Here is a 57,671-nt window from a genome sequence, read left to right on the forward strand (position 1 = left end):
TGAAATAAGGATATCATGTCCTTCTTTTTGCGTACACAAAAATAGTGCCGATGAGACTCAATTGAATCTCACCAACACTATTTATTATAGAACCGGTTTTTTTGGTCATTATCCAATTCTTTTGCTTAAGAAAAAGCCAAGGAGTCGCCCCCTTGGCTTTATGTTTGAATACTATAATAAAGCTTACGCTTCTTCAACAGTATCAGTGATTAATGCCATTGCTTTTTTCAATGCAATATCATTTTTCAACATATCTTCTGTTACAACATTTTTAACTTCTTCAACAGTCATGCCGTAAGTTTCAGCTAATGTAGCGATTTCTTTTTCTACATCTTCAACTTCAGCAGTGATGTTTTCATCTTCAACGATTTGCTCAAGTATCAAGTTAGTTTTCACGCGAGTGTCAGCATCTTGTTCGAATTGAGTGTGTAAGTCTGCCTCAGTTGTACCTGTTAATTGGAAGTACATTTCTTTAGAAATACCTGAACGTTGCATTTCGTTTAAGTAGTGGTCCATTTGACGGTGAACTTCTTCATGTACCATTTCGTGTGGTAAATCATTAATTTCAGCATTTTCTACTGCTAAACGTAAAGCTTCTTCTTCGCGAGCTTCTTTAGCTGCAGCTTCTTTTTGATCCGTTAATTCTTTACGGTATTTTTCTTTTAATTCGTCTAAAGTTTCAACTTCTTCGTCAACGTCTTTAACAAATTCGTCATCTAATTCTGGTACTTCTTTAGTTTTCACTTCGTGTACTTTAACTTTGAATGTAGCATCTTTACCAGCTAATTCATCTGCATGGTAATCTTCAGGGAAAGTAAGGTTAACTTCTACTTCGTCGCCTTCTTTAACACCAACTAATTGGTCTTCAAAACCAGGGATGAATGAATCAGAACCTAATTCTAATGAATGGTTTTCACCTTTACCACCTGCGAATGCTTCACCATCTTGGAAGCCTTCGTAGTCAATAACAACAGTGTCACCAGTTTCAGCAGCGCCTTCTTTTAAAGCCAATTCGCTTAAATTAGCTTGTGCTGCAGATAAACGGTCGTTGATTTCTTCTTCAGTTACTTCAACTTCTTGTTTAGCAACAGTTAGGTTTTTGTATTGACCCAATTTAACTTCAGGTTTAGTCGCAACATATGCAATTAATTCCCAGTCAGCATTTGGCTCAGCAGATTTAATATCGAAGCGAGGTTGTGTAACAACTTCTAAACCTGATTCTTCAACAGCTTTTGTATAAGCTTCTGGTAAAACGATGTTTACAGCATCTTCAATTAAAGATTGCTCACCAAACATTTTTACAAACATTTGATAGTTTACTTTCCCTTTACGGAAACCTGGGATAGATACATCCTTTTTGATTCGGTTAAAAGCTTGTTTCTTAGCTTGTGCTGCATCCTCTTTTGCTACGGTAAAGTGTAAAATACCTTCGTTTGTTGATGTTTGTTCATAATTTACTGACATTTAAATTCCCCTAACTCTAGTTATATTTACTAATCGATTACGCATTTATGCATAATCTTAACATCATAAAATACTACACTAAAACTGGCGAATTGTCTAGTTAATGAGCCAAAATGCCATTAATGTTATACTATAAGGGTGGATATTTCTTGTTTTTATATTAAAATCCGTGTTAAAACTATGGTATATGTCCTAATTAGGATAAAATAGAGTAAATATGGTGTCAATTTTTTGGTGCCATATTCTGAAGGAGGTCATCATGAGGTATCCCAACGGTAAAGTCTACCAATCTAAGACGAATCGTTCACTATCCGCTTCTTCTAAAGGGAAAGCAAACTTTGCCAAGCGTGGTATGAAGCTGGAGGAAATGATTAATCAAGCCAACCAGTGGTATTTATTGCGTGACAAAGCTATTATTCACAAAAAGCCAACACCAATCCAAGTTGTTTCAGTCGACTATCCAAAAAGAAGTCGCGCTGTGATAACTGAAGCCTACTATCGTACAGCTTCCACAACAGATTATAATGGTATCTATAAAGGGCACTATCTAGATTTTGAGGCTAAACAAACAAACCTTAAAACCAAGTTCCCCCTTCATAATATTCATCAACATCAAATAGATCACATGACAAATTGTGCCAATCATGGTGGGATTTGTTTTGTCCTGTTTCTATTTAAAGAAAGAAATGAAGCCTATGTTTACCCTATATCTGCCTTGTTGGAAGACTGGACTGCTTTTGTGGCCAATGACATCACTGCAATTCCATTAAAGAGAATTCAATCTGAAGGTGTCCAAGCAAACATGGGGTATCAACCCCGAATTGACTATTTAGCAGCTGTGGATGAAATGATTGTATCCCATCATCATATTTAAATAATTGTATTAGGAGTGATAAGTATGAGTCAAGATCAAAACTCAAGACGACGAAGCCAAAATAATCACAAGTCGTCTAAAAGAAATCAAGGTAAGCGAGGTAAGTCTAACCGCTCTGGTATGGCCCTTTGGAAAAAGATCCTACTTGGTGTTGTTGGCGCCGGTGTAGTAGTTGGGGTAGCCCTTTCAATCATTGCCTATTCCTGGATTTCTGATAGCCCTGCAATCACCGAAGAAGATTTGTACGGTACCATCGCATCTAGTGTATATGACAATGAAGGAAACGTTGTGTACGAAACTAGTCAAAACGATCGAATAATCGTTGACGAAAGTGATATTTCGCAAACAACATTTGATGCCGTTACTTCGATTGAGGACCAACGCTTTATGGAGCATAACGGTTTTGACCCGATTCGTATTGCAGGTTCATTTTTGGCCAACTTAAAGGCGGGCGGGATTGCACAAGGTGGTTCAACCCTAACCCAGCAATTAGTGAAGCTAACCTCTTTTTCAACTAATGAGGAAGACCAAACTTATAAACGTAAAGTCCAAGAAATCTGGCTAGCGATTCAATTAGAACAAGACTACTCAAAACAAGAAATCTTTGAGTTTTATATTAATAAAGTCTACATGGCCAACGGTGTCTACGGTATGGGGACTGCTGCTGAAGTTTACTATGGTAAATCTTTAAGTGAGCTGTCAATAGCTCAAACTGCCCTATTAGCTGGTATGCCACAAGCACCTAACGCTTACGATCCATATTCAGATCCTGAAGCTGCTGAAGAAAGAAGAAACTTAGTACTTGCAGAGATGTTGGATAATGAAAAAATTACTCAAGAGGAATACGACGAGGCAGTAGCCACACCAATTGAAGATGGTTTACAAGATATTGACACTGAGTCAACTGAACAATCTGAAACTGCAATTATGTTAGACTCTTATATTCAAGAGGTTGCCACTGAAGTTGAGGAAGCAGGATATGACATGTATTCAGACGGTTTACAAATCTATACGCATTTAGATATGGATGCCATGACTGAAATCTACAATACAATCGAGGATGAAGATGGTTATTACTTCACAAATGACAACATGCAAGCTGCAGCGTCATTAGTGGATACAGAAACGGGTAATATCCTAGCCCTATACGGTGGACGTAACCAAGAAGGACAATTGTCTTATAACCGGGCAACTCAGTTAGAACGAAGTGTTGGTTCTTCTATTAAACCATTTGCGGACTATGCGACTGCTATAGAATATCTAAACTACTCTACCGAATCTTCTATTAAAGATGAAGAACATACTTATTCAGATGGGACAGAGATTAATAACTACGATAACCTATACCAAGGCACTATCACCCTCCGTCAAGCTTTAATCGGTTCTCGTAACATTCCAGCCTTAAAACTATTACAAGAGGTTGGTACCGACCAAGTAGATGAATTCTTACAAGGTATGGGGATTGTGTTAAATGATGGGAATGGAGTCTATGAAGCTAACTCTATCACTGGTGAGATTACGCCATTACAATTGAGTGCCTCCTATGCTACTCTAGGTAATTACGGTGAATACAACCAACCACGTGCGGTTGATTACTTTACAACTTTCGATGGCGAAGAAGTCACGATTGATTCAACAAGCACCCAAGCCATGGAAGATTCAACTGCATATATGGTAACCGATATGCTTAAAGATAACTTCACAGATACCGCATACGGATTGTCTACTAACTATCATACAGCTGGTCTAGCGGAAGCTGGTAAATCAGGTACGACAAACTATACCAAAGAAGAGGCTGCTGAACTCGGTGTTGATTCAAGTGCGGTACCTGATACTTGGATGTCAGGTTACACGACTGATTACGCTCTATCCATTTGGACTGGTTATGATAACCCATTCTCTACCGATGAAGTTGGCTATATTGATGGGTCAGATAGATATATTGTAAGTTACCTATACCAAGCAATTATGGGGTACCTATCTACGACTTCAGAAAATGCAGATTGGGTACAGCCTGATTCAGTACATGAAGTGAAATTAGTCAAAGATGCAATACCAGATGAATTCCCTACAAACGCGACACCATCATCACAAATCTTAACTGGTTTGGCTAACGATGACTTGTATTCAGATTACCAAGCTTGGTTAGCATCTGGAAATGCGATTGTACAATCATCGTCATCATCTTCTAGCCGTGCATCATCAAGTAGCTCAAGTTCTATTTCTAGTTCTATTTCTAGTTCAATTTCTTCATCGTCAAGCTCAAGTTCTTCATCAGCTGCAGAATCGAGTGAAGAATCTAGCTCGTCTGAGAGCGAGTCTTCTGAGTCTAGTGTGAGTGAAAGTTCTGAAGCTGAAACGCCTTCGAGTGAAGTGGAATCTTCAAGTGTTTCATCATCCACTACGCAACCAAGCGCCTCATCATCATCTAGACCAGCAGACACTGGCGACGACGAGGATGTTGAGGACGAGGAAGCAGACGAAGCTGCTTAGGACCTGAATTACCAATTGAATCAATGATATAACGATATTTTAAAAGGCCTGTGACGTTTTGTCACAGGCCTTTTCTATTCCATAAATTATATATCCCTATTTATTGTGCTTTAGAATTGAAGACACTATAATAGACTTAACTGAAAAAAAGAGGGGAAATTATGTTTGCATTAGACTACTATAACACTGTAACTATTCCATCAGCTTCACCTGACCGCCCTTATATCCCTGTTTACGCTTGGCAAAACGCTGATCATCCAAAAGCCATTATCCATATTGTCCATGGGATGTCAGAATTTGGTGGTCGCTATAAAAAAGTGGCTGAGTCATTTGTGGACCAAAACTTTTTAGTCATCGCCCATGACCATATTGGCCATGGAGGACTAGCTAAAGAACACAACCGTTTAGGCTATTTTGGCACGACGGATGCTGCTAAAGTCATGGTTGAAGATTTACATCGAGTTGTTCAAGCAACTAAGAAACATTATCCCGATTTACCCTATTATGTGTTAGGTCATTCAATGGGGGCATATATAACCCGTTTATATCTTGGTCAATATAGTGAGGAAGTAGACGGCGTATTATTGAGTGGGACGAACACCCATAGCCCTATTTTCGCGACAGGTGCAGCCTTAGCACCTATTTTAAATACCTTGCATCCAGATGCCTACAATTACTATATCCATCAAAAACTATTCGGTACGGGTATAACTGATGACCCTGCTGTTGCCAATGCTTTTCCAGAATATTGGTATCCACCTAAAAATGGTGAAGAACCCGATTGGCCTTTAGTCGGTTTTGTTTTCACTAATAATGGCTTTGCAGAATTAGTCAAAATTGCCCATAAAGCAACAAAAGCTTCCTGGACCCGAAATATCCGTAAAGACCTGCCAATTGCCATTATTGCTGGTCGTAACGATCCACTGATTAATGGTGGTAAAGAAACCCACAAACTGGCTAAAGAATTCACCCGTTCTGGTTTTGATGATGTCACAATCATGATGTTTGAAAATCGCGGTCATGAATGTTTAATGTACGGCAATACTAGACCCGTTTACCAAATAATCAATAATTGGTTTAAGAAACAACTAAAAACCATTCATGATTAAGTATATACAAAAAAACATGCAAAAATCGCGCCTGTCATTTTCGACAGGCGCGATTTTTTATGTAGCAATATTTTAACTTTAAGTCCATTTTTCGTAGTCTTCGTCTGACATGGCTTCAACTTGCCCTAGTAAGTAACCATTACCTACTTGTGAGAAGAAGTCATGGTTTGAAGTACCGGTAGAAATACCGTTCATAACGATAGGGTCTACATCATCCGCTGTATCTGGGAACAATGGATCAAATCCTAAGTTTTGTAATGCTTTATTGGCATTGTAACGTAGAAAGATTTTCACATCTTCAGTCCAACCTAAGTCATCATAGATGTACTCGCTGTATTTCGCTTCGTTTTCATATAATTCAAACAATAAGCTGAAGGCCCAGTTTTGCATGTCTTCTTGCTCTTCTTTTGATAATTGATTGAAAGCAATTTGGAATTTATAACCAATGTAAGTACCGTGGACACTTTCGTCACGTAAAATCAATTTAATAATTTCAGCAACGTTTGGCAATTTACCGTTTCCTAAGTACCATAGCGGTGCATAGAATCCTGAGTAGAATAAAAATGATTCTAGGAATACTGAAGCCACTTTTCTTTGTAAGTCAGTACCGTTTTGGTAAATGCCGTTAATACGGTTCGCTTTGTATTGGATAAATTCATTTTCCCGTGTCCAGGCAAAGATTTTATCAATTTCTTTAGGTGTGTTTAAAGTTGAGAAAATAGATGAATACGATTTAGCATGTACACTTTCCATGAATTGGATGTTATTGTAAACCGCTTCTTCATGTTGGGTACGGATAGATGCTTTAAGTGATTCCATACCATCTTCAGATTGCAAAGTATCTAGTAGTGTTAAACCACCAAATACTTTTCCAATCATGTCTTGTTCTCTAGATGATAATGTACGCCATGTATCTAAATCATTTGATAATGGAATACGTGTATCTAACCAGAATTGTTCTGTTAACTTTTCCCAAGTCAACTTGTCAATCATATCCTCAATATCATTCCAGTTAATAGCAATATAAGGATTTTCATTAAAATTCGTCATGTGTGTTCCTTCCTTATTCCAAGTGCAATCGATTAAACAGTACAGCTTTCACAGTAATTTGCGCCAACTTCTTCGTTGTTATCTGTGAATGTACGTACGTAGTAAATAGATTTGATGCCACGTTTCCATGCGTAACGACGCAAGATGTTTAAATCACGTGTCGTCATTTTGCTTGTACGCCCTTCTTTCCAAGGGTATAAACCTGCAGGAATATCTGAACGCATGAATAAGGTTAAACTCATACCTTGATCAATATGTTGTTGAGCAGCTGCATAGATATCGATAATACGACGGTTGTCGATGTCGTAAGCAGATTGGTAATAAGGTAGAGTCTTATTGCTTAAGAATGGTGCTGGATAATAAGTCTTACCAGTTTTCTTTTCTTGACGCTCTTCAATCAATTGGATGATTGGGTGTAAACTTGAGCTTGTTTCATTAACGTAAGAAATTGAACCAGTAGGCGCAACTGCTAAACGGTTTTGGTGGTATAAACCATGCTCTTGAACGGCAGCGCGTAAGGCTTTCCAGTCTTCTTGAGTTGGGATGTGAATACCTTCAAATTGTGCTGCAACTCTTTCAAATTCAAACGTTGTTTCTTCATTGATGTATTTGTCAAAATATTCACCCGTCGCATATGTTGAGTTTTCGAAGTTTTCGAAAGTGACACCACGTTCTTTAGCGATTCTGTTAGACGCTACTAAAGTATAGTAGTTTAACAATAAGAAGTATTTGTCTGTAAATTCAATCGATTCTGGTGAACCATAGTGCATTTCATTTAAGGCAAAATAAGTATGTAGTCCCATTGCACCTAAGCCGATAGTATGTGCTAAGTCGTTACCTTTTTTAATTGAAGGTACTACGTCAATAGCTGATGCATCTGTTACATAGGTCAAACCACGAACCATTGTATCAATAGATTTACCAAAGTCTGGCGAATGCATTAAGTTGTTGATATTTGTCGAACCTAAGTTACATGAAATATCTGTACCTAATTCTTCAAATGTTTGGTCGTTATTGATAATTGAAGGACGTTGTACTTGTAAAATTTCTGAACACAAGTTACTCATAACAATTGTCCCGTCAATTGGGTTTTGGTCATTTACAGTATCGATGTTGATGATGTAAGGATAACCAGATTCTTGTTGTAATTTAGAGATATCGTCTTCTAAATCACGCGCGCGAATCTTAGACTTCTTGATTTCTGGGTTGTTTACCAAGTTATCATACTCTTCTGTAATGTTGACATAGGCGTAAGGTTTACCATAAATACGCTCAACATCGTAAGGGCTGAATAAGTACATCATTTCGTCTTTTTCTGCTAATTCGTAGAATTTATCAGGTACAACTAGACCTAGTGATAAAGTCTTCACACGGATTTTTTCATCAGCGTTTTCTTTTTTCGCAGATAAGAATGAAACAACATCTGGATGGAAGACACTAAGGTAAACTGCACCTGCACCGTTACGTTGCCCTAATTGATTAGAGTAAGAGAAAGAATCTTCTAATAATTTCATGACTGGAATGATACCTGAAGAAGCATTTTCAATTTTCTTAATTGGATCTCCGGCTGCACGAATATTGGTCAAGTTCACACCAACCCCACCACCTAAACGAGATAGTTGTAGTGCTGAGTTGATTGTACGACCAATCGAGTTCATGTCATCAGTTGCTTGGATTAAGAAACATGAAACCAATTCACCACGACGTTTACGACCTGCATTTAGGAAGGTAGGCGTCGCTGGTTGGTATCGTTGGTTGATCATTTCATCCCGTAAATCGCTCGCTACTTGCTCGTCACCATTTGCTAGATATAAAGCTGTAAATACAATACGGTCTTCATAACGCTCTAAATAACGTTTACCGTCGTTTGTTTTAAGTGCGTATTGCGTATAGAACTTGTAGGCACTCATAAATGATTTGAAACGGAATTTGAAGTCATACGTTTCTTGCATTAAACGTTTCACAAAGTCACGGTTGTATAGATTTAAAAAGCCTTCTTCTAAGTAGTCATGCTCAACTAAGTAGTCGATTTTTTCATCTAGAGTATAGAAGAATACGGTATTTGGGTTAACGTGCTCTAAAAAGTAAGCCCGTACCGCTTCTTTATCTTTCTCGATTTGAATTTTTCCGTCTAGTGGACGGTTAACCTCGTTATTCAGCTTGAAATATGTAATTTCTTTTTCTTGTACTACTGCTTTAGGTTGGTCCAATTTCATTCACCTTTTCTTTCATAATTGTTACATCGTTCACATTTCCCTGGAATTCAAAAGTTAACAGCAAATGTACATTATACGCTTCTGCTAGATCTTTTGCAGTAAAACAATAGAGTTCATTGAAATTTAAATTTCCGGAACCGCAAACACCTTTTAAATACGTTAGGTTATGGCCAGTTTCAATAAAATCATTTAGTATTTCGGTCACTTCAATATCATAAGTTGGAGCAATCACGATATAGGGTTCGTTAATTTCTTGAAAAGCATTATCCATTGTAATTCTCAGGCTATCCATTTCAAGTTTATTTACAAACTTGTGTGTCTGTCCGGTTAGAGACATGTACACAATTTTCACATCACATTCCTCCCATTCAAAAAAAACGACACCACTACATGTAGTGGTGTATTTTTGTTACATATAACTATATATGGTTCATTCTGTAATTTCAACTATTTAAGACGAGTATTGTTTCTGTAAAAATAAACGCATCCAGTTAGCCAGACGTTATTATAAAATACAATCATCAGTCTAAGCCAACAATTAAGGCAATTCATTTGAAGTTTAAATAATCATTCGAGCCCTTTTTGCCCACAAATAAATCTTTTGCTTGAAAATTTTATTTTAAATTATGAGATGATTTATACAAAAAATGTTTTAAGTCTATTTTTTGCAAATCTATTATTACAAATTAACTACAGAAAATCCATTTGACTTGCTTTTAACCATCTACAAATGTAAACTAAAATTGATTCAATCATCTGATATCGACTACTGAAAGGAGTCAGCGATGACAAGTAATATTATCCAAGAAAAAAGACAAGATTTCCAAGATGTTTCCGCTGCTGAGTGGGAAGTCATGCGGGTCGTATGGGCGCAAAAAGAAACGAATTCCCGCACCATTATCGCCTCGTTAGAGGACAAAAAAGATTGGAAAGCCGCAACGATTAAGACCTTAATAGGCCGCCTAACTAAAAAGAACTGGCTAGAAACGACTAAAAACGGTAAATCATTTATTTACCGCCCGGCAATCGATGAAGACACTGCCTTAGAAAACCAAGCACAGACCCTATTAAATGGTTGGTGTAATACCGATGCTGACAAGGTGATTTCTGCACTTATTCAAGCCTCTGTATTAGACGATAAGATGAAGGGTAATATCCTCAATGCCCTAGACCAAGCCACTTACGTTGACCATGTTACTTGCCATTGTGCGCCCGGTCAATGTATCCACCATCCAGAAACCCATTAACCATCTATTCTGACACTTGCCAATTAATTGGTGTCCGCCCTGATTTTTCCAGCAATTCATTTGCCTTGGAAAATGGCTTAGTCCCGAAAAAGCCACGTAAGGCGGATAAGGGACTCGGGTGCACTGAACTTAGAATGTAATGTTTATTTTCATCAATTAAGGTAGCCTTGGCCTTTGCTGAATTGCCCCATAAAATAAAGACAATGGGCTCAGGCGCTTGATTTAAGGCACTGATAGCCGCATCGGTTAAAACTTCCCATCCTTTACCTTTGTGGGCATTAGCGCTAGAATCTGGCACAGTCAAAACTGCATTCAATAATAAAACACCCTGGTCAGCCCACTCTCTTAAATCCCCATGACTAGCAGGTTCGATATCTAGATCTGCCTGAAGTTCTTTATAGATATTTCGTAAAGAAGGTGGAATCTTCACACCTTTGTTAACTGAAAAACTCAAACCTTGCGCTTGACCTGGTTGATGGTAGGGATCTTGTCCTAAGATGACTACTTTCACTTGGTCAAATGGCGTATGCTCAAAAGCTGCATAGATATGATTTTGGTCTGGGTAAACCGGGCCTTTTTCATATGCTTGTATGATAAAATCTTCAAGTCTTTTAAAATTCTCAGACCCTAATACTGGCGCTAATTCTTTGGCCCAGTCACTTGGCATCTTCCCTAGTCTTGTCATGCTTTACGCTCCCCTCTTCTTAATAGTCCAACTTTCATTATAACATGAATTACGTCTTTTGTGATTTACTGCTTAGTCATACTACTGGTTAGATTAGGTTGGTATCTGTTTTTCCATGCACCGTTTGATTAGTGAATTTAAATTGACCGTGGTAAACTGAATTTAACTTAATTGAGATAGGAGCTTACAAATGATTGAATTGATTGTTTCAGATATGGATGGCACCTTGTTGGACGAAAATATGGATATTCCACAAGCAAATATTGATGCGATAATGCATACATATAATAAAGGGATTCCATTTGTTGTGTGTACTGGCCGTAATTTTACAGAAGCTAAAGTCAAATTGGATGAAGCGGGTATTCGTTGTCCGATTATCGGTTTAAATGGCTCAATCCTTTTTGACAGAAATGGGAAAGTAGAATACGAAGTGGATATCGATGACCAAACTGCCCTTGATATTCTAGATAAGGGTTATGAAGCGGGCTTTTATATGGAGGCCATGACCAGTAAAAATGTCTACTCATCTTCATTAGAGCAACGTATTCTTGCAATTACGGAACTGATTCACGAGATGAATCCGGAAATGTCATTAGAAGAAGCGAGAACGCGTGCAACCCAATCGAATGAGGTAACAACTATCGATTATCGTGATGATTTAAGAACTTTGATCACTGAGGAAGGTCAAGCCATCATCAAGATTACTTTCGTAGATGCTGATCCAGAAAATACGATTAAACCAATGGCGGCAGAAATCGGTGACCAATACCCAGATACCCATATCACCTCATCATTTAAGTACAATATTGAAATCAACCATGCAGATGGGACTAAGGGTAAGGCTATTGAAAAATACTGTCAAGACCATGGTTACAACATTGATAATGTCGTGGCAGTTGGGGATAATTTCAATGACGTGTCTATGTTAAAAGTGGCTGGCTATTCGTTTGCGATGGCCAATGCGGAACCGGAAGTGAAATCATACGCTAAATATGAAACAACCAGCAATTACGATGGTGGCGTAGCGAATGCCATTTACCTGTCACTGAAAATGGCTGAAAGCGACTAAAATATAGCGGTTATAAAATCACTATATAGTCACCATTCACCCAGACACTAGACTTTATAGGAATTGGCTTATGAGCAAAAAACATTTAAACGACCCAAGAGCCGAACAATTACTGTCAAGTAATTGGAATATTTTGGGAAAGGTCGGAAGAGTTTGACTTTCGTTACCCGGTATTACGGCTATCGTTAAATAACAATTAGGGGGCTAGTGGCTTTGATGTCACGGCCCTCTTTTTCTAGAATCCCCTATCTAATTCACTTGTAGAAATAGTCTTTTACTTATCGGGAAATATTATTTCGGATTTGCTGAAATTGCGTTATACTAAGCTTAAGATAATTTTAATTTTAGTTGTTACTGAAGCACATGAAAAACGAAAGGACACAATAGTTATGAAAGAACGAATTGGTTTGATTGATATAGGTTCAAACTCTATTCGCCTTGTTGTCTTTCAAGTCGAAGATAATTTAGCCATGCGAGAAATTCAAAACATTAAAATTCCCGCACGGATTTTTCAATATATAAATGATAATCACGAAATGTCACAAGAAGGTATTGATACCCTAGCCCGGATAATTGGCGCCTTTGCAAAAGAAGCGGCTATATTGAAAGCTGACCGCATCTTGCCAAAAGCAACTGCAGCCATCCGACAATCAAAAAATAAAGATGACATTATCAATCAAGTGAAGAAAAAAACTGGTGTAACCATTGAACTAGTGCCAGAAGAAATGGAAGCTTACTACGGATTCTCTGCAGTCGTTCACTCTATGAGTGATTCTGACGGTGTATCCATTGATATCGGTGGTGGCTCAACAGAAATCACAGTCTTTAAGGACAAGGAATTGGTTGAAGCCTTCTCTTTCCCATTTGGGGCCGTATCATTACAAGAAAAATTCTTTAACGGGAAAGACTTCAATGATGCTAAAAGCATCAAGGAAACACGTAAATTTGTCCGCCAAGCCTTTTCTGAACAACCTTTCTTTGAAAACTTAAACTTACCGATTTTTGCTATTGGTGGTTCTGCGCGTAACGTTGCCCGTGTCCACCAAATGCAGTCAAATTACGGTATGGCTGGTTTACATGGATATACAATGAAGCCAAAGCAAATTGACCAAGTCTTTGATACTTTTGTCGACTTGTCAATGAAAGAGATGCTCAAATTAGAAGGTTTGTCTTCTAACCGAGCAGATATTATTGTGCCAGCGACAATCGTTTTCCAAGAATTAATTCAAACCGTTGATTCACCAGTATTTAAGTTCTCACAAGAAGGATTGCGTGAGGGTATTGTGTATGAATATTTAGAGGAAAAATACCGGTCTGCCTTCGACATCCATCGAGTGGCTCAAGAAACAGTTGAGCGATTATCTAGTATTTACCAATTTTCAATGCCTGATTCAGCGCAACGGATGGTGATTGCTCGCCAGTTACACGCGGCCTTAAGTGAAGATGGCTATTTGAAATTGAATGATCGTGAATTAGAGTTAATGAATTATGGGGCATATTTGTACAATCTTGGGGAAATGATTGAACCAGGAAACGCATCACAACATACCTTCTATTTACTTTCTAACTCTAACTTAAATGGATTCTCGCATCCTGAAAGATTAGCCCTTTCTATTTTAGCTTCATATAAAAATAAAACTTTATTTGACCAATATTTAACAACCTATGGAGAAATGCTAGACGATAAACAAGTGGAAACCCTTCAACACATTGGAGGACTGATCAAGTTTGCTGAATGTCTAAATGATTCTCATAACAATATTGTGAAAAGTATGGATACCGTGATGAAAGGTAATAACCTGATCCTACGTATCTTCTACCAAGGAGAATTATTATCCGAAGTCTACCGTTCTGAGGACCAAAAGAAACATGTAGAACGTGCAATCGGCAAAGACATTACCCTAGAGTTTATAAATGCAAATTCATATCGGGCCATTTTATAACAGTTACTAATCTCTCCGTAGCTTAATGAAAAGGAGAATACAAAAATGACTGAACAAATCAAATACGATCTTGATAATCCTGATTACTATGAAAACCGAGAAGTCTCTTGGTTAAATTTTAACTACCGTGTATTGCAAGAAGCTGCTGATGACAGAAACCCTTTATTAGAACGATTAAGCTTTCTAAGTATTGGGACGTCTAACCTAGATGAATTTATGATGGTCCGGGTTGCTGGTTTACAAGATCAATTCCACTTAAATGTGAATGAACTGGATAGTAAAAAGCAATGGACACCTGAACAGCAATTAATCGCCATTGCGGATAAGAACCATGAAAATAACGAATATCAATATGCCCTATACCAAGAATTGAAGAAAGAAGTGGCAAAACATAATATCCACTTTATCCGTTTCAACGAAGCGCCTACGCGTCGCCAAGAGAAAATGAAAACATTCTTCTTCAATGAAATTTACCCAACGCTTACGCCACTTGGTATTGATGCTTATCGTCCTTTTCCAAGCTTAAATAACAAATTAATTCATATTTTTGTGAATTTAAGCCGTGAAGGCGAGCAGCAGGTAGCAATTGTCCCCATTCCACAATTGGTGAACCGTTACTTCCATTACGAAGAAAATGGTCACTACTACTTCATTAATCTAGAAGATATTGTGACAAACTTTATTGAAACCTTATTTACTGGCTACACTATCGAATCCAGCTTCTTGTTCCGTGTGACCCGTAATGCCGATCTAGACATTCAAGAAGATGGCGCGGACGATTTATTAACAGTCATTGAAGACTACTTAGTAGAACGACGTAACGGTATGGCCGTTCGTATCGAAATTCAACAAGAAGAAAATTATGATCAAGAATATATCCATGCTGACCTTGAATACCTGCTGGAAGAATTGGGTCTATTAGAACGGGACCTATACTTTGTTAACGGTCCACTAGACTTAACCGGCCTTGGGGATGCCATCGATGTTTTGGAAAACTACTTCCCTAACTTACGCTATGAACCATTTAAACCGGTTTACCCTAGCGAATTACAAACCACTAATTTATTCAAATTAGCTGAAAAACGTGATATCTTCCTACACCACCCTTATGATTCATTCAAACCAGTGGTCGAATTTATCCAAGATGCAGCCAATGACCCGCATACCCTTGCAATCAAGCAAACTTTATACCGAGTATCGGCGAATTCACCAATTATTTCAGCCTTAAAAACAGCTGCAGAACGTGGTAAACAAGTAACAGTTTTAGTGGAATTGAAAGCACGTTTCGATGAAGAAAATAATGTCCAATGGGCAAAAATCTTAGAAGAAGCTGGTTGTCATGTAATCTATGGTAAAACCCACCTTAAAACCCACTCTAAAATTGCCATGGTTGTGAAACAAAAGAATGGTCGCGTTCACCGTTACGTCCATCTTGGAACTGGTAACTACAATGATAAGACTGCCCGTTTCTATACTGATATGGGGATCATCACAACTAACGAAGGGATCGCGGAAGATGCAACAGACTTCTTCAACTACCTAAGTGGTTACTCTAACCAACCAGACTACCACTACCTGCACGTATCACCTTTTGCGATTCGAGATAACTACATTGAAGATATCGAAGACGAAATTCAAGCCCACAAAGCAAATGGTAATGGTCATATTATTGCCAAAATGAATTCACTAACGTCAAAAGATGTCATCAGAAAATTATACGAAGCGAGTCAAGCTGGGGTAAAAGTAGATCTGATTATCCGTGGTATTTGCTGTCTGGTACCGGGTATTCCTGGCGTATCAGAAAATATCAATGTCATTTCAGTTGTTGGCCGTTTCTTAGAACATAGCCGTATCTACTGGTTCAACAACAACGGTGATGAGAAATTATTCTTATCATCTGCTGATATGATGACCCGTAACATGATCCGCCGTGTAGAAATCGAGTTCCCTATTTTAGATGAACATATTCATGAAGAAATCATGGAAATCTTGAAAGTATACTTAGAAGATAATACCAAAGCGCGTTACAAATTACCTGACTGTACCTACCAATATGTACAAAATGATTTAGCGCCAGTAGACTCACAACAAATCTTCATGCAAAAGGCTTTAAACGAAGGCGAACAAGCCAGAACATCTGCCCCGCGCAGTAAAATGACTTGGTTTGAACGTTTGCAAAATAGACTAAATAAAAAATAGTGACGGATTTTAATAATCGGTCGCAATAAAAATAGCACCTTTGGATTAAATGTATTTGATTCAAGGGTGCTAATCATGTACCATGAGTATGGTCAGGCGTTTTACGCCACGAATCTTATGGAAGAAAGAGGATCAAGATGTTAACTGTAAATAATGTAAGTGTACAATTTGCAAGTCGTAAATTGTATGATGAAGTAAACTTAAAATTCACACCTGAGAACTGCTACGGCATTATCGGTGCCAACGGAGCGGGTAAATCTACCTTCTTAAAAGTATTATCTGGCGAATTAAGCCCAACAACTGGTAACGTATCAATGGGTGACGACGAACGCCTATCAGTTTTAAGCCAAAATCACTTTGGTTTTGAAGAATACACAGTTTTAGACACTGTTATCATGGGTAACAAACGTCTTTACACAGTTCGTGAAGAAAAAGATGCCCTATATGCTAAAGCTGACTTCTCTGAAGAAGACGGTATTCGCGCTGGTGAATTAGAAGCTGAATTTGCTGAAATGAATGGTTGGGATGCTGAAAATGAAGCATCACAATTATTACGTGGTTTAGGTATTGGCGAAGGCATGCACTACCAAACAATGAGCGAATTAGCTGAGCAAGAAAAAGTAAAAGTCTTACTTGCACAAGCTCTATTCGGTGAACCTGACGTCTTACTACTAGATGAGCCGACAAACGGTTTGGATTCAGACACCATCGAATGGTTAGCTGAATATATCATCAACTTCCCGAACACTGTATTAGTTGTTTCCCATGACCGTTACTTCCTAAACAAGGTATGTACCCACATCTGTGACGTAGACTACGGTAAAATTCAACTTTACGTTGGTAACTACGACTTCTGGAAACAATCTTCAGAATTAGCTGCTAAATTACAAGCTGATGCAAATGCGAAAAAAGAAGAGAAAGTGAAAGAGTTACAAGACTTTATCGCCCGCTTCTCTGCCAACGCATCTAAATCAAAACAAGCGACTTCTCGTAAGAAAACATTGGAGAAAATTGAATTGGATGACATCCGTCCTTCAAGCCGTAAATACCCATTTGTTGGATTCGAGCCAGAACGTGAAATTGGTAATGATGTACTAACAGTAGAAAACCTTTCTAAAACAATTGATGGCGTGAAAGTATTAGATAATGTATCATTCATTATCCGTCCAAAAGATAAAGTAGCTTTTGTATCTCGTAACGATATCTCAACTACTGCTTTAATGGAAATCATCACAGGGAATATGGAACCAGACTCAGGTTCATACAAATGGGGTGTCACTACAAGTCAAACTTACCTGGCACGAGATAACTCAGATGAATTTGAAAATAGCCAACAAAGTATCCTTGATTGGTTACGTCAATTCGCCAATGGTCCAGAGGAAGAAGATAACACATTCTTACGTTCATTCTTAGGTCGTATGTTATTCTCTGGTGACGAAGTAAATAAAAACCTAGATGTATTATCAGGTGGGGAACGTGTTCGTTGTATGTTATCTAAGATGATGTTATCTAAAGCCAATGTATTGGTTATGGATGATCCTACAAATCACTTGGACTTGGAATCTATTTCTAGTCTGAATGAGGGCTTAATCAAATTTAAAGAAGTCGAATTATTTACTTCTCATGACCGTGAGTTTATCCAAACAATCGCTAACCGTATCATCCATGTAACACCAAATGGTGTGGTTGACCGTATGGATACTACTTACGAAGAATTTTTAGACAATAAAGATGTGCAAGACCGCATCCAAAAATTATACGCTGAATAAAATAGTGTTGTTAAAACACAAACTGATAAAAGCAGACCGATTTCGGTCTGCCTTTTATTCACTTTGGCGATAATTTATGTTTTATATTTTTCAATGACTACTAGGCAAAATAAGTTTAAGGAGGAAAACATTTGAATTTTATCTGGAAATACGTTAAAAAATACCCTGGTAAATTGCTGATCACATTCATTGCTACCATTGGAACGGCAGCAGTAATGATCGGCTTACCTACTTTATTAGCACAAATGATTGATAATGCCATTATTACCCAGAATATCCCTTTATTATGGCGCTATACATGGATAATGATGGGATTAGTGGTACTATCCCTCGTTTCACGGACGATTACCGCTTATACGGTTTCTAATATCGTCAATGACATGGTCATGAACATCCGAAATGACGCCTACAAAAAAATGCAAAACCTATCTCACCATGAGTTTCAAGAGTTGGGTGTGGCATCTTTAACGACCCGTATTTCAACCGATGCCTTTGTGATTTTACAATTTATGGAGATGACTTTAAAACAAGGCCTAGTATCGCCTATGATGCTAATTTTCTCGATCATTATGATCTTCTCCATTTCACCAGCATTAGGAATCTACGTGATTCCCGTTTCTATTATTATCATCTTATCTGTGATTTTTATTGCCAAATACACTTTGCCGATTTCCGAAAAACAACAGGCAAGTTTAGATAATATCAACCGGATTCTACGGGAAAACATTACTGGTTTACGTGTAATCCGTGCCTTCAATAATGAGCACTTCCAAGAAGGCCGGTTTAAAGACGTTAACCAATCTTACAAGAAACAATCTGGTAAATTATTCAAAACCATCGCGGTTACACCGGCCCTATTCTCTCTATTATTGAATACCGTGATTATTGCGATCCTTTGGTTTGGGGCTGGCTTGATTGAGACTGGTTCTATGCAAGTCGGTATCATGGTTGCCTTTATCGAGTACGTTTTCCACGCATTATTCTCATTATTAATGTTTGCCAACATTTTTATGATGTACCCACGTGCGGCGGTTTCAGCTGGTCGATTACGAGAAGTGATGGATATGCCAATTACAGTTGCTTCACCTGATCCACAAGTGGCTATTACTGAATCTGATGAATTTGGTACCCTAGAATTCCGTGACGTTGACTTTGCTTATCCAGATGCCTCTAAGCCCGTTCTACGGAACATTTCCTTTAAAACAAATCCTGGTGAAACGGTGGCTTTTATTGGGTCAACTGGATCTGGTAAATCAACGATTGTTAAGTTAATCCCACGTTTCTACGACGTGAGTAAGGGTCAGATTTTAATTGACGGGATTGACGTTCGAAACTATGAATTAAACGCTTTACGGTCAAAAATTGGGTATACACCGCAAAAAGCCCTACTATTTACTGGGGATATCGCGGAAAACTTACGTTATGGTAAATTCAATGCGGATGATATGGACCTGGACCGAGCGACTAACGTGGCGCAGGCTTCTGAATTTATTAACCGTTTGGAGACCAAATATGCGACTCATTTAGATGAAGGTGGGGCCAACCTATCTGGTGGACAAAAACAACGTTTGTCTATTGCCCGTTCCATTATCGCGGACCGAGAAATTTACATCTTTGATGACTCGTTTTCAGCACTAGACTACAAGACTGATGCTGCAGTGCGCCAAGCCTTAAAAGACGAAACACAGAATGCAACAACTATCATCGTTGCCCAACGTGTAAGTTCCATTATCCATGCTGATCAAATCATCGTCCTAGATGAGGGTGAAGTGGCAGCGCGCGGTACTCATAAAGAATTGCTTAAAACGTCTGAACTTTACTATGAAATTGCATCATCTCAATTAAGTGAGGAGGAATTAAATCGTGGCTAATACAGAAATTGAAAAACGAGAAATTCCAACTAAGGAAATCTTAGGCAACCTATGGCGGTATATCAAACCCTATAAAGGCCAATTCTTCTTGGCCATGTTTGCCACTGTTTGGATGAATATTGCCGGTGTTTTAGAACCTATCGTACTTGGTTTAGCTATCACTGAATTAACCAGTAATGTAGTGGATTTGATGAACCAAGTACCTGGTGCAGGTATCAACTATGATTACGTTGGTTACATTGCCCTACTTTACTTTATCCGTGGTTGCTTCTTCTGGTCGGGTCAATACTTAGGTCAGTATTGGCTAACAAACGTGGTACAAAATGCTATTTACGACCTTCGTAACGATGTGGCTAAGAAAGCCAACAACATGCCTGTTTCTTATTTTGACAGCCATCCAACGGGTGATGTCTTATCCCGAATGACCAATGATATTGATTCAATTACCAATGCTTTGCAACAGTCCTTTATCCAGTTCGTGAATGCGATTCTTGGGATTTCCTTTGCGGTTATTTCCATGTTCATTATTCAATGGCACCTCGCCTTAATTATTGTGACCACAATTCCATTGTCATTCCTTTTTGCTAAGCTGATTATTAACCAATCGCAATCAGCCTTCCAAAATCAAGCGAATGCCTTGGGGAACTTATTTGGTTATACGCAAGAACAATTGTCAGGTTTCACTGAAATCAAGGTTTATAGTCGTCAAGAGGAATCGGTGGCAGAATTCGAACGCCGAAACCAACAATTGCGGGATTACGGTTTTAGAGCCAGCTTCCTATCGTCCCTAATGATGCCGTTACTGAATACGGTAAGTAACTTGGGTTACGTGGCCACTGCGATTGCTGGTGGTTTATATACCCTTGCTGGGAAGTTGACAGTTGGTAATCTACAAGCCTTGGTCCAATATGTGATGCAAATTACCCAACCGATTCAAATGTTGACCCAACTATCTGGTGTCTTACAATCAGCCCTAGCTGCCGCCCACCGTGTCTTTGATTTCTTAGACGAGGAAAATGAAATCCAAGAAGAAGTTACCGGACACCTACCAGCGAAAGTTACTGGTGCTGTTGAATTCGACCACGTACGTTTCGGTTATGACCCAGAGAAACCCTTGATGCAAGATATCTCATTCAAAGTTGAGCCTGGTCAAACAGTGGCCATTGTAGGACCAACTGGTGCAGGTAAAACGACTTTAATCAACTTGTTGATGCGTTTCTATGACGTGGATGCTGGTGCGATTAAAATTGATGGTGTACCTACTAAATCAATGACACGCGGAGAATTACGCAAGCACTTTGGTATGGTATTACAAGATGCTTGGTTATACACTGATACTGTCTTAGAAAATATTCGCTTCGGTAAGTTAGATGCCAATGATTATGAAGTCCAAGAAGCAGCAGAAGTTGCCAACGTTGACCATTTCATCAACACCCTACCTGGCGGTTATGAAATGGGAATCAATGAAGAAGCCAACAATATTTCATTAGGACAAAAACAATTGATGACCATCGCTCGTGCCGTGATTGCGGATCCAGATATCTTAATCTTGGATGAAGCTACCTCATCAGTAGATACACGTCTTGAAAAATTGATTCAAGAGGCTATGAATAAAATTATGGAAGGCAGAACGAGCTTCGTAATTGCCCACCGTTTATCAACGATTCGTGACGCTGACTTGATTCTAGTTATGCAACAAGGGAATATCACTGAACATGGTACCCATGATGAATTAATGGCAGCAGACGGCTTCTACGCTGATTTATACAATAGTCAATTCTCAGAAGAAACACCAATGGACGTTTCAATGGGATATTCTTAATAAACGATACGCATACAATCGTGCAAAAGAAAATAGTGTTGGTGGAAAATGCACAATCATTTCTACCAACACTATTTTTTGTGTACAAGAAAACCATTTTGATATGACCTTTCTAAAACGAATTTGGGAAAAGAATGGCCAGCAGCCACCAAAAAAGGGCGATAACAAATTGGTTATCGCCCTTTTGCCAAAATCACTATTCACTTGATCCTATTTAAGATTATTGGTTTCTGTGGTTACTTTGATATTGTCTTGGTCTAAATTGTAATTGATGGTTGCGGATGCCAGTTTGTAGCATAGGGCAAAAATCGGCACTGATAGTAACATTCCGGCTAGGCCGAAGAAGGCACCTGAAACGGTTACTGAGAATAAAACCCAAATGCCTGGTAGACCGACTGACCCACCGACAACTCGTGGGTATATGATATTCCCTTCCACTTGCTGGACTACAATAATGAAAATGATAAACCAAATAGCTTGGACAACATCAACAACAGCGATTAGGAAGAAGCCGACAACCCCACCCATGATGGCCCCGTAGATAGGGACCAAAGCCATTGCACCAGTTAGGACCGAGATCGATAAGGTGAACGGGAAGTTGAAAATGGTCATTCCGATAAAGACGAGTACCAGTAAAATAACGGCTTCAGTTACCTGTCCAGACACATATTGGCCAAAGGTTTGATTGGCTTCAGCGCCTAAGTTGACGGTAAAGTTGGCCCAGTGCTTAGGCATAGTACCGTAAATAATCTTTTTAAATTGTCTGGTTAAGGTTTCTTATTTAAATAGGATTGACGTACCAAAGATAATGGCTACAAATGCATTAAAGATGCCGTTCAAAAGGTTACCAACAAGACTAAATGTAGTATCCAAAATACCTGATGTAAAGGATTGGACGATTGAGAATAATTGGTCTCTCAATTGATTGGTGTCCACATCCAATTGGTTAACAGTTTCTAGTATTTGCGGATTATCTGCAATATACTGATTAATTTTGTTATAAAGCAAATTGATTTCCGATGGTACTTGGCTAATAAATGATCCTAATGTTTCCTGTAAATCCGGTACTACTAGGAAGATAATAAAGGCAATCACCCCAGCGATGATCAGGTAACCAAATAAAATCCCCACGATCCTGTACCAAGTGTAATATTTCCCAACTAGCTTAGTCATATGCCTTTCAAAAAATTTCAAAGGTAAATTCAGGATAAAGGCCAAAGCTGCACCTAGTATGAATGGTAATGTGACAGCAATAATTGAATCAAATATCCCTTTGATTGACCCGAAATTATTGATTGCCCAATAACCGATAATCACTACAAATAACAAACTGACGATTCTTCGCCAAGTAAACTTCTTCTTCACTATCCGTCTTCTTTCTAATATTTCTTGATCCACAACTCATTGATATAGTGGTCTTTTTCTTTATGTATGACAATATTGGCTCTATTGCGTGTTGGTAAGATATACTCCTGCAAGTTAATCAGGTTGATATTATTCCAAGTATGCTCTGCTCTCTCCATGGCCTTTTCATGGGGCACTTGGGTAAATTGATAGTAAAAGTCATCCGGGTGGTCAACAGCCTGGTCAACTAAGAGGTTGAATCGTTGGTAGAACCATTCCTCGATCTGCTTTTCATCTGCATCGACGTAGACGGACAGATCCCAGAAGTCACTCATATAAACCGTATTATTCTCTGATGTTTGTAGGACATTAATACCTTCAACTATTAGAATTTGAGGGTTACGCAATACATTCTCCTCGTCCTCTACAATATCATAAACGGAGTGGGAATACTTTGGATAATAGATTTCACTTTTATTGCTTTTCACATCTGTTAAGAAAGTTTCCAAGGCCTCCATATTATAAGATTCTGGGAACCCTTTCCGGTCCATTAACCCTTTTTCTTCAAGTACTGTATTTGGGTATAAGAACCCGTCTGTAGTCACTAATTCCACGTTTAAATCAGGATAGGCTTGCGCTAAAAAGAGTTTCAGCAATCGAGCTGTTGTACTTTTACCAACTGCTACCCCACCGGCAATGCCAATAATAAATGGCGGTATTTCTCCAGTGATGCCGAAGAAATTGGCCCTCTTTCTTTCAAGGTTCTTATAGTTTTCACGGTAAATGGCAATCAACTGGGTTAAAGGTTTGTATACTTCGTTTGCATCTTTCAAAGATAGGGAATCATTTAAAGATGTTAGCCGGTCCAATTGTTCATTGGTCAGCTTGATCTCAAATTCTTCCTTTAAGTCTTTTAAGTATTGATTCCATTCCATTCGTTCAATAATATAATAGTCTCTATTTACTTGCATACTTACTCCAAACTAGCCGGTTATTTTACCTGCCATGTGATTTCTGCTAAACAGTGGGCGTTATCTTCACTATCGATGACATGCTGCGTGTTGAAAGTACCATCCGATTTCAGGTCTTCAGATAATGTTGATAAGTCAGAATGCACGGCACCTTCTTGATGCAAGTACATTTCCTTTTCATAGGCAATGGTGAAGGTGGTTGGTGTATATTTTTCAAACCATTCCATGCCTAGTGAATTGGTAATCCACCTTAAGTAGATGGTGTTGTTTACGTGGTTATTGAGATCGATATCTAAGAACTTTACTTCAAAGCGGTCAACTTTTGATTCATGTGCTACTTCTTTACTTAATCGTTTACGGCGACTCGGTCTTTCTTCTTTTTCAACTTGATACCATTCAGCAACGATTTCTGGAATTCGGACGATTGACCGTTGATTCAAGTCGATTAAGGCGAATGTTGTCTCTGCTTGGGCCAAAACTAGACCGTCACTTGTTTTCAAGGCGTAATGACGCTTGCTGAAAAACTTGTTGTAAGTTGTTGCCTCGGTTTCTGCAATGATATCCTCGTTGTAACGTGGTAAACGATTGATGTCTATTTGATTTTGTGTGATGATCCAAGCCCAACCCTCTTGGCGGAAACCTTCTTTCGCTTCTGGAATCGTCGCTTCTTGATTATTGGATGCAATCAACATGATATCCAAGATAGCAGGAAGTGTCATCTCCCCTAATGCATTACAATGGTAGTGACGCACTTTGACTGATTCTTGATATAATAAACCCATTCTTTTACCTCCTTGATAGTGTCGAATGTTGATCATTCAATGGACTATCGTCTTAATAATATATTACTCATTATACGGATATTTGATACTTTTAGATAGCAAAAAAGCCTTCACCAGGCTTCCTTGACCCACACGCTTATGAAGGGATTTGTAATTGCCCATAACTACTGTAGAAATGCTTATAAGCTAAGTATACGGCGATCATGGATGTGATTGCAGAAGTCGCAATCATCATAAAATAAATCAAAATCTGATACATAATTGCACTCAAGGGTACCGCACCTGCTAGCATCATCCCGGTCATCATACCTGGCAACAAGACCAAACCGACAGTTCTCGCTGTATCAATAGTAGGTTGCAGTGCCCCTCTAATCGCTTCTCTGACAATACCTGTAGAAGCTAATTTAATAGAGGCACCTAGGGCCAACTGTTCATTGACTTCTTGTTGTGATTTGGCGAATTCGTTATTCAAATTTCTGAAAGCCAATCCGATAACTGACATGGCATTTCCCACTAACATCCCTGTGATTGGGATGATTTGAGCTGGTACGAATTGAATAGAGCCTGAAGCCACTAAAACGAGGATTGACGTCACTACCCCCCCAATAATAGAAATTAAAGAAATTTTGAAGGCATTGGGAATCTTATTGGCTCGTTTTGCTGCATTATAAGCCGCGTTTACAATCATAAAAATCATAATGATGGCCGTTACGATAATTGAATCGATCTGGAAAATGTATGTTAGCACGTAACCGATGATGACCAATTGAACGACCATTCGAAGCATTGCCCATAAAATATCCTTTTCAAGCCCCAATTTCTCTTTATAAGAAATCAAGACCGCGATAATCACTAGAATAAATGAAAAAGCTAACGTTGTTGGGGTTGTTGTTAATGCATTAGTCATTTAGACCACGCTCCTCAATTATCATTTCTTGGTTGGCAATATGGAAGACCCGTTTTGGTTGGAGAGACCCATCTTGAATATGGCTAATCCATAGGATGGTGACTCCGTGTTTTTCTTTATAGTCCAGTAAAATCTGCCATACCAATTCGCGATTGTCCTCATCTAATGATGAAGTAATTTCATCTAATAAGAGGACTTTAGGTGGAAAAAGCAGGTGTCTGATTAAACCAATCCGCTGTTTTTCCCCGCCAGAAATTTTACGAATCGATTTGTCGAGTGCAATATGGCTTAAACCGAAAGCCTTCATATAAGACAATACAAGATTTTCATCAAAGTCTTTATCGTGGGCTTCATAAACCAATTCAAAATTATCACGGATGGTTTCGCCGAATAATAGTGGATTTTGGGCCACATATGAAATATTTTGCCGGTATGTTTGATAAGCTACTTCTTCTAGTGGTTGGTCTAAGTAGTTAATTTCACCTGAATTTCTCGGAATAAGGGCTGCAATTAAACGCAGCAAGGTACTTTTTCCGCTTCCAGACGGTCCTTCGACACGGATCATTTCATTTGCATATATAGAAAAAGAAATGTCTTTTAAGAGGGCTGTGTCGCCTGGTTGAAAGGTCACTTGATTAAATTTTACGATAGCTTGCATGTTGATAATCCTCCCTTTGGCTTGCATGAACATTCTATCATAGTTTCATAAGTAGTGTGCTACGATTCCACGGTTAATCTTTTAATCATCTAAAAAAATGCTGATATCTCCTTCAAAGCAACAAAAATTGCTTTCAAGAAACAATGCGTTATAATGACAGTATTAGGTTTCAAGATTAATGGAGGCGACTTTAGATGAAACTAACGATAACACCAGCAGCACAAGCATACTTCAAAAATGACATGGGATTGTCCTCGGGAAGCCAAGTCGGATTTCATAGCCGCGTTTACGGTAAAACAGCTGTCCATGAAGGATTTTCAGTTGGCTTATCCGTAGAATCGCCAGATGGTGCCCTCTTAATTGATGAAACAATTGACGGTATCCAATACTATATTACGGAAAATGATGACTGGTTCTTCAATGGCTACGACTTTGAAGTCGACTTTTCTCCCGAAGAAGAAAATTTCATTTACCGTTTTATTGAACAATAAACGATTTTCTTATACTATATAAGTGGTAAATGACAAATATTCATACACCTATCATATCTAAGCACATGACCCTAAAGCAGAAAAAGGAGTGTTTCTACATGAATCCGATTAAAAATTTATTTCTAGCAGCAGTAGGTGGTACACGACTAACTTATGAGAAAGCCGATGAAGTGTTAAAAAGTCTCATTGAAAAAGGACAAATTTCTGTAGCTGAAGGCAAGTCATTAAGTGAAGATATTCAACGGGTAGCTAAGGGCCATGCAAAAGGTTCAAACGCTTCAGATCCTTTAGACCAAACTTTATCTGAACGCATCTTAGCACTACAAACACAAGTCGAAAATTTAACTCAAGAAGTCCAATCATTAAAAGGTATGAACACCGAATCTGCGGATGAAGATGCCATAGAAGACGTCATTCAATAATTTTTAGATCATATAACGATAAGTTGAGGCTGAGGCATTTTTGTCCCAGCCTCATCTGCCATATACAGTTTTTTAATAGGAATTGCTTTGAATTGACGGTGATAACATGCAAAGAGATAGTAGTCGTTTCCGTGAAATCGTCTCCATATTAGGACGTTACGGATTTGGTGAAATACGATATCGACTGAAAAAGAATGAAGAAGACGATCGACCTAGAGCCCTAAAACAAGCTTTTGAAGAATTAGGCCCTAGTTTTATTAAGATTGGGCAAATTTTATCGACTAGAAGTGACCTCTTGTCGACAGAATATTTAGTGGAATTAGAGAAGTTGCAAGAAGATACCCTGCCCATCCCCTATGACATTATTCAACAAGAGTATTTTGAGTCTGTAGGCCGGCATATTGAGGATGATTTTGCCACCATCACCAAGAAACCTATGGCTTCAGCTTCAATTGCCCAAGTCCACCGGGCCCAGATGAAATCTGGTGAGCAGGTAGTAGTAAAGGTCCAGCGACCTGAAATTGAAGACCAATTGATTCGCGATTTAAATATCTTTATTCGGGTTGTTGAAGCCATCCCATCGATTTTTATTGATGTCATTATCAACCCGGTAGAAATTTTAAAAGACATTAAGATTCAGATTTTAGAAGAAATCGATTTCCTCAATGAAGCACATAATATGTTGCTGTTTGCAGAAAATCACAGACAGCGGACAACCATTTTGAACCCGATTCCTTATTTAAGTCTGTCGACCAGACAAGTGTTGATTCAAGAATATATTGATGGTATTTCAATCGGACGCCATTTTGCCTTAAAAGAAGAAGGTTATGACCTCAATGATTTAGCAAGCAAATTCGTCTTGTCCTATTTATACCAGGTATTTGACGATGGCTTTTATCACGCTGACCCCCATGCCGGCAATATCCTGATTAAAGATGGGAAAATTGTCTTTATAGACTTTGGGGCGATGGGGAAAATTTCCCCCGGCCAAAAACAGCTACTGGTTCAAATATTGACTTCTTTAGTCAGTAAAGATATCGATGGTTTAGTCAATGTCTTGCTGCAAATCTGTAAACAGAATAAAACTGTCGACAAGGTCGTTTTATACCGGGACATTGAAACTTTGTTTAACCGCTACCTAACCACCGGGATGGAAGCCTTGGAAATTGACGATATCTTCCAGGACCTACTAAAATTTGGTCATAAACACGGGCTGATTTTCCCATCTGAATATATTTTACTGGAGAAAACCATTGCCATGGTTCAAGGCGTTGCCCAAAGTTTAGACCCACATCTAGATTTTATGGCGATCTTTCAATCTTTCTTCTTGTCTAGCGGCACCATTCCCTGGGAGAAATTCTTGGACCCGAATGCTGTTGCACGAGAAGCCTTTAGGACCTTGAATACCACTAGAAGAATGCCAACTAAGATAGAAAATTTAGTGGACAACATCAATAACGGTCGTTTGAATGTACGACTAACCTTTGAAAATGTGGATGACCGGATACGGGACATTAACTCAATGATTAACCGCATTATTTTTGGAGTAATTCTATCCGCCCTTATCTTGGCCTCCACTTTGATCATTACCTCAGCACAAACCTATTATGCAGAATTGCTGGGTATTTTCTTTTTCGTCATCACAGCGCTTATCGGGTTAATCCTACTAATATCCATGCTGCGGGCCCGAAGGAAATAGCGCCCCTGAATTTGCCACGATTGAAATAGCCACAAAAACAGGCGGTATGCCAGATGAGATTTCATCCGGAACACCGCCTGTTTCTTTATTTAGCTTGGCTTATTCTATAAAATAGGCACTCCTCATATTTTATTTATACAAAGGTAAGATCGCACAACCTGTTAATTCAGGTCCCGTATGTACCGCTAAAGCTGATCCCAGTTGGACATCGTAGGCTTCTTCAAATTCCGGTAAAGCGTCTTTAAGTCCTTCCAAAAGCTTGGCTGATGTCACTCTAGCAGCCGGATTACCGCCACAAGAAGCCAATAAAAATTCTTGGCTTTCAGGAACAACGCCCTTCACTAAATCAACCATCTTCTTAATGGTTTTGGCTTCATTATTGGTTTTTGAAGCGCGGATTTTAGCGATTGTTGTATAAATTCCCTCTTCATCACAAGTGATAATTGGTTGAATATTTAACAAGGTACCTACTGCACCCGTCACCCGGCCAATTCGTCCACCAGCAATTAGATATTTTAAGTTAGGGATATGGAAAAATACATGACCTTTTTCAACTGAATCCTGTAATTTCTTGGTAATCATTTTAAAGTCATTCTTCATTTCGAAGTATTTTGTTGCAGCGATCATGAATAGACCTGAACCGATACCAATGTTTTTCGTATCTAAAAGGAAAAACTCCACTTGAGGAAAATCTTCCGCAATTAAACGAACTGAGTTGTTAGTACCAGAAAGATTTGATGAAATGGTAATGGCGATAATATGCGTACAGCCTTTTTCTATTAAGTTTTCAAAGGCTTGAGAAATCAATTCACCACTTGGTAGGGATGTTTTCGGGATTTCCGATGCCATACGCTCAAATACTTCCTGTGGTTGAATGGTTACCCCATCCAAGTAATCGCCATCTTTAAAGGCTACATTTAAAGGTAATACTTCGATTTCAAATTTGTCGACAAACTCTTTGGGAACATCTGAACCAGAGTCCACAATAAAACCTATTTTTTCCAATTGACTACCTCCGACTATAAGGGTTATGCTTCTGTTTCTATCTCTGTGGTATCTTGATCTACAAAGGAAATAAATTTTTTCGCAAACAATAAATTAGTGATTGTTTCGCAAGCCAAATAGATAATATACTTATCAAAATCCTCTGGATCTGAATAGTCTGTTTCAATTTCGTCATCCACGGCTACATTTAAATATACATGCCCTTTTCGTTTGATGGTAATTTCTAATAAGGCACAGAATTGATTGTAGGCGTTTGAATTGCCTTGTGACTGCGCTAGAAAGATCAATACACGACGGATGTCTTGAATTGAAATGACTTCTTTAAATAAGGTAATGACGATTAAATACGCGATATGACGTTTATTGTAATGTCTCTTGATGGGCTTTGGAATTAATCCTAGTTTAACATAGTTATTGACCATTGAAGATGTCACAGGTTTCTTATCTGAAGAAAAAATTTGGAATGGTTCTAAATACTGGGTTACAACTGCAATCAGTTGGTCCATGTATAAAGGAATATCTGTAATATCTTCCCATCTTGGCATGTTGACGTCGTCTAAACTTTTGACCCAGTTTTCAAATTCTAATTGTTTTTCCACTTATACTCACCCGCTATTTCATTATGATTATATTATACCACAAAGTTATCATCACTATGAACAATAGTTTTTAAAACGAGGTATTTTATTTCGTATTCGAAAAACACAGGAAAACCACTAGCGTTTTCGGTTTCTAAATGACCATTTTGGCCAGTTAATACGCGTCTTTTGACCACCTTCTTCTACTTCATCATCTAGAGAAACGCCTTGGCTAGTGTCCTTTTCTTTGGTCCACTTAGCATCTTGACCCTTTTTCGCTTCGATATCCGCCATAGCAGCTTGGAAATCGGGGTCATTTTGCCCGCGTTTCAGTCTTTGTCCGTATAAATCTTTCATCAATTTACGGACTGTTCGTGGACTGACCTCTTCACCATTAGCTTCTGCTGTGGCGATAAAAGTCAGGACTTCGATGTAGGACATGGCTAGGGCTGTGGTAATGATTGAGGCAGTTGTCCCTGAAATCATCCCACCTGCCACAGACCCGATACCTGGGATAAATTTCACCACGTTCGAAACGATTAGTCGTCCTAAATAGGTTGCTGATCCTGTTCCACCAATAGCCCCTAGGATGCCTAAAGCAGTCGCTTGGTCCATGGAAATGCCAAATATAGCTGTAATATGGGCCATCATACCTATTTGCATGGGCACTAGGACGGTTGCATCGGAAAAAGGGATGGGGGTGAATCCAACACCAAAGGTAGTGACAGTATATCTACGCGCCCAACGTCGCGCTGCTCGGCCCTTCCGTTCAATATCAATCTGTTGGGCATTGTTAAAAGCTGTGTGGACCTGATGTGGCAATAAGCCAATTGTTCTTTCAACAAGCTCTTTTAGACCGAAGGCAGGAATGGTAAATTCGTCAGTAATTTTATAATCCTGGGCCATTAACCGAATAATTGCTTGGACGGATAGATTTTGATTGACTAGGTATTGTTCAAATTTCAAGGCTTGATCCCCGATAGATTGAGTCAGTACTAAGATAACCGGCATCCTATTAGCTAAATATTCAATCAAACGAATCTCCATATCTTCAATCCGCGATGAAGATGCATTGATACAATAATATGCCACGTGCATATGTTGTTGCATTTTGGCCATGCCTTCTAGCGTTTGGTCGATTTCACTCGTCACTTGGTTTTGGGTTTCTGCATCCAGCTCCAACCCTCTTGTATCATAAAGGACCATTGGCACGCCTTCTTTTTCGATTTTATGCAAATGTTTGGTGATGGGTTGCCCAATCCCTGTTTCCGCTAATCTCTCCCGGAAAATATTGTTGATTAAAGTCGATTTCCCAACGCCCGTTTTACCTACTACTAGAATATGTACTTTTTCGATTTTTTCAATTTCTTCTTGCGTTTTCTTGGTTAATTCTTCAGCAAGAGACCAATCCATATTTCTCGCCATTTCCGCTCACCTCAACTGTTTTTCTGCTTATATATATTTTATCAGATAAATTTTAAATTAGTATTAATTGCATCGAATTTCCATAATTACCTAATAGAATATGCTATACTACATGTGTAAAAAACGCATCCTACTAAAGGAGGAAAATAATGTCTGCTAATTCACGTAGTCAAGAAAAAATCAAATTACCTTATACGAAAGCTTATTATATCACGAATGAGATCCTGAATTCAGTGACACATGGCATTGGGTTTGTCCTTTCAATTGTTGCCACCGTTTTCCTAATCCTTAAAGGTGTTGAACACCAAAATAGTATCGAAATTTTTTCATACGTGGTGTACGGCATCTCTATGTGTGCCCTATACTTGGCTTCAACCTTATACCACAGCTTTTCATTTACCAAAGCTGCGGGTATCCTAAAAATTATCGACCATTCATCGATTTTTATTTTAATTGCTGGATCATATACACCCTTTGCCCTAGTCGCTATTGGTGGTGTCTTTGGCTGGTTTATCTTCATTGCACAATGGGCCATCGCCCTATTTGGGATTATCGGTAAAATCCTCTTCCTAAATAAGATGAAGAAATTTTCTACTCTTTTATATATTTTGATGGGCTGGTTTGGGGTTATCGCTATCCCGCAAATGGCCACAGCCATCGGTTCTGGTGGTATCGCTTGGCTAATCGCCGGCGGGGTAACTTATACAGTCGGCACTATCTTCTACGCCCATGATAACTTGAAATTCTGGCATGTCATTTGGCACTTATTTGTACTCGGTGGTTCAATCGCGATGTACTTCGCCGTCTTATTATATGTATAGGAATGAAATGCTTTTAATATGAAAAATAAGATACCAAGCATAGTTTAGTAAACCTACTACTCGCCTTTGCTTGGTATCTTTTATTTGCTTTGGAGATATTTTAAACGCTGCCCAGATTTATAAAACTCGTATTTCAGATTCAAGAATTTCTCGCAGTCTAATAAAATATCAAAGAGCATAGACCGGGTTTCAAATTCATTTCGAGTTTGCGGTAAGGGTTGCTGTCTAAACCGTGTTTTTAATTGATTTAATTCATTACGAAGTTTAGCTGCTGTATTTGATTCCGATAATTGTTGACTAACGTGACGGAAAAAGCCACTCAAGTCATAAGTCTGATCGGTTGATTCATAAATATTATCCAAAGAATTGTTGATATCATAGAGAATAATCAATTGAGAAGACCGCATTGAAAAATAATTTAGATAGTAATTTTGCACATCACCCGTGATATTATTTTCAGCCTCCTTCAATGCCAGGAATTCTCCATGTTTCGCCAACTCGTAAGCCTGATCGATATGTTCATATAAGAGGTGACCCGGGTGGTCAGGGGTATCCATTTTGTCAGCTAAATGGTTTAAAATGATCTGCATTTCCCCTTCAATTTCCCCTTTCAACTTGTCCATCTCGCCACTGGCTGATGTCTGATACAAATTGACAATTACTGCAATCCCAACACCAATCACAAGTAGAAGCATTTCGTTGACCCACCAATTAAAATCTGACGCTTGTTCAAGCAACAAATGGGAAATAAATACCGCACAGGGCGCAATGGCGTTATCGCTCTTCAGGTAGACAGAAACAGGATAGGTAATTAATAGATAAAGTGAAAATACCCAAATTTCATAACCATAAAGATTGAATAATATGGTGGCAATTAACAAACTCAAAATCATGGTAAGGGTCAAGTTGCCGATGTATTGCACAGTTTTCTTACTGGTTTCTGCTAGGGATAGGATGGCAATAACCCCTGCTGATACCGCATAATCTAGACCTAACCACTGAGCCAAAAATATGGCAATAAATGTGGCCACTGCATATTTTGCACTCTTAATCGCTACTCGCATTTGATCGCTCCTTTAACTTCATTCAAAGATATTTTAGCATATAATCTGAAAGTCAATTTATGAAAACATACCAAATCAACAAATTTCTAAAAATGTGCGCAAAGATAATGAAATATGGTAGAATAGTGTTAGCGAGTAAGATCACATTTTTAATAAATTTATAAAAGGAGCAAAAAATGATTTTTAAAGTAACTTATCAAGATTCATTGACTGAAGTACCACGTCGTGAATCAACACACACTATGTATGTCCAAGCTGAAACTAAACGTGAGGTTCGTGCCCACCTAGAGAATGAAACCCCCTATCTAGTCGAGTTTATCCAACCACTTGAAGGTGCGCATTTAGAATACGAACAACAAAATCCAGACTTTAAAGTTGTGGAGCTTTCTAATTAATGAAAGTTGATATAAAAAATAATGAAGTTGGCGTTTTCGCTTTCGGGGGATTAGACGAAATCGGTAAAAACTCTTATGGAGTCCAATTTCAAGACGAAATTTTATTATTAGACGCTGGGGTTAAATTCCCAGAAGACGATTTGTTAGGTATTGATTACGTTATCGCTAACTACCAATACCTAATTCAAAACGAACAAAAAGTGAAAGGTTTATTCATCACCCACGGTCACGAAGACCATATTGGGGGGATTCCTTTCTTACTGAAACAAATTAACATTCCGATTTATGCTGGCAAATTGGCCATGGCTCTAATCAAGAATAAATTAGAAGAACACGGATTATTACGTGATGCAGAATTACATATTATTGATGAAGACTCTGTCATCAAGTTTAGAAAGACATCCGTTTCTTTCTACCGTACTACCCACTCTATTCCTGACGCAATGGGGATTGTTGTAAAGACCCCACCAGGAAACGTGGTATTTACCGGTGACTACAAGTTCGACTTTACCCCAGTAGGTAAACCTGCTGATATCCATAAAATGGCAAAAATCGGTGAAGAAGGCGTTCTATTGTTACTTGGTGACTCAACAAACGCCGAGATTCCAGGTTTTACCCAATCAGAACGTGTCGTTGGTGAATCATTAGCGGATATCATGTCAAATATTGAAGGTCGAATTATCTTCGCATCTTTCGCTTCAAATATTTCTCGTTTATCACAAGCCATCGATGTGGCTGTAGCCCAAGGTAGAAAAATAGCTGTCTTTGGACGATCTATGGAAGCAGCCATTCGAAACGCTATCGAACTCGGCTATTTCAACGTGGGTGAAGATGCCTTCATCCAAAGTAACGAAATCAACCAATACCCAGCAAACGAAATCTTAATCATGTGTACAGGTTCTCAAGGTGAGCCAATGGCTGCCCTATCTCGGATTGCAAACGGTACCCACCGTCAAATCTCAATCCAACCTGATGATACTGTGATCTTCTCATCTAGCCCAATTCCAGGTAACACCCTATCTGTAAACCATGTAATTAACCAATTACTTGCTGCAGGTGCGGAAGTTATCCACGGTAAGGTCAACAATGTCCATACTTCAGGGCACGGTGGTCAGCAAGAGCAAAAACTAATGCTGTCATTAATGAAACCGAAGTACTTTATGCCAGTCCACGGTGAATACCGTATGCTATCTATTCAGGCTGAACAAGCTGAATTAGTTGGTATTCCACACGAAAACATCTTTATCATGCAAAACGGTGAAGTCTTAGCCTTAACGCAAGACTCAGCGCGTCGCGCAGGTAGCTTCCCAGGTGAAGCGGTCTACGTAGATGGTAAGGGTATCGGGGATATTGGCAATATTGTCTTACGTGACCGTCATAACCTTTCTGAAGATGGTTTAGTCCTAGCAGTTGTATCTGTTGACTTTACTAAGAATGAATTACTCGCTGGTCCTGATATCGTTTCTCGTGGTTTCATTTACATGCGTGAATCTGTTGGTTTAATCCAAGATGCACAAAAAGTAATCCGTACCACTGTTATCGGTCATCTAAATTCAGGTAAGAAAGTAAACGAAAAAATCTTACGTGATGCTATGCAAAATGCCCTACAACCATTCTTGTATAAACGTACAAAACGTAATCCAATGATTATGGCAGTCGTCATGCCTGTCTAATCATACCGATTACTAATAAACAAAAATAAACCTGCGATGTAAAGCTGAACTAGCTTGCATCGCAGGTTTTTCCTTTTGCAATAAAACGACTAATTAACTAATTGATTTTGGAAGGCATAAATCGTTGCTTGTGTCCGGTCTTCAACACCTAATTTAGATAATATATTCGATACATGGGTTTTTACCGTTTTTAAGGTGATAAATAATTCATCGGCAATTTCCTGGTTGGATTTACCAGCAGCAATCAACTGCAAGACTTCCCGTTCACGAGTAGTTAAATCATCATGTAGGTGATGTCGGTTAGCTTCTACTTCATGGGCAATCAGCTTTTCATTGACTGTTGGTGCAATGACTGACTCCCCTGCATAGGTCCGGCGAATCGCTGACGCAATTTCGCTTGCTGAAGATGTTTTTAAAATGTAGCCCTTAGCCCCAGCTTGCATGGCTGGATATACCTTTTCATCATCGATAAAAGAAGTGACAATTAAAATATTGGCTTTTGGCCAGTCAGCTAATATTTCTTGTGTTGCTTGGATCCCGTCCATATTATCCATGACTAAATCCATTAAAATGATATCTGGTTGCAGTGATAAGGCCATTTTCTTACCCTCTAATCCGTCCTTAGCTTCCCCTACTATCTCTAGGTCTGATTGGGTAGATAGGTAGGTAGAAACGCCTAATCTGACCATTTCATGGTCATCTACTAACAATACTTTAATCATATATGCCCTCCATTTTTCTTGGTATTACGATTTGGATCAATGTGCCCTGGTTTTCAAATGAAATAATGTTGACTGAACCACCTAGCTGGGCCACGCGCTCTTGGATATTTTTCAAGCCGTACCCACCGTTCTGCAGTAATTCTTTGTCGGTATCAAAGCCCACGCCATCATCTGAAAATCGCAGATAAATATTTCGGTCTTTCTCATACAGATGGCATTCGATAATTTGTGCATTAGCATGTCGCAGGGAATTGGATAATAATTCCTGCACAATTCGGAATAGGTGGTTCTCCACTTCGGGCAGCAATTGAACGTCCGTCACAGTGGCTTCAAAATTAATCTTAACCTTCGTTTCTAACTCCCTAAAGAGCTGTTCAATTCCCTCTGCCAAACTTTGATTGGTCAAGGAAATTGGCCGTAGATGGAGTAGTAAGGAACGCATTTCAGCTTGCGCCTGGTCCACCATAGCCGCCACCTTACCGATCAATTGCCGGTTGACAGGGTCCATATTGTCCGCCTGCTCTTGGATAGCTGACAAAATCATGGTCATGGCAAACAATTGCTGGCTGACTGAATCATGCAATTCACGCGCAATCCGTTGTCGTTCCTCTTTGACTAGTTCGTTTCTGTTCATCTCTGAGTTCGCTTCATCCGCCACCGTTTTTGCCTGCAAGGTCATTTCCATGTTCTGTAACATGGCCCGCAACCGTTCAATTTTCTCACCTATTTGCTGGCCAGCATAAACGCCCATTTCTGTCTCTTGAAAAATGGGTGAGTCATATTTTCTGGCAGCCAAGGCAGTTAGCTTAGCCGTTAATTTATTTTCGTCCTTGTATAAAAAGAAATACAAGATAAATGTTGCAATCAATGAGATGACTATATCCATGACCAATAAATACATAAATGGTAGGATTAAACGGGCAAATTCAAGATATGACCCGTCGACATCCGTGGTATTAGGTGCCAAAATCAAAAAGATATAAGTTCCAAGAGATACCGTCAAAAGTGACAACCATAAAACGATAAATATTGTTAAAAACCGACGTCCTCTCATAAGAAGACCACCTCAACTGTTCCCCAACCTTGAGAAATTTGTAGGTAAATTTTCCGGTTACTTTGCTGATAAGACGCACTTTCAAAGGTTTTACGCTCATTGTTTAGGGCCACTTTCTCCCCGTTCCAATTTACTTCGGTCCGAAAACCATTGGCGTGTAGTTCAAGACCCACCCCTTCGGGCACCACAAGTTTGGTTTGCCCAACCAATTGATTAATCACGACCACATTGGTCCCTATTGGCACAATCGTTGACCCGAAATCAATAAAGGTATTGGCATAGAGATGGTACATCTCAACATCTTCCCAGGCATATACTTCTTCCTTGTAAGGACCATTATTAAATAAATGGTCAAATTCTAAGAAGGCTTCCTTTTCTTGATCCTTAAAAATACCATCTTCTGCATCCACAATTTTTGTTTGTCGCAAGGTTAGGTCATGTTTTACGTTATCAGATTTATCTTTCACAATCGCATAATAAACCAAACCAACAATCATTAGCGCCAATAAAATACTTGAAACATAAGGCAAGGTCACAATCCCAATAAAAATTAGAAAACAACCAATGGCAACTAGTATCAAGTTCAGCCAACTTTGTTGCTGTTTCTTTGTATTCATTTTTATTTTTACCCGGTTAGATAAGGCTAAAAGTCCGCAACCGACAACAATGGAAATCAAATTTTCTGGTCTAACCAATAAACCTGTAAAAACAATCAATCCGGCAAAACAAGCTAAAATCATCCATAGATTTCTCATATTGCCCTCCATCCTATTTTTATACTCTAATCATACCACTTCTACATTTTACTATATATGACCATTTTATGAGAACTGAATCCCTTTTACATTGGTCCTAAGCCTTAAAGATTTTCATTTATAGCAAAAAAGACATACCCCAACCACGCGAATGGTAGGAATATGTCTTGAAATTTGCTTGAATTAGATTGCGTCAACACTTGTGATTTTAACAACCATGTCGCCGCCTGGTGTTTCGATCGTTACTTCATCATTCACACCTTTACCAATTAATGCTTGTGCAATCGGTGATTCATTAGAAATTTTACCATCTAATGGATCTGCTTCTGCACGACCAACAATTGAGTAAACTTCTTCGTCGCCATCTGGTAACTCAATAAAAGTTACTTTACGACCTAATGAAACGATACCTTCATCGATTTCATTTGGATCGATAATTTTAGCGTAACGAACCATTTTTTCTAATTTTTGAATTTGCCCTTCAACGAAAGCTTGTTCATCCTTAGCCGCTTCATATTCAGAGTTTTCTGATAAATCTCCGTATGAACGTGCGATTTTGATTCGTTCTACGATTTCTTTACGTTTTACAATTTTTAACTCGTCTAAATCTTGTTGAATTTTCTCAAGACCTTCTTGGGTCATTGGGTATACTTCTTCTGCCATACTTTTACTCCTAACAACAATAGTAGTTTCAACTTATCAAAATTGAATAGACCCACAATATCATGGAACTAGAAATTTTGCAATACACTTTATCTGATATAGTCTAATAAAACTTTAATTAATCAATTTTTAAATCATTTGGAATGATTGAACGGATTTTTGTCGTCATCAAATCGATTGCAACATTATTTGACCCACCTTCAGGGATGATAATATCCGCGAATTTTTTCGTAGGTTCAATGAATTGCTCATGCATCGGTTTAACAATCGACGTGTACATGTCGATAATTGAATCTAATGAACGGCCACGTTCAGCCATATCACGTTTAATACGACGGATGATACGAATGTCATCATCTGTATCTACAAAGACTTTAATATCCATCAAATCACGAAGCTCTTTATCAGAGAAGATTAAGATACCTTCAATAATAATAACTTCTTTTGGTTCTACACGAATCGTTTCTTCTGCACGATTGTGTTGAGTGAAATCATAAACCGGCATTTGGACAGCTTGTCCATCTAATAATTGTCTAATATGCTCGCTAAGTAAGTCATTGTCAAATGCAAATGGGTGGTCGTAGTTAGTTAACACACGTTCATCCATTGTTAAGTGACTTTGATCTTTATAATAAGCATCTTGTGGAATATAAGCTAAACTTACATCTCCAAATTCTTCAATAATTTTACGGGTTACAGTAGTCTTACCAGAACCAGTACCCCCTGTTACACCGATGATGATTGGCTTACGCATTCAAAACACACCTTCCTGATATTAAAAATAAGCTCGAATTCACTGCTATTAAATATAGAGAAAATTGTTCTCAATTGCAAGTAAATTCAAGCTATTTTTATTTTTTTAACCGTATTTTCCCTGTCTGATTATAAGTCGGCATTCTCTTCAGATACATATTGTTCAACTAAAGCATCATGCTCTTCGTATGTTTCTGAATAATATACTTCACCGGTTGTTAAATCAGCCACAAAGAATAGGTAGTCAGATTCTGTTGGATTCATAGAAGCTTCGATAGCTTCGATACCAGGGTTGTTAAATGGTCCCGGTCCAAAACCAGTATTGATGTACAAGTTATACGGTGAATCAACTGCTGCATCCTCGTTAGTTACATAAGCTGAATGCGTATTGTTCGCATATAAAACTGAAATATCTGATTGGATTGGCATATCGATTTCTAAACGGTTCATGAATACACCAGCGATCAATTCACGGTCTTCTAGTGAAGATGCCTCTGCTTCAACCAATGAAGCTAAGGTTAAGAATTCGTGGAAGGTGAAACCAGAAGCTTCAATTTCAGCAGTGTGGGTTTGACGAACATTTTCCATTTCCCCAACCATCATAGTCACGATGTCTGCAACCGTTGCAGTTGATGACAAATCATAAGTTGCTGGGTATAAGTAGCCTTCCAACTTGTAACGCACGTCGTCATTTTCAGATACGTCAGTCAATAAATCTGGGTATGTCGCCAATAATTCATCGAATAAAGCGTCATCCGTCATTTGTGCTAAGGCGTCTTCTTGTTCAATGCCAAGTGCGTCTGCAATAATTTGCGAAATGGCCTCTAGCGATGAACCTTCAGGAATAGCCACTGAGTCAACTTGAGCTGTAGCCCCTTGTTGTAGCTCGTTATTAGCATCTGTATAGCCTATATTCTTGTGTAAGGTGTAAGTACCCGCTTCAATCGCGTCATTCCCAAAGAATCTTAAATAAGTTGTAAAAAGGAAATCGTTAAAGATAATGCCTTCATCATCCAAGATGCTTGCAATATCGGCTGTTGTCGACCCTTCTGGTATGGTAACCTCGACTGTTTCGTCCGAGCTACCGATACCTCCTGTAAAAATCATAAACGTTAGGGATAAACCAACAACCACAATAAGTGCTGCTGCAACCACTAAAAACCATTTAGCTATTTTCGAAGCAGTAGATTCTGCTTTACGATCAAGATCTTTTTGCTTTTTGTAAAAATCTTCGCGTGCTTTCTTAGACATATAGCGACTCCTCTTCTAGTAAAATCATTACTCCCATTATACATGAAAGGGCCACTTTTCAATATAAATGTTAGATAAATACAAACAAACGTAAAAAAACTGTAATATTGCACAGGATGTGAGCGCGGGCGGTCAGACAGGATGCGAAATCCGACTGCAATTGAATCCACATCAAAAAACACGGTAAGGTAACATTCCCCTAACCGTGTTTTTAACAAAATTGCACTACACTGCTGCTTGCGTCTTAAAGTCATTTGCTTTCAATTTCTTGTACTTTATAGTGTAGAAGAGAATGATTAAAAGCGTGAACACAATCAGAATTGACGTTAAAACAAATACATCAGTGCGTATGCTACCACCTATACCGAATAATTGTCTGTAGGCATCTACAGAATAAGTAATTGGTAGGTAGGGATGGATCGCTTCAAAGAATGGATTTGACAATTGAATTGGATAGGTACCACCTGAACCTGACAGTTGTAAAATCAAGAAAATTAACATTATGAAAGAGCCAATTTTATCAAACAATAAATTAAATAACATGACAATCGAAATTGAAGTTAAGGCCGTTATTATCGTTACGAGTAATGTTTTACTCATAGAAAATGTTTCTAAACCATTCACTGTATGTAATAGAAATACCATAATCAAGGATTGTAAAATACCAACCACTGCCAACACAGAGAATTTACTTGCCCACCAGCTGATGCCATTTTTAGGGCGACCTTTAGGTGTATAACTATCGAACATTAGATTTAAGGTAATTGCACCGATGAATAAAGCAACAGACATCATATATGGCGCCATCCCTGTACCATTATTTGGAATTGGTGCGGTTTCAGTTTGATTAGTGTCGACTGGTTCTGCCATCATGTCATACGTATTGTCAGTTGCATCAACTTCGTTCAGCGTTTGACTACCATTCGCTAACTGTGTACTTAATTCAGATGTACCATCAGCGATTGTGCCTAGGCCGTCACCTAATGTTTGTGAACCATTCGCCAATTGATCTGCCCCATCTGCAATTTGCCCTGCACCATCTGCAAGTTGGCTAGTACCATCAGTTAATTGACCACTATTAGCAACTAGTTGGCCAGTACCATCAGCCAAGGCTTGTGTACCTGCTTGCAATTGAATGGCGCCATCAGCCAAAGTGCCTGTTTGGCTATTCAATGTATTTAGACCTTCACTCAATTGATTAGAACCATCTGTTAGTGATAAACCACCCGCATTCAATTCTTGGGTACCGTCATTCAGTTGACTCATACCTGAAGCTAATGCAGTAGCACCACTTTGTGCTTGATCTATTCCAGCATCCAGTGTCTGTGCGCCCGCTAATAAGGTATCGCTACTAGATGCCACTTGGTTAACGCCATCAATTAAGGTATTGGTACCATCATATAAAGCATCATACCCTTCAGTTAATTGATGAACACTTGCTTGTAAATTAGCAATCTGGCTACCAATTGCCGTGACATCAACGTCTTGCAAACTAGATAGAGACGATAAATCAGTAGAAATCGTTTGAACTGAGCCCGCTTGAGTAGTGGCCACTGTCGTAAATTGGTTTGCAACAGCCGTACTAACTGCAGCCTCTTGTTCAGGCGTTAATGCAGCCCCGCTTGCTTCAATTGCTGTTAAAACAGCTTCTGTATTACTAGTTGGGTCGCTAACTGCTACAATACTGGTCAATTGTGTTTGCACATCTGCCATTGCAGTCGATAATGTCTCTAATTGGCCAGTAACATCTGATAAGTCTCCAGCTAAACTTGAATTCTGTAAACTACTATCTAAATTATCTAAACCTGATTTCATTTGATCTAATCCGGTTTGTAAAGCTGTTATTTTCGCAGCCTGTTCTTCGCTTGTTAGACTCGCATTTAATTGTGATAAGCCATCTGTTAAAGCCTGACTCCCTTCAGCTAATTGCACCATGCCATCGTTCAAACTATTAGCGCCATCTGCTAATGTCACTGTATTATCAGACAAAGTAGTTAACCCAGCACTTAGAGTAGCACTACCATCAGCTAAATCGCCTGCACCGCTAGTCAATTGACTTACGCCCGATGTCAAGGCAGGCATACTATCTGTTAATTGACTGGTACCTTCGTTTAAAGCCGTAGCACCTTCGTTTACTTGACTGACACCATCAATATATGTGTTTAAACCAACATCTAAGCTATCTGCCCCATCAGCAAAAATTAGACTTGATGATGCTAAAGTGTTTAAATTTTCTGTTATTGTAGCATTTCCATCTGCAGCTTCTTCTACACCGTCTTTAATTTGACTACCACCATCCGCAGCATCTTGCATTTTATCTGCCACAGTTTGTAATTGTGCAAAAATTGTTTCCGCGTATATTTTAGTCACTTCGCTAGATACCGAATCCTTAATCGTATTAGCTGCAGAAGAGGTTAGCTTGGAGGCAATATAAGAATGTCCCGCGCTGGTTTCATAATTTAAGGTCATTTGTTTGGGTTCATCTTCAAGTAAACTCGTGGCGTTTTCTGAGAAATTTTCGGGAATGGTGATGACCATATAGTAATCACCATCTTTTAATCCAGCCTCAGCATCTGATTTTGACACAAATTCAAAATCCATTTCATCTGAATTTTCCAACTCACCCACTAAATTATCCCCTATTGCTAAGTTTTCATCATTATATTGAACTGCCTTGTCTTCATTCACAACGGCTACTGGTAAATTCGCAAGTTTTCCATATGGATCCCACATAGAACTCAAAAAAATTACTGTGTATAACGAAGGAATAAAAGCTATCCCTAGTAAAATAATGATCATTTTTTTCTTTGTAAATATTGATTGCCATTCTTGCTTAATCAAAGTAGCACACGTCCATTCTTATTCTTTTTCGTTAGAAGTAACAATTGATTCCCAATCTATAACATTCACTTCATTAGTGCCTGCCATTAATAATGATTCAAGTGTATATTTTTGTAATCGTTGTTTAAATAATTGCTCAGCATCAGAAAATACATCTAATACTTCGCGTTTTTTATTCTTAATTTTATCAGCATGTAAAAATACTTTTTCTGCTAGATTTGTTGGTCGAACAAAACTTCCTTTGCCCTCAATCGCTTCATAAATATGTAACATCGTCATATCTTTAGGTGATTTCTTTAATACAAAACCGCCATCCTTACCAGCTATAGAATGTACCAAACCTGAAACCACCAAAGAACGCATGATTTTTTTCAGGTATGAATCAGACACCTCAAGACGCCGACTGAAAATTGTGCTTTTTATGGGACGGTGATCGGCCTGGGTTGCCAGCATAATCATTATACAAAGGGCTTGTTCAACCCCACTTTTCATCTTCATTGAATACCCTCCATTCGTGGATGAAATTTATCTATGGATACATTCTATCTCTTGATGATTTCATTTACAATTATTTTCCACTCTTCTCATCAATTATTTATTTAGTTTTTTCCATGAAAAAAGCACCCAAAATTAATTGGATGCTTTTTCTCTTTTATTGACATTTACTTAAAGCGACAGATTATAAATCTTCGTCTTCGATAAATGTTGCTAATACTTCTTCTACCATATCCCATTCTTCTTCAGTCTCAATAGGATTTAATTGACCTTCAAAGCCGTCTTCACTTTCAACGTAAGAGAAAGCTTGTAATTCTACGCCCTCTTCGTCAGATACGCCTGCTGGGTAGACAATTACATATGATTTACCGAAATCTTCTGAATCGAATGTAAATAGAATTTCGAATAATTGCTCGTTACCTTCCTCGTCAACAATTGTAATGTGCTCGTGACCTTCGTGGTCATGTTCATGATGTTCAGTCATTTGAAAATCTCCTTTTTCTCTCGTGTGTTGAGCCTGTAACGGACTCAATCAATATCTCTCAATAACCATCATATCGGGCTTGAAAAGTCAGAATTATCCGTCGCTTCCCAAAATGCTCCAATTACTTAACAGTAACTGCTCGTCCTTTGGTCCAGCGCGTCAATTCTAAACGAATTTCCGCACACCTACTATGATGGGTGGGCATCTAAATAATTTTGCAGAATCAATACGGCAGCCAATTTATCGATCACTTTCTTACGCTTCTTACGACTGACATCGTTGGCAATTAACATCCGTTCTGCTTGAACAGTTGTTAACCGCTCATCCTGATAAAAGACTGGTAAATCAAATCGGTCTATCACAAGTTGTCCGTATTTTTGTGATGCTTCAGCGCGTGGACCGATAGAATTGTTCATGTTCTTGGGTAAACCAAGAACTAACGCTTCTACATTATACTCAGCAATTAATTCACCAAGTCGGTCCAAACCGAATTCTTCTAATTCTTCATCGATTGGAATGATTTCTACCCCTTGGGCCGTCCAACCGAATGGATCAGAAACAGCCACGCCGACTGTTTTAGACCCCACATCTAATCCCAAATATCGCATTACTCGCGACCAGATTGTTTCATGTAATTCACGATTAATTCTTCAAGAATTTCATCGCGGTCATGATAACGGATAATATTACGCGCTTCGTTATGACGTGGAATATAAGCTGGATCACCAGATAATAAATAACCAACGATTTGATTTACTGGGTTGTAACCTTTTTCTATAAGAGAATCATATACGATTTCTAATGTCTCTTTGACATCCTTTTCGTTGTTTTCTCCGAAATTGAATAGGACTGTTTCATCTTTATTACTCATCAGAACACCTCCAAATATTATCTATAGTTTACCTAATTATCCGTATTTTAACAAGAAATCGTCATTATTTGCCAATAATTTCTTTTGCAAATGCAAGTGCTTCTTCAATTCCAGCTGGATTTTTACCACCGGCTTGGGCCATATCTGGACGACCACCACCGCCACCACCAATTTTTGGTGCGACTTGTTTGATTAGGTCGCCTGCTTTAACACCCGCTTTAACAGCATCTTGACCAACAGCGATTAATAAATTCGCTTTATCATCCACTGAAGTTGCTAGCACAAGGATATCAGAAGAGCCTTTTTGTTTCCACTCGTCCGCAATCTTACGTAAATCATCCATCGAACGATTTGGTACGTGTTCAGCGATTACAGTGTAAGCACCAGCATTTTCTACATGATCAAAGATTTGACCTGCTGCTTGCGCATTCATTTTATCACGTAAAGCACTTAATTGCTGTAAAGTTTCCTTATGTTCTTCTCTAAATTGTTGTAAACGTGAAACAATATTTAAGAATTTACCAGCTTTAAGATTTGCAGCGATTTGTTTCAAGATGTTTTCTTGCACCTTGTATTCTTGGATAGCAGCTAACGAAGTTACAGCTTCAATACGACGAACACCAGCACCGATACCAGATTCTGAAGTGATCTTGAATAGACCGATTTCAGCAGTATTATCAACGTGTGTACCCCCACAAAGTTCAATTGACCAGTGGTTAATATCTACCATACGCACTTCGCTACCATATTTTTCACCAAACAAGGCTTGTGCACCAGCAGCTCTAGCTTCATCAATAGACGTCACTGTTGTCACAACTGGGAAAGCTTCCGCGATTGCTTCATTTACTTTCGCTTCCATTTCAGCCAATTCTTCATCTGTAACTTGCCCAAAGTGCGAGAAGTCGAAACGTAAGTGGTCAGCAGTTACCAATGACCCCGCTTGGTTAGCATGGTCCCCTAAAACATCTTTCAATGCTTGATGTAATAAATGGGTTGCCGTATGGTTTTTCTCGATTGAGTGGTGACGACGGCGGTCAACCGCTAATTGTACCGTTTGGTCCAATACTATAGCTGCTTCTAATTTCACTTCATGTAAGTGTTGACCATTTGGTGCACGAACAACATTTACAACATGTCCAATTAATTGGCCATCTTCATCTAGGACGTCACCAGTATCCGCAATTTGTCCACCCATTTCAGCGTAAAATGGTGTCTGCTCAGCAACTAAGTATACCTCGTCCCCAGCTTCTGCTGACGACACTAATGCGTCTCCTGACACAATGGTATTCACGCGCGTTTCTACGACTAATTGTTCGTAACCAACATAAGTTGATGTCACGTCAATTTCACTCAACACTTCAGACTGCACAGCCATACCTGTTGAATCCTTACGCGCAGCACGCGCACGTTCTCTTTGTGCTTTCATCGCTTCTTCAAAGCCAGATAAATCAACATCAATACCCACTTCTTCTAAGTATTCTTGCGTTAATTCTAATGGGAAGCCGTAAGTATCATATAATTTAAAGGCTTGCGCACCAGACATCACTTTATTATGTTCCGCTTCAAGCGTTGCAATCACTTCTTGAATAATCGCTTCCCCTTCATTGATGGTTTCGTTAAAACGATCTTCTTCTGTTTTAATTACATCCTGGATAAAATCTTGGTCTGCTTTCACTTCTGGATAGAAGTCAGCCATAATGTCCGCAACAACAGGTACCAATTTCGTTAAGAAGTTATCTTTGATACCTAAACGTCGTGCATGCATGATCGCACGACGGATTAAACGACGTAAGATATAGCCACGGCCTTCATTTGAAGGTAAAGCACGGTCACTAATGGCAAAAGTTACTGCACGAACGTGGTCAGCAATTACCTTATAAGAAACATCAGTTTCAGGTTTTTCACCGTATTTTACAGTTGTCCCTAACGTTTCGATTTCTTTAATAATCGGTAAGAATAAGTCTGTTTCAAAGTTGGTTGGCGCATCTTGGATGACAGAAGTCATACGCTCTAGCCCCATACCCGTATCAATATTCTTATGTTTTAAAGGCACATATTCGCCGTTTGGCATATGGTTAAACTGAGAAAAAACGATATTCCAGATTTCCAAGTAACGCTCATTTTCCCCGCCTGGGTACATTTCTGGGTCAGAATCTTCTAAATCTTGGTATTTAACCCCGCGGTCATAGAAAATTTCTGTGTCCGGACCACATGGACCAGCACCTAAATCCCAGAAGTTATCTTCCACTGGCACATAATGGTCATCAGATAAACCAGTTGCCTTACGCCATAATTCAACTGTTTCAGTATCCTCTGGGTAGTAAGTCATATATAGTTTCTCAGGATCTAATCCCAACCATTTCTCGTCAGTTAAGAATTCCCAAGCCCAAGGAATCACTTCAACTTTGAAGTAGTCCCCGATAGAGAAGTTCCCTAACATTTCAAATAAGGTATGGTGACGCGCTGTCACACCAACATTTTCAATATCGTTGGTACGAATTGATTTTTGTGAGTTGGTGATACGCGGGTTTTCAGGTACAACAGAGCCATCAAAGTATTTCTTCAAGGTTGCTACCCCTGAGTTAATCCATAATAATGACGGATCTTGAACTGGCACTAATGAAGCACTTGGCTCCACACTATGGCCTTTAGATTGCCAAAAATCTAGCCACATTTGGCGAATTTCTGCTGATGTTAGTTGTTTCATAGTTGTCCTCCTCAAAATAAAAAAACATAGCTTTGCAAATTGAGGACGACTTTGCGCGGTACCACCTCATTTGCAATGCTATGTTCACATTACCTCTCTAATTGCTGGATAACGCTAGCGCGTAGCCTTTCGACTAAATGTTTAGAAAGAGAGCATTTTATGGTTGGATGCTTGCACCTAATCATCCTCGCTAAGGTTCATAAAATATGGTTCTTTCCACTTGTAGACTTTACAGTCTTTTCACATTCCAGATTATACTGACATAATGCCTAATTTGTCAAGTTTTCAAGCCGGTAAATCAATTAAAAATCTTCCGGCTTAATCCCTTCCATTCCAATCATAGGGTCAATTGAATGACTCAGGACTAAATCAGCTGTCAGACAAAAGTCTTCAACTGCTGAATCACTGTTAGCTGCCACTCCCTGATATACATGCTCTTCGGTGGCGTCTCCAGTTCCTGGACTGGAATTTTCCGCTAAATCACCATCTGATGTCGTTTCTGCCCGACTTTCAGCTTGATTTTTTGCTGTTGTCGCATCTTTTTCTTCTATTTCCGCTGCAACCGCCGTTGCCATCCGTTCATCAATATCCACAGCTTCCATTAAAAAGTCTTTCAGCTGGGTTTGCCGGCTAGCATCCACATTTTGAATAGCCGTTTGAAAGGCCTGGGGTTCACCACACATAATCAAGGACTGCTTGGCCCGCGTAATCCCCGTATATAATAAATTTCGCTTCAGCATCCGGTGGTGTTGCGGCACTAACGGTACAATCACAATTGGAAATTCAGAACCCTGTGATTTATGAATAGAAGTGCAGTAAGCTAAAGTAATTTCATTGAAGTCATTCCGTTCATAAGTCACTTCAACCTCATCAAATTGCACCACAATTTGATCTACTTTATTAGTTGTTTCCTTAGCAAAAAAGATTGCCACTATTTCTCCTAAGTCTCCATTGAAGACATTTTTCTCGGCTTGGTTTTTCAGCTGCAAGACCTTGTCCCCAACTCGGAAGGTCTGTTCAAAATAGACGAGCTCCCGGCGTTTGCCGTCGTCATTAGGGTTTAAAACAGCCTGCAACCGCTCATTAATATGGTTGATCCCAGCCTGTCCTTTATAAAGTGGTGCTAGGACTTGAACATCTCGTTTTTGATAGCCTTTGTCAACAGCCCGCTTAGCCACAATAGCTACTAAGTCTGCAATTTGATTAGCTTGCACCTTGAAGAATGACCGATCTCGTTGGTTCATCATCAAATCTTTAGGCACAATCCCCTGTTTAATCTGATGAGCTAATTGGACAATGGTCGACTGGTTTTTCTGACGGTAGATTTCATCTAATTCGCGTGTTTTAACCGTTTGTGATGACAACAAATCAGCTAATACTTGACCAGGACCTACTGAAGCTAACTGGTCTTTATCCCCCACAAAAATGACCTGCATAAATGAAGGGACACTTGAAAGCAATTTATAGGCAAGCCATGTATCCACCATGGACATTTCGTCAATAATCAATAAGTCAGTTTCTAGCTGCATGCCTGACTCTTCGCCGTCTTCGCTGTCATCCTCTTCACCTGTTAAACCAAGTAAACGGTGAATAGTTGATGCTGGCAGATGGATCATTTCAGTCATTCGTTTAGCGGCTCGTCCTGTTGGGGCGGCTAAAGAAATTGGAAAGGCACCTGGGTCATATTCTTCTACATTTAAGGAAATATTATTTAAACGAGCATACAATTGGACGATGCCGTTTAATACCGTTGTCTTACCTGTCCCTGGTCCCCCAGTTAAGATAAACATTTTGGAAGTTAACGCCTCTTTAATGGCTTTCTTTTGAGCCTGTCCGTAGGAAATACCTAAGTCTTGTTCTAGTTTTTGGATTTCTTCGTCTAAATCAACACCCGGATATTGGGGTTGATACTGAGGTTGCTGCATTTGCCCCATCATCTTGGCAATACCCACTTCAGCAAAGTATAAAGTTGGCAAGGCAACTCGCCCTTCTTCAGATAAGATCAACTTACCTGTTTCGTTCATATCTGAAATGGTATCTTGAATGCGTTTGGCTTCAATAAATTGTGACTGCCCGTGCATCAAGACTTCTTGGGTTTTCTCAATCAGTGGCTCCTCCATCACAAAAGTGTTCCCTGATTCAAAAGTGGCTAAGTTTAGGACAAACATGACACCCCCAGCAACCCGGACTGGTGAATCCAAGGGGAAACCAATATTTAAAGCGATTTGGTCTGCTTTTTGAAAACCAAAACCGCGGATATCGTCGATCAAAATATAAGGATTTTCTTCAATAATTTCGACCGCTTCGTTATGGTAGAGGCCATAAATTTGCCCAGCCAACCGCGATGAAAAGCCCATCTCAGCTAGCTTAACGAAAACTTGTTCATTCCCTCTTTGTTCAACCATCCGCTCATGTAGCATAGTTCTAGTCTTTTTAGACAAACCTTTAACCGCTTTTAAGGCTTCTGCATCATTTAAAATAGTATCAATGGTTTGGTCGCCAAAAGCATCAACAATACGACTGGCTATCGTATCCCCAATTCCTGGAAATTGTTCGGATGATAGAAAGCGAATTAACCCTTCTTTAGAGGTGATTTTCTGCGCTTCATAAGAAGTTACTTGGAATTGAACACCATATTTAGCGTGGTCCACCAATTTACCTTTAAAATGATAGGTCGTCCCGTCCTGCATAGTTGGGAAGTTTCCCGTCATCACGATTTCTTTTTCTGAATACATGGTATTGGTTTCGTCTATTTCAACTGACATTACCCGATAAAAGTTGCTTTCATTAAAAAAGAAGGTCGCCTTTACCTCACCTATGACATAATCTTCACTTGTTGGTTGATTCTGATTTTGTCGCATGTTGGCTGCTCCTTCCTCGTCTTAGTAATCTTACATATTATAGCATATTCAAGTAGTTCAGAATGGATAGTTTTATAGGTATCTAAGTCATTTTGCCTATAGAAATATAATAAAAAAAAGACGTGACCATGACATCACGCCTCTTCTATGTTAGTTTGAATTGTTTGAATAGTTGATTGAAGTGTTTAAACGTATTGCAATTCTGCTACTTCTGAATTTTTGAAAGCAGCATCAATTGTACCGCCACCTAGACATTCTGGACCGTCGTAGAATACAACTGCTTGTCCAGGGGTGATTGCACGTACTGGTTCTGCAAAAGTGATTTTCGCAGTCCCATCTTCATTGATATCAACATGGACTTGTGTATCTTTTTGACGGTAACGGAATTTCGCTGTGCAATCAAAAGAAGTTGCAGTAAATTCGTCATCGACAAATGATAGGTCACTCGCCATTAAGTAGTCTGCATATAATTTATCGTTGTGGAAGCCTTGGCCAACGTATAAAACGTTTTTAGCTTGGTCTTTCCCTACAACGAACCATGGTTGATCAGATTCGCCACCGCCACCGATGCCTAACCCTTTACGTTGGCCGATTGTATAGTACATCAAGCCCATGTGGTCACCCATTACAGTCCCATCTTCAGCAATCATTTTACCAGGTTGTGCTGGTAAAAAGTTACCTAGGAATTCTTTAAAGTTCTTTTCACCAATAAAGCAAATACCAGTTGAGTCTTTTTTCTTAGCAGTTGCTAAGCCTGCTTCTTCAGCAATTCGACGTACTTCTGGTTTTTCTAAATGGCCTAATGGGAACATGACACGTTGTAATTGATCTTGTGATAATTGGTTAAGGAAGTATGTTTGATCCTTGTTATTATCCAAACCACGTAACATGTGCACTTTGCCTTTAGAGTCGCGTTCAACTTGCGCGTAGTGGCCAGTTGCAACATAGTCAGCCCCAAGTTCTAATGCATAGTCTAGGAAAGCTTTAAATTTAATTTCCTTATTACACATTACGTCTGGGTTGGGCGTCCGGTCACGTTTGTATTCATCTAGGAAATAAGTGAATACCTTGTCCCAATATTCCTTTTCAAAGTTAATCGAGTAATAAGGAATACCGATTTGCGCGGCTACTGCGGCAACGTCTTTGTAATCTTCAGTTGCTGTACAGAAACCATTTTCGTCTGTGTCATCCCAGTTCTTCATGAAGATACCGATGACATCATACCCTTGTTGTTTCAGTAATAAGGCTGTTACGCTGGAATCAACGCCACCACTCATACCGACTACCACGCGGGTATTTTTATTTGGATTATTTTCTACCACAACATCACCATCTTTCTGCCATAATTTTACGATTGAAGGTCGTATATTAGGTTGTTAGTAGAGATTATAAAATCACAAGTACAAATTATACAGGCTGTAGCAAAAAAAGCAAGCAATACGCTTACTTTTTTCGAGTATATTTATCTACTATAGTCTATACAATTTCTTCAAGGATACCCATAGTGACCATATCCGCTTGTAACCGTTCAACCGCTTCTTGCAGTGGTGCCATCGAATCGTTTTTATAAACATTCACCACTTGCATACCGTTCAAATTAGTCACAGTCATAGAAAAACCATCAAGGCTGCTATTCACTTTCATTTTGAATAAAACTTCGCGGCTATCATTAAATGATGCGGTTACTACGCGTTCGAATTCAAAGTTCCCTTGTTTACCCTCTTGGAATCCGTAGTCTCTAAGGGTATATTTCTTCACTGTATCGGCTAGTTTAAATTTCTTACTAGCCCCTTTCAACTGGACACTTGCTGTCATTGCCATAATCTGTTCCCCTCCACTAAAAATAACTATTTAATTGAAGCAAAAATATCTAAAATTTGATCAATATCTGAAAATTCAGTTGGGTCTCCAAAAGAAAGTCGTAGACTTTCTGCGATTCGCGGCGAATCCGCCCCGTACATAGACACAAGCACGCGTGATGGTTCAAGTGATCCTGCTGTACATGCTGAACCTGCTGATAAGTAAGCATCTCTTAAATCTAGCTTGATTAAAACTTGATCAGATGGGTGACCTGGCCAATAGATATTTAAGACATGGGCCAATTCTGCTTCAGTCGGACCATTGATTTGGAAGTCTAAGCCACGTTCTAGAGCGCCCTCCAAGAAATGTTGACGCAAGGCCTTTAAGTGGTCTTGGTGTTTTTCCATATTGTCATATTGCTTTTCGATTGCTTTAGACATGCCCAAAATTAAAGGTAAGGCTTCTGTTCCTGCCCGATGTTTGTTTTCTTGGTTACCCCCGCGTATATAAGGGGCAAAATCCGCCTTAGCATTCCGGTAATACATAAAGCCTATTCCTTTTGGCCCGTATATTTTATGGGCAGACATAGATAAGGCATCGATGTGCATTCTTTCCACGTCTAAAGGAATATTCAAATATGTTTGGACAGTATCTGTATGGAAGAAAATATCCTTTTCATGTAATACATCGCCAATAGCATGAATGTCTTGCAAGGACCCGACTTCGTTATTGCCGGCCATAATGGAAACTAAAATTGTATCTGGTCGGATGCTGGCTTTAAATTCTTCAAAGTCGATATGCCCTTCTTCATCAAAGTCTAGATAAGTGACGTCAAATCCTTGTCTTTCAAGGTGACGCATAGTTTGGTAGACAGAAGAGTGTTCTGCAGCTGTTGTGATCAAATGCTTGCCTTTGTTTGCAAGTCTGGCAACAGTTTGGTTGATGGCTGAATCATTGGACTCGGTCCCACCAGACGTAATGATAATATCATCCGCATCAGCGTTAAGGGTACGCGCAATTTGTCTGCGGACCTTCTCCACCTTCTGCTTAGATTCACGCCCAATCTTATACAAACTTGAAGCATTACCGAAATCATCATGCATGGCTTTTGTAATGACTTCAATGACTTCTGGGTCAACTGGCGTTGTTGCGGCGTAATCTAAATAAATGCCTTTCATTATTTTCCTCCCGTAAATTTTGTTTTCTCAGGGAATAGGAAGCTTAACAGGTCTTTTGTAATCCGTTTCCCCTCTCCCATTGCTGGGTAAATATGCATCATCATCATTGGGTTAAAGTTGGCTTCAATTAATGCATAGTTATCTGTACTTGCTGGTTGGTGAATGTCTTCAATCATTAGGTCCAATCCGGCAATATTCACCCCTAAAACAGCCGCCATCTTCACAGCAATTTCCTTATAAGAATCATGCATATCGGCTAAGACTTCAATAGAATCTCCACCTGTTGAAATGTTTGAATTCTCTCGTAAAATTACTTGTTGCCCTTCAGGCACCACATCCGTTGGTGTCAAGCCTTGTTGTTTCAAGGTATTCACTTCGATGTCCCCTAATTGGATGATTTCTAGTGGCGAACGGTGGTCCCGTCCTCGTTTAGGGTCTTTATTCTTTTTAGCGACCAATTCTTCAACTGTTGACTGACCGTCTCCAATCACATTAGCCCCAACACGGTTGACAATAGACAGGACTTCCCCTTCTTGCACGTAAAAACGGTATTCAGTGCCAAATGCAAAGTCTTCGATTAAAACTGTATGGTCTTCTTTAAAGGCGATATCTAAAGCTGCCTTAAATTCGTCCGCCGTCGCGCCTTTCTTAAAGATTGAAATCCCAATCCCCATATTGGTTGATTTTGGTTTAATCACAAAAGCTTTGTCTTGGTATAAGGCGGCTACTTTCATTGCTTCACCAAATTGGTTAAATTCTAAACTTTTTGGCACATGAATGCCGTGCTCAGCTAATAAGGCCTTAGTGACTACCTTATTCTCCATAACATAGTGACCAATATAAGGGTCTTTGCTAGTAATGTTAGCATTCTTCACGATTTCCTTGTGGGTCTTATATTTTAGACGGAGCATCTGGTCATCCCGGTCCAAAATATCCATTTGGTAGCCTTCTTGGATGGCATCAAACATTAGAATCTGGGTTGATAATTCCATATCTTCAAAGCCACCTAAAGCATAAGGTTTAGCCCAGGCTGACTCGTAGACCTCTTCCGCGAATTGGCGACCTGCTTCTAAGTAGCCATCAACATCTTTCATAGTCGTCATCATTTGGCTAGCTGGCGTTAATGCTGGGTCTTTCATCCTGTCTACCATCAATTGTGTCGTTTCAATAACCGATTGATCAGCTTCAATCGCCACTAACATGTCTTGCATGTCTTGCAAAATAGATAACCCTTCGTCCATAGCTTGCGTTTTTTGGAAAGTTTCCTCTTCAGCAACCTTAGTCTTCAAGTCAATCCCGTAATGGACATCTGTCATATTGGCATCTTTACAGGACCAGACTAAGTACAAGATGAAGTATTTCATAAAGTCAATGTCAGTTGCTTTAATCCCGTAAGCGGCATCCGGTTGAATATCTAACAGTCTAAATTCTAGGTACTTAATCCCATTATTCAGTAGAGACCGGGCTTTGTTGGCACCACGTAATCGAACATTTGAGTAAAATTCTTTCTCAGCGATTAAACGCCCCTCAGTCACGTTGGCCTCTAATTGCGTCACATAGTCCTCTAGATTGTCATAAGTAAAGGTCACATCATTCTTATTAATATATCCTAGACGTGAGTTTCGAATTGACCGCACTGGGTGTGCAAATTTATCTGATGGCACACGGAAAAAGCTGTCATCCGCAATTGGTGCCGCCCCAAATAAATAAACTAAAATCCACTGGTAACGTAAGAAATTACGAGATAAACGTAGGTAAAAATCAGATTGGAAATCTTTTAGCGATTGGCTATTGCCGTCTACTTTTTTCGCCTCTTCATGGACTAGTTGAATGAAAGCAGGTGAAATCTGCATATTATAGTGAATACCAGAAATCATCTGCAATTTTTTACCGTATACTTCTACTAAATAGTCCCGGTAGTCAACAGCAGCTGGATCTTCTAAATCTGCCACTTCAATCAAGTCATCCGCCGGCAAGGCAGGTGGCATTGAGTATGGCCAGATCCGTTCATTTTCCGTTAATGACTCAATCGCCACTTCATGTATCGCTTGCAACCATTCCATGACATGGTCCGCAGAATAAACTGGTGGTGTCACCAATTCTAATTGAGATTCCGCAAAGTCCCGTTGAATATAAAATGACGACGTTGACCCATCCACTTTTTTAGGGTGCGGGGTTAAGGCCAACTGCCCCTCAGGTGTAATCCGGTGACCCTCTCGTTCAATCCCTACCGATGCCTCTTTGAAGGCGTGGCGAATCTCTGCTTGTTGAATGAATGACTGTAACCAATTCATATGTAATCTAACTCCTCATCTACTCTTCTACCATCCGTATAGCAATGGTTGTTCGACTTATTTTATCATTAATGTGCTTGTCAGACCATTTTTCTGTCTTACTTTTTATTGGAAAACGAACGTATATTCGCTAACCTGCATCACCTATGTTATAATTAAGGGGAGTATAGTCAAGAGAGGAGCCAGTTAAATGCCACAAAACAATCCCTTAGCCTTTCGCATGCGACCGCGGTCAGTCGAAGAAGTTGTCGGCCAACAACATCTGGTTGGAGAAGGCAAAATCATTTTCCGAATGGTAAAAGCCATGCAATTATCATCCATGATCCTATATGGACCGCCGGGCATTGGGAAAACGTCTATTGCCTCAGCCATCGCTGGGTCAACGAAATATGCCTTTAGAAAGTTAAATGCCGCAACAGATAGCAAGAAGGACTTACAAGCGGTCGTTGAGGAAGCTAAATTTTCTGGCGGTATCGTCTTATTGCTAGACGAGATTCACCGACTAGATAAAACAAAACAAGACTTTCTACTACCCCATTTGGAATCAGGCTTGATTACTTTAATTGGGGCCACAACTGAAAATCCCTTTATTAACACTAGTCCAGCCATCCGGTCTCGGGCCCAAATCTTTCAATTAGAACCACTGGATGAAGCAGATATTAAAACTGGTTTAGAACGGGCCTTAACCGATAGTGACCGCGGATTAGGCAGTTTTCCAGTTGACATTGATGACAATGCTATCGATCACTTTGCCCATGCAGCCTTTGGTGACTTGCGGTCGGCCTTAAATGCCCTAGAACTAAGCGTTAAATCAACAGATGAAAATGCGGATGGCCGTATCCATATTACTTTGGATATCGCGGAAGAAAGCATGCAGATGAAATCATTCTCCCACG

At 39.2% G+C, this 57,671-nt stretch carries 46 protein-coding genes and 2 pseudogenes (1 of these 48 running past the window's edge); 17 read left to right on the top strand and 31 right to left on the bottom strand.

Features of this window, described 5'->3' with window-relative positions; genetic code table 11:
• Nucleotides 1–183: 183 nt before the first annotated feature.
• Nucleotides 184–1,464 (bottom strand): trigger factor, encoded by a 1,281-nt coding sequence (gene tig, locus ACUW85_RS04720; protein ID WP_182023436.1) that lies wholly within the window; start codon nt 1,462–1,464, stop codon nt 184–186.
• 259 nt (nt 1,465–1,723) lie between these two features.
• Here tig and recU point away from each other — a divergent pair, with 259 nt between their 5' ends.
• The 3 genes from recU to ACUW85_RS04735 all read left to right on the top strand — a co-directional run bounded on the left by recU (nt 1,724) and on the right by ACUW85_RS04735 (nt 5,940).
• Nucleotides 1,724–2,338 carry a Holliday junction resolvase RecU gene (recU, locus tag ACUW85_RS04725; protein ID WP_182023435.1) on the top strand — a complete coding sequence of 205 codons (615 nt, stop codon included), beginning with the start codon at nt 1,724–1,726 and terminating at the stop codon, nt 2,336–2,338.
• Between the two features lie 24 nt (nt 2,339–2,362).
• Entirely contained in the window at nt 2,363–4,831 is a 2,469-nt protein-coding gene (locus ACUW85_RS04730) for a transglycosylase domain-containing protein (RefSeq protein WP_048725810.1), read from the top strand.
• A 161-nt stretch (nt 4,832–4,992) separates the two neighbouring features.
• On the top strand, nt 4,993–5,940 hold the full coding sequence (locus ACUW85_RS04735; RefSeq protein WP_048725807.1) for an alpha/beta fold hydrolase: 948 nt from the start codon (nt 4,993–4,995) through the stop codon (nt 5,938–5,940).
• Nucleotides 5,941–6,018: 78 nt separating this feature from the next.
• Here ACUW85_RS04735 and nrdF read toward each other — a convergent pair whose 3' ends face one another.
• Genes nrdF through nrdI form a run of 3 tightly spaced genes read right to left on the bottom strand, consistent with a single transcriptional unit; the run spans nt 6,019 to nt 9,558 of the window.
• A complete protein-coding gene (gene nrdF / locus ACUW85_RS04740) occupies nt 6,019–6,990 on the bottom strand; it encodes a class 1b ribonucleoside-diphosphate reductase subunit beta (protein ID WP_016897514.1) in 972 nt (323 codons plus the stop codon).
• 32 nt (nt 6,991–7,022) lie between these two features.
• Complete coding sequence (gene nrdE, locus ACUW85_RS04745; RefSeq protein WP_048725801.1) at nt 7,023–9,206, bottom strand: class 1b ribonucleoside-diphosphate reductase subunit alpha; 2,184 nt, start codon at nt 9,204–9,206, stop codon at nt 7,023–7,025.
• Entirely contained in the window at nt 9,187–9,558 is a 372-nt protein-coding gene (gene nrdI / locus ACUW85_RS04750; protein ID WP_182023434.1) for a class Ib ribonucleoside-diphosphate reductase assembly flavoprotein NrdI, read from the bottom strand. The genes nrdE and nrdI overlap by 20 nt, the downstream gene beginning before the upstream one ends.
• 433 nt (nt 9,559–9,991) lie before the next feature.
• Here nrdI and ACUW85_RS04755 point away from each other — a divergent pair, with 433 nt between their 5' ends.
• Nucleotides 9,992–10,453, top strand: a complete 462-nt coding sequence (locus ACUW85_RS04755) for a CopY/TcrY family copper transport repressor (RefSeq protein WP_048725792.1) — start codon at nt 9,992–9,994, stop codon at nt 10,451–10,453.
• A gap of 4 nt (nt 10,454–10,457) precedes the next feature.
• Here ACUW85_RS04755 and ACUW85_RS04760 read toward each other — a convergent pair whose 3' ends face one another.
• Complete coding sequence (locus tag ACUW85_RS04760) at nt 10,458–11,138, bottom strand: uracil-DNA glycosylase (protein WP_182023433.1); 681 nt, start codon at nt 11,136–11,138, stop codon at nt 10,458–10,460.
• A gap of 190 nt (nt 11,139–11,328) precedes the next feature.
• On the opposite strand from ACUW85_RS04760, the gene ACUW85_RS04765 reads away from it, so the two are divergent.
• The 6 genes and pseudogenes from ACUW85_RS04765 to ACUW85_RS04790 all read left to right on the top strand — a co-directional run bounded on the left by ACUW85_RS04765 (nt 11,329) and on the right by ACUW85_RS04790 (nt 21,811).
• Nucleotides 11,329–12,207: a Cof-type HAD-IIB family hydrolase gene (locus tag ACUW85_RS04765; RefSeq protein ID WP_149255912.1), complete on the top strand. Its 879-nt coding sequence runs from the start codon at nt 11,329–11,331 to the stop codon at nt 12,205–12,207.
• 389 nt (nt 12,208–12,596) lie between these two features.
• A complete protein-coding gene (locus tag ACUW85_RS04770; RefSeq protein WP_048725780.1) occupies nt 12,597–14,150 on the top strand; it encodes a Ppx/GppA family phosphatase in 1,554 nt (517 codons plus the stop codon).
• Between the two features lie 42 nt (nt 14,151–14,192).
• Nucleotides 14,193–16,349, top strand: a pseudogene (locus ACUW85_RS04775) (RNA degradosome polyphosphate kinase); the annotation flags it as partial.
• 137 nt (nt 16,350–16,486) lie between these two features.
• Nucleotides 16,487–18,118: an ABC-F family ATP-binding cassette domain-containing protein gene (locus ACUW85_RS04780; RefSeq protein WP_016897522.1), complete on the top strand. Its 1,632-nt coding sequence runs from the start codon at nt 16,487–16,489 to the stop codon at nt 18,116–18,118.
• A 131-nt stretch (nt 18,119–18,249) separates the two neighbouring features.
• Nucleotides 18,250–19,989, top strand: a complete 1,740-nt coding sequence (locus ACUW85_RS04785; protein ID WP_149255910.1) for an ABC transporter ATP-binding protein — start codon at nt 18,250–18,252, stop codon at nt 19,987–19,989.
• Nucleotides 19,982–21,811: an ABC transporter ATP-binding protein gene (locus ACUW85_RS04790; RefSeq protein ID WP_310648933.1), complete on the top strand. Its 1,830-nt coding sequence runs from the start codon at nt 19,982–19,984 to the stop codon at nt 21,809–21,811. The genes ACUW85_RS04785 and ACUW85_RS04790 overlap by 8 nt, the downstream gene beginning before the upstream one ends.
• Before the next feature lie 210 nt (nt 21,812–22,021).
• Here the strand turns inward: ACUW85_RS04790 and ACUW85_RS04795 are convergent.
• The 5 genes and pseudogenes from ACUW85_RS04795 to ACUW85_RS04815 all read right to left on the bottom strand — a co-directional run bounded on the left by ACUW85_RS04795 (nt 22,022) and on the right by ACUW85_RS04815 (nt 26,473).
• Nucleotides 22,022–23,209 (bottom strand): annotated as a pseudogene (locus ACUW85_RS04795) (AI-2E family transporter).
• The gene (gene coaA / locus ACUW85_RS04800; RefSeq protein WP_149314684.1) at nt 23,191–24,126 is read right to left on the bottom strand and encodes a type I pantothenate kinase; all 936 of its coding nucleotides are present in this window, start codon (nt 24,124–24,126) and stop codon (nt 23,191–23,193) included. The pseudogene ACUW85_RS04795 and the gene coaA overlap by 19 nt, the downstream one beginning before the upstream one ends.
• 20 nt (nt 24,127–24,146) lie before the next feature.
• Nucleotides 24,147–24,908: an acyl-[acyl-carrier-protein] thioesterase gene (locus ACUW85_RS04805; RefSeq protein WP_259345391.1), complete on the bottom strand. Its 762-nt coding sequence runs from the start codon at nt 24,906–24,908 to the stop codon at nt 24,147–24,149.
• Nucleotides 24,909–25,044: 136 nt separating this feature from the next.
• Entirely contained in the window at nt 25,045–25,815 is a 771-nt protein-coding gene (locus ACUW85_RS04810) for an ABC transporter permease (RefSeq protein ID WP_048725756.1), read from the bottom strand.
• A complete protein-coding gene (locus ACUW85_RS04815) occupies nt 25,808–26,473 on the bottom strand; it encodes an ABC transporter ATP-binding protein (RefSeq protein ID WP_259345390.1) in 666 nt (221 codons plus the stop codon). The genes ACUW85_RS04810 and ACUW85_RS04815 overlap by 8 nt, the downstream gene beginning before the upstream one ends.
• 194 nt (nt 26,474–26,667) lie before the next feature.
• On the opposite strand from ACUW85_RS04815, the gene ACUW85_RS04820 reads away from it, so the two are divergent.
• From ACUW85_RS04820 to ACUW85_RS04830, 3 genes are all read left to right on the top strand, one after another.
• Complete coding sequence (locus ACUW85_RS04820; RefSeq protein WP_048725749.1) at nt 26,668–26,964, top strand: HesB/YadR/YfhF family protein; 297 nt, start codon at nt 26,668–26,670, stop codon at nt 26,962–26,964.
• Nucleotides 26,965–27,062: 98 nt separating this feature from the next.
• Complete coding sequence (locus tag ACUW85_RS04825; protein WP_048725746.1) at nt 27,063–27,386, top strand: hypothetical protein; 324 nt, start codon at nt 27,063–27,065, stop codon at nt 27,384–27,386.
• Between the two features lie 106 nt (nt 27,387–27,492).
• The gene (locus ACUW85_RS04830) at nt 27,493–29,085 is read left to right on the top strand and encodes an ABC1 kinase family protein (RefSeq protein WP_182023431.1); all 1,593 of its coding nucleotides are present in this window, start codon (nt 27,493–27,495) and stop codon (nt 29,083–29,085) included.
• Nucleotides 29,086–29,214: 129 nt separating this feature from the next.
• Here ACUW85_RS04830 and ACUW85_RS04835 read toward each other — a convergent pair whose 3' ends face one another.
• The 3 genes from ACUW85_RS04835 to ACUW85_RS04845 form a co-directional block, all read right to left on the bottom strand.
• Nucleotides 29,215–30,090, bottom strand: coding sequence for a DegV family protein (locus tag ACUW85_RS04835; protein WP_149358524.1), 876 nt, complete (start codon nt 30,088–30,090; stop codon nt 29,215–29,217).
• 23 nt (nt 30,091–30,113) lie between these two features.
• Complete coding sequence (locus tag ACUW85_RS04840) at nt 30,114–30,689, bottom strand: DUF1836 domain-containing protein (protein ID WP_016897534.1); 576 nt, start codon at nt 30,687–30,689, stop codon at nt 30,114–30,116.
• Nucleotides 30,690–30,806: 117 nt separating this feature from the next.
• Nucleotides 30,807–32,093 (bottom strand): GTPase, encoded by a 1,287-nt coding sequence (locus ACUW85_RS04845; protein ID WP_182023430.1) that lies wholly within the window; start codon nt 32,091–32,093, stop codon nt 30,807–30,809.
• A gap of 149 nt (nt 32,094–32,242) precedes the next feature.
• On the opposite strand from ACUW85_RS04845, the gene trhA reads away from it, so the two are divergent.
• Nucleotides 32,243–32,914 (top strand): PAQR family membrane homeostasis protein TrhA, encoded by a 672-nt coding sequence (gene trhA / locus ACUW85_RS04850; RefSeq protein WP_182023429.1) that lies wholly within the window; start codon nt 32,243–32,245, stop codon nt 32,912–32,914.
• Nucleotides 32,915–32,994: 80 nt separating this feature from the next.
• Here trhA and ACUW85_RS04855 read toward each other — a convergent pair whose 3' ends face one another.
• Nucleotides 32,995–33,978, bottom strand: coding sequence for an aromatic acid exporter family protein (locus tag ACUW85_RS04855; protein WP_048725728.1), 984 nt, complete (start codon nt 33,976–33,978; stop codon nt 32,995–32,997).
• A 176-nt stretch (nt 33,979–34,154) separates the two neighbouring features.
• Here ACUW85_RS04855 and ACUW85_RS04860 point away from each other — a divergent pair, with 176 nt between their 5' ends.
• Both ACUW85_RS04860 and rnjA read left to right on the top strand, forming a co-directional pair.
• The gene (locus ACUW85_RS04860) at nt 34,155–34,373 is read left to right on the top strand and encodes a DNA-directed RNA polymerase subunit epsilon (protein WP_003142522.1); all 219 of its coding nucleotides are present in this window, start codon (nt 34,155–34,157) and stop codon (nt 34,371–34,373) included.
• Nucleotides 34,373–36,046 (top strand): ribonuclease J1, encoded by a 1,674-nt coding sequence (gene rnjA / locus ACUW85_RS04865; RefSeq protein WP_003142521.1) that lies wholly within the window; start codon nt 34,373–34,375, stop codon nt 36,044–36,046. The genes ACUW85_RS04860 and rnjA overlap by 1 nt, the downstream gene beginning before the upstream one ends.
• A gap of 89 nt (nt 36,047–36,135) precedes the next feature.
• Here rnjA and ACUW85_RS04870 read toward each other — a convergent pair whose 3' ends face one another.
• The 17 genes from ACUW85_RS04870 to gshAB all read right to left on the bottom strand — a co-directional run bounded on the left by ACUW85_RS04870 (nt 36,136) and on the right by gshAB (nt 56,775).
• Nucleotides 36,136–36,768 carry a response regulator gene (locus tag ACUW85_RS04870; RefSeq protein WP_149314678.1) on the bottom strand — a complete coding sequence of 211 codons (633 nt, stop codon included), beginning with the start codon at nt 36,766–36,768 and terminating at the stop codon, nt 36,136–36,138.
• Complete coding sequence (locus ACUW85_RS04875) at nt 36,761–37,822, bottom strand: sensor histidine kinase (RefSeq protein ID WP_182023428.1); 1,062 nt, start codon at nt 37,820–37,822, stop codon at nt 36,761–36,763. The genes ACUW85_RS04870 and ACUW85_RS04875 overlap by 8 nt, the downstream gene beginning before the upstream one ends.
• The gene (liaF, locus tag ACUW85_RS04880; protein ID WP_259345389.1) at nt 37,819–38,577 is read right to left on the bottom strand and encodes a cell wall-active antibiotics response protein LiaF; all 759 of its coding nucleotides are present in this window, start codon (nt 38,575–38,577) and stop codon (nt 37,819–37,821) included. Before liaF ends, ACUW85_RS04875 begins: the two co-directional genes overlap by 4 nt.
• Before the next feature lie 183 nt (nt 38,578–38,760).
• Nucleotides 38,761–39,240, bottom strand: coding sequence for a transcription elongation factor GreA (gene greA / locus ACUW85_RS04885; RefSeq protein ID WP_003140974.1), 480 nt, complete (start codon nt 39,238–39,240; stop codon nt 38,761–38,763).
• 118 nt (nt 39,241–39,358) lie between these two features.
• Nucleotides 39,359–39,994 (bottom strand): uridine kinase, encoded by a 636-nt coding sequence (gene udk / locus ACUW85_RS04890; RefSeq protein ID WP_003140972.1) that lies wholly within the window; start codon nt 39,992–39,994, stop codon nt 39,359–39,361.
• 128 nt (nt 39,995–40,122) lie between these two features.
• Nucleotides 40,123–41,244, bottom strand: coding sequence for an endolytic transglycosylase MltG (mltG, locus tag ACUW85_RS04895; RefSeq protein WP_182023426.1), 1,122 nt, complete (start codon nt 41,242–41,244; stop codon nt 40,123–40,125).
• 225 nt (nt 41,245–41,469) lie between these two features.
• On the bottom strand, nt 41,470–44,085 hold the full coding sequence (locus tag ACUW85_RS04900; RefSeq protein ID WP_182023425.1) for a YhgE/Pip domain-containing protein: 2,616 nt from the start codon (nt 44,083–44,085) through the stop codon (nt 41,470–41,472).
• Nucleotides 44,086–44,103: 18 nt separating this feature from the next.
• A complete protein-coding gene (locus ACUW85_RS04905; RefSeq protein ID WP_182023424.1) occupies nt 44,104–44,583 on the bottom strand; it encodes an Rrf2 family transcriptional regulator in 480 nt (159 codons plus the stop codon).
• A 181-nt stretch (nt 44,584–44,764) separates the two neighbouring features.
• Entirely contained in the window at nt 44,765–45,064 is a 300-nt protein-coding gene (locus tag ACUW85_RS04910) for a DUF1292 domain-containing protein (protein ID WP_016897544.1), read from the bottom strand.
• Between the two features lie 188 nt (nt 45,065–45,252).
• Nucleotides 45,253–45,672 carry a Holliday junction resolvase RuvX gene (gene ruvX / locus ACUW85_RS04915; protein ID WP_059134505.1) on the bottom strand — a complete coding sequence of 140 codons (420 nt, stop codon included), beginning with the start codon at nt 45,670–45,672 and terminating at the stop codon, nt 45,253–45,255.
• On the bottom strand, nt 45,672–45,935 hold the full coding sequence (locus ACUW85_RS04920; protein WP_016897546.1) for an IreB family regulatory phosphoprotein: 264 nt from the start codon (nt 45,933–45,935) through the stop codon (nt 45,672–45,674). The genes ruvX and ACUW85_RS04920 overlap by 1 nt, the downstream gene beginning before the upstream one ends.
• Nucleotides 45,936–45,999: 64 nt before the next feature.
• Nucleotides 46,000–48,642, bottom strand: a complete 2,643-nt coding sequence (gene alaS / locus ACUW85_RS04925; RefSeq protein ID WP_182023423.1) for an alanine--tRNA ligase — start codon at nt 48,640–48,642, stop codon at nt 46,000–46,002.
• Nucleotides 48,643–48,944: 302 nt separating this feature from the next.
• Nucleotides 48,945–51,503, bottom strand: a complete 2,559-nt coding sequence (recD2, locus tag ACUW85_RS04930; protein WP_182023422.1) for an SF1B family DNA helicase RecD2 — start codon at nt 51,501–51,503, stop codon at nt 48,945–48,947.
• Between the two features lie 185 nt (nt 51,504–51,688).
• Nucleotides 51,689–52,780: a tRNA 2-thiouridine(34) synthase MnmA gene (mnmA, locus tag ACUW85_RS04935; RefSeq protein WP_059134596.1), complete on the bottom strand. Its 1,092-nt coding sequence runs from the start codon at nt 52,778–52,780 to the stop codon at nt 51,689–51,691.
• Between the two features lie 199 nt (nt 52,781–52,979).
• A complete protein-coding gene (locus ACUW85_RS04940) occupies nt 52,980–53,324 on the bottom strand; it encodes a hypothetical protein (RefSeq protein ID WP_016897550.1) in 345 nt (114 codons plus the stop codon).
• Nucleotides 53,325–53,350: 26 nt separating this feature from the next.
• Nucleotides 53,351–54,481 (bottom strand): cysteine desulfurase family protein, encoded by a 1,131-nt coding sequence (locus ACUW85_RS04945; RefSeq protein WP_182023421.1) that lies wholly within the window; start codon nt 54,479–54,481, stop codon nt 53,351–53,353.
• Nucleotides 54,481–56,775 carry a bifunctional glutamate--cysteine ligase GshA/glutathione synthetase GshB gene (gene gshAB, locus ACUW85_RS04950; RefSeq protein WP_149314670.1) on the bottom strand — a complete coding sequence of 765 codons (2,295 nt, stop codon included), beginning with the start codon at nt 56,773–56,775 and terminating at the stop codon, nt 54,481–54,483. Before gshAB ends, ACUW85_RS04945 begins: the two co-directional genes overlap by 1 nt.
• 190 nt (nt 56,776–56,965) lie before the next feature.
• Between gshAB and ACUW85_RS04955 the strand changes: the two genes are divergently transcribed.
• Nucleotides 56,966–57,671: the 5' portion of a replication-associated recombination protein A gene (locus ACUW85_RS04955; RefSeq protein WP_149314669.1), read on the top strand. Its footprint extends 566 nt past the window's final position; 706 of the gene's 1,272 nt are visible here — the first part of the coding sequence; its start codon is at nt 56,966–56,968; its stop codon lies off the right edge, out of view.

It is taken from the genome of Aerococcus sp. 150760013-2 (assembly GCF_053627715.1).

Coding starts and splice junctions, on each gene's coding strand:
- tig (WP_182023436.1), bottom strand. CDS start 1,464: ATGTCAGTAAATTATGAACAAACATCAACAAACGAAGGTATTTTACAC.
- recU (WP_182023435.1), top strand. CDS start 1,724: ATGAGGTATCCCAACGGTAAAGTCTACCAATCTAAGACGAATCGTTCA.
- ACUW85_RS04730 (WP_048725810.1), top strand. CDS start 2,363: ATGAGTCAAGATCAAAACTCAAGACGACGAAGCCAAAATAATCACAAG.
- ACUW85_RS04735 (WP_048725807.1), top strand. CDS start 4,993: ATGTTTGCATTAGACTACTATAACACTGTAACTATTCCATCAGCTTCA.
- nrdF (WP_016897514.1), bottom strand. CDS start 6,990: ATGACGAATTTTAATGAAAATCCTTATATTGCTATTAACTGGAATGAT.
- nrdE (WP_048725801.1), bottom strand. CDS start 9,206: ATGAAATTGGACCAACCTAAAGCAGTAGTACAAGAAAAAGAAATTACA.
- ACUW85_RS04755 (WP_048725792.1), top strand. CDS start 9,992: ATGACAAGTAATATTATCCAAGAAAAAAGACAAGATTTCCAAGATGTT.
- ACUW85_RS04760 (WP_182023433.1), bottom strand. CDS start 11,138: ATGACAAGACTAGGGAAGATGCCAAGTGACTGGGCCAAAGAATTAGCG.
- ACUW85_RS04765 (WP_149255912.1), top strand. CDS start 11,329: ATGATTGAATTGATTGTTTCAGATATGGATGGCACCTTGTTGGACGAA.
- ACUW85_RS04770 (WP_048725780.1), top strand. CDS start 12,597: ATGAAAGAACGAATTGGTTTGATTGATATAGGTTCAAACTCTATTCGC.
- ACUW85_RS04780 (WP_016897522.1), top strand. CDS start 16,487: ATGTTAACTGTAAATAATGTAAGTGTACAATTTGCAAGTCGTAAATTG.
- coaA (WP_149314684.1), bottom strand. CDS start 24,126: ATGCAAGTAAATAGAGACTATTATATTATTGAACGAATGGAATGGAAT.
- ACUW85_RS04805 (WP_259345391.1), bottom strand. CDS start 24,908: ATGGGTTTATTATATCAAGAATCAGTCAAAGTGCGTCACTACCATTGT.
- ACUW85_RS04810 (WP_048725756.1), bottom strand. CDS start 25,815: ATGACTAATGCATTAACAACAACCCCAACAACGTTAGCTTTTTCATTT.
- ACUW85_RS04815 (WP_259345390.1), bottom strand. CDS start 26,473: ATGCAAGCTATCGTAAAATTTAATCAAGTGACCTTTCAACCAGGCGAC.
- ACUW85_RS04820 (WP_048725749.1), top strand. CDS start 26,668: ATGAAACTAACGATAACACCAGCAGCACAAGCATACTTCAAAAATGAC.
- ACUW85_RS04825 (WP_048725746.1), top strand. CDS start 27,063: ATGAATCCGATTAAAAATTTATTTCTAGCAGCAGTAGGTGGTACACGA.
- ACUW85_RS04830 (WP_182023431.1), top strand. CDS start 27,493: ATGCAAAGAGATAGTAGTCGTTTCCGTGAAATCGTCTCCATATTAGGA.
- ACUW85_RS04845 (WP_182023430.1), bottom strand. CDS start 32,093: ATGGCGAGAAATATGGATTGGTCTCTTGCTGAAGAATTAACCAAGAAA.
- trhA (WP_182023429.1), top strand. CDS start 32,243: ATGTCTGCTAATTCACGTAGTCAAGAAAAAATCAAATTACCTTATACG.
- ACUW85_RS04855 (WP_048725728.1), bottom strand. CDS start 33,978: ATGCGAGTAGCGATTAAGAGTGCAAAATATGCAGTGGCCACATTTATT.
- ACUW85_RS04860 (WP_003142522.1), top strand. CDS start 34,155: ATGATTTTTAAAGTAACTTATCAAGATTCATTGACTGAAGTACCACGT.
- rnjA (WP_003142521.1), top strand. CDS start 34,373: ATGAAAGTTGATATAAAAAATAATGAAGTTGGCGTTTTCGCTTTCGGG.
- ACUW85_RS04870 (WP_149314678.1), bottom strand. CDS start 36,768: ATGATTAAAGTATTGTTAGTAGATGACCATGAAATGGTCAGATTAGGC.
- ACUW85_RS04875 (WP_182023428.1), bottom strand. CDS start 37,822: ATGAGAGGACGTCGGTTTTTAACAATATTTATCGTTTTATGGTTGTCA.
- liaF (WP_259345389.1), bottom strand. CDS start 38,577: ATGAGAAATCTATGGATGATTTTAGCTTGTTTTGCCGGATTGATTGTT.
- greA (WP_003140974.1), bottom strand. CDS start 39,240: ATGGCAGAAGAAGTATACCCAATGACCCAAGAAGGTCTTGAGAAAATT.
- udk (WP_003140972.1), bottom strand. CDS start 39,994: ATGCGTAAGCCAATCATCATCGGTGTAACAGGGGGTACTGGTTCTGGT.
- mltG (WP_182023426.1), bottom strand. CDS start 41,244: ATGTCTAAGAAAGCACGCGAAGATTTTTACAAAAAGCAAAAAGATCTT.
- ACUW85_RS04905 (WP_182023424.1), bottom strand. CDS start 44,583: ATGAAGATGAAAAGTGGGGTTGAACAAGCCCTTTGTATAATGATTATG.
- ACUW85_RS04910 (WP_016897544.1), bottom strand. CDS start 45,064: ATGACTGAACATCATGAACATGACCACGAAGGTCACGAGCACATTACA.
- ruvX (WP_059134505.1), bottom strand. CDS start 45,672: ATGCGATATTTGGGATTAGATGTGGGGTCTAAAACAGTCGGCGTGGCT.
- ACUW85_RS04920 (WP_016897546.1), bottom strand. CDS start 45,935: ATGAGTAATAAAGATGAAACAGTCCTATTCAATTTCGGAGAAAACAAC.
- alaS (WP_182023423.1), bottom strand. CDS start 48,642: ATGAAACAACTAACATCAGCAGAAATTCGCCAAATGTGGCTAGATTTT.
- recD2 (WP_182023422.1), bottom strand. CDS start 51,503: ATGCGACAAAATCAGAATCAACCAACAAGTGAAGATTATGTCATAGGT.
- mnmA (WP_059134596.1), bottom strand. CDS start 52,780: ATGAGTGGTGGCGTTGATTCCAGCGTAACAGCCTTATTACTGAAACAA.
- ACUW85_RS04940 (WP_016897550.1), bottom strand. CDS start 53,324: ATGGCAATGACAGCAAGTGTCCAGTTGAAAGGGGCTAGTAAGAAATTT.
- ACUW85_RS04945 (WP_182023421.1), bottom strand. CDS start 54,481: ATGAAAGGCATTTATTTAGATTACGCCGCAACAACGCCAGTTGACCCA.
- gshAB (WP_149314670.1), bottom strand. CDS start 56,775: ATGAATTGGTTACAGTCATTCATTCAACAAGCAGAGATTCGCCACGCC.